The following is a 57,671-nucleotide window of genomic DNA, read 5'->3' as shown; positions in this document are numbered from 1 at the left end:
GGCCAGCTGCCGAAATCAGTGTTGCGGACGTGATCCGTGCGGTCGAAGGTCCGCTGGCGTCGGTGCGTGGCGAACGTCCTGAGGACGTCCGATATTCGGGTCATGCGCAGGCGCTACAGCAGGTGTGGATCGCCGTGCGCGCGAATATGCGCGCGGTTCTCGAAGGCGTGAGCATCGAGGACGTCGCGAAGAACCATCTGCCGTCCTTCATCGACGACCTCACCGCCGATCCCGAGGCCTGGCGGCGTCGCTAGATGAAGCGTCGCTAGTCGAGACGGCGGTCCGTCGGTTCGAGCGGACCCGCCATTCTTGGACCGGCCAATTTTCGCTCGAGCCGGCCGAGCCTGGTCCGCAGCGGCTGCGCGAGATACTCGCCGAGAACGACACCGGCGGCCAACGCGAGACCGATACCGATCGCCGTCATGAGTGTCGTCGGACTGCTACTTCGCTCTACGCCGAGCTCGTACAAGCCGCGATAGGTCGACAGACCAGGAAGTAGCGGAGTGATCCCGGAAACGGCGACGACGAGTGGCGTCACCTTCAGGCGTCGTGCCAGAACTCCGCCGCCCAGGCCGACGAGCATCGCCGCGACAGCTGACGAACTGACGGCGCCCAGATGAGTGAGGAGGAGGGCACCGTAGACGCCGCCGCCGAGTCCGCCGGCGACTCCGGCGACAGCCATTGCCCGCACCGTCGAATAGGACGCGAGGGCGAAGCACGCCGCAGCTCCGGCGCTGCCGATAACTACGAACGGCAGCCGCTGCGGCGTCGAGTCGACGATCTCGGGGAGCGGAGTCCGCTCGAACCCGAGGAGCACCGCGATCTTCAACGCCAGCACAACGCCTGCGATGAGCCCGGCCGTCATCAGCGCGGTTTCCATGGTGCGGCCGGCCGCCGTGACGTTGTAGCCGGTGATCGCGTCCTGGACGGCCGAGACGGTGGACAAACCCGAGAGCAGCACAGTCACGGCAGCTGCAACGACCACGGTGGGTTTGTCGGTGTCCAGAAGGTTGCTGCTGACGATTGCCATCGCCGACAACGTCGCAACCAAGCCACCGACCACCTGCTGAAAGAAGAAGGGCAGAGCGAAGCGGTTGAGAAAACGTCCGAGGCGGTCGACGACGGCGCTGATGACGAAGGCGACCGCCGCGATGCCGAAGCCGCCGCCGAGAATGACGGTGATGAACGCTGCAAGGCCACCCCAGGCGATCGTCGCGACCCAGCGCGGGTAGGGGTGGGGTGCGGAGGTGATCGCCTCGAGTTCGGTCTGGGCTGCTTCCGCACTGATCGAACCCGTGACGATCCTGTGCACCAGGATTTCGGTTGCAGTGAGCCGGGTGTAGTCGAGGCTGCGTGATCGCACAACGCGTAGCGCTGTCACCGGGGCCATCGTCGTACCGCGGTGACACGTGACGGTGATGGAGGTGAAAATGACGTCGACCTCGCAATGCGGGAGGCCGAGTGCCGAGGTCATGGCGATGATCGTCGCCGTGACGTCCGACGCACCGGCGCCGCTTGACATCTGGACCTCGCCGATTCGCAGACAGAGGTCGAGGACGTAGTTGACGGTCGAGTCGTCGGGTACCTGCGGGCCCAAGTTCTGCTCGCCCGTGTCGACACTGGCCGAATTGATGTGCTTCCGGCTGCGAAACCTAGCTCGAAGAGCCCCACGTTCGGGCCTCTGCAACTTCACTCGTCCACCTCCCCTCACGACCGTGCCATGGACCGGCAGCCGCCGTCCACCCGCGACGCGCCCTGTGGAGACGGTGTCGAAGTCGGATTAACGCGGCGTAAACCCGCAGGAAGGATAGTCTTTCGCGATGGGACCGGACGCGGTAGCGAAAGTTCGTTCGCGCGTGTGTAACTAAGTCGAGTGTGGTGACGATTACCTCTCGCATAAGAAGTGCTGCGCGACACGCAAGTAACGATTCTATATAGACGCCCATTGTTCGAATCCCGACTGCTAGCGTCATCGCCGGGTCGGGGCTGAAAGGATTTAGGCCTCGATGTCTATCTTTCGCCCGGTGCGGGAAAGATCGCGGTACGCATTGGGCGTATCGCTTGTTGCTGCTGGGCTATTGGTGTGCGGTGCCGCGGTGCGGGTCCCCTCTACGGAGGCTCCCGAGATCGCGTTGACAGTCGCGACTACTGGCATGCCTGCGAACGGAACCATGGGTTTCGCGACGACAGGCTTCGCGGCGATCTCCGACCCCAAGCCGCAGTTCACCACGCTCGGCTCGACCGTGGGAACGGCGACGACCTCGACCGTCGGATTACCGACGACAGGCATCATTCCGACCGGTATCGGCACAACGGGTCTGACGACTACAACAGGTGTCATCACGACCGGCGGCACGATCGATGGCAGCGCGACGACAGGCCTTCCGACAACCGGTCTGACGACCGGCGACGGCGGAACAGACGGCAGTGCCGTGACCGGCATCAGCACGACAGGTCTGACCACAGGTTTCCCCACCGACGGTGGCGGCACGACGACAGGATTTCCGACCGGCACGACTACCACCGGTGTGACCGGTGGTACGACCGGCATTCCAGGTGGCGGCGAGATCACCACCGGGACCGCGACCACCGGTGACATCGGCACCACCACCGGCATCGGGACGACGACCGGCATAGATGCAGGCTCCGGCGGTGGCACCACGACAGGCATAACAACTGGAATAACGACCGGCATCACCACGACCGGCGGTGGGACGACGGGATTCGGCACGACCGGCACGACGACGACCGGAATCGGGTCGGGCGCCTGGGCCGGCATCGAGGCAGGGACTGGTTCGGCGTCGAGCGCCGTAGGCGGCATCGGGACCGGAATCGGCACCACGACAGGCACAGTCGGGGGCATCGGATCAGGCACAACTACATCGGGAACCATCGGAACCGGGGTCCTGACAACGACGGGCCTGACAACGACGGGCGCGACCGTCGGCGGCACCGCAGCGACTAGCGCGACCGCAACCACATCTACGACCGGCACTGCGTCCACATCGGGCTTCCCTGTCTTCGGCTTCACGACCGGCAGCACCTCGACCTCCGGCATCGTCTCGGGCGGAACCTTCACGTCGGGCACGGTCGCTACTGGCGGGACCACGAGCGGGACGGCTACCGGAACGTCAGCGACGACAGTGACGACCGGCGGCATCGTGACTGGAAGTTCGTTCACCTCGGGCCTGGTCGGCTTGACGACCACGAGTGGCAGTGTCACCGGTCTCGTGACCGGATTCCCCACGACAGGACTGGTCACCGGGCTACCGACGGCCGGCACCGCTACGGGTTCGACTTCGGCAACGGGGTTGGCGACGGGCTTCCCAACTGCTGGTACCGCGACTGGAACTGCCACGGGTACGACCTCCGCGACTGGTTTGGTGACGGGCTTCCCGACGACTGGTTTGGTGACCGGGTTCTCGACGGGTGGTTCGGCGACGGGTGCGACGTCGGCAACTGGTTTGGTGACGGGCTTCCCGAGCACTGGATTGGTGACCGGGTTCTCGACGGGTGGTACGGCGACGGGTACGACGTCGGCGACTGGTTTGGTGACCGGGTTCCCGACGGCGGGTACGGCGACTGGTTCGGCTACGGGTGCGACGTCGGCGACTGGTTTGGTGACGGGCTTCCCGACCACTGGTTTGGTGACCGGCTTCCCGACGGCGGGTACGGCGACTGGTTCGGCGACGGGTGCGACGTCGGCGACGGGTTTGGTGACGGGCTTCCCGACTGCAGGTTCGGCGACGGGTGCGACGTCGGCAACGGGTCTGGTGACGGGCTTCCCGACCACTGGTTTGGTGACTGGGTTCCCGACGGCGGGTACGGCGACGGGTACGACGTCGGCAACGGGATTGGTGACCGGTTTCCCGACGACTGGTTTGGTGACCGGGTTCCCGACGGCGGGTACGGCGACGGGTACGACGTCGGCGACTGGTTTGGTGACTGGGTTCCCGACGGCGGGTACGGCGACTGGTTCGGCGACGGGTACGACGTCGGCAACGGGTCTGGTGACGGGCTTCCCGACCACTGGTTTGGTGACTGGGTTCCCGACGGCGGGTACGGCGACTGGTTCGGCGACGGGTACGACGTCGGCAACGGGATTGGTGACGGGCTTCCCGACCACTGGTTTGGTGACTGGGTTCCCGACGGCGGGTACGGCGACTGGTTCGGCGACGGGTACGACGTCGGCAACGGGTCTGGTGACCGGCTTCCCGACGGCTGGCACGGCGACGGGTACGACGTCGGCAACGGGTCTGGTGACCGGCTTCCCGACCACTGGTTTGGTGACCGGGTTCCCGACTGCGGGTACGGCGACGGGTACGACGTCGGCAACGGGTCTGGTGACGGGCTTCCCGACCACAGGTTTGGTGACCGGGTTCCCGACGGCAGGTACCGCTACGGGTACGACCTCTGCAACAGGCCTGGTAACCGGTTTCCCCACAACGGGTTTGGTGACTGGGTTCCCGACGGCGGGTAGTGCGACTGGTGCGACGTCGGTGACCGGTTTGGTCACAGGCTTACCGACAGCCGGCTCCGCGACTGGTGCGACGTCGGTGACCGGTTTGGTCACAGGCTTCCCAACAGCCGGCTCCGCGACTGGTGCGACCTCGGTAACCGGGTTGGTGACTGGTTTCCCGACGACTGGTTTGGTGACTGGTTTCCCGAGCACGGGTGGGCCGACGGTCGGTGGCGCCACGACGAGCGGCAGCGTCACCGGTTTGGTGACTGGTTTCCCGACGACTGGTCTGGTGACTGGTTTCCCGACTACTGGTTTGGTGACTGGTTTCCCGACGACGGGTGGGCCGACGGTCGGTGGCGCCACGACGAGCGGCAGCGTCACCGGTTTGGTGACTGGCTTCCCGACGACTGGTCTCGTCACGGGCTTCCCGACGACTGGCTTGGTGACCGGTCTCCCGACGACGGGTATCCCGACTGGGACCGCGACGGGCACGATCACCGGGTTCCCGGCGACCGGTATTCCGACGACGGGCACTGTCACAGGAACGGTGACGGGCTTGCCCACAACCGGCATTCCGGCGACGGGTATTCCGACGACTGCAACGGCGACCGGCACGATCACCGGGTTCCCGACGACTGGCTTGGTGACGGGCTTCCCGACGACTGGTTTGGTGACGGGCTTCCCGACCACCGGTTTGGTGACCGGGTTCCCGACGACGGGTATCCCGACTGGGACCGCGACGGGCACGATCACCGGGTTCCCGACGACGGGTATCCCGACTGGGACCGCGACCGGCACGATCACCGGCTTCCCGACCACGGGCTTGGTTACGGGCTTCCCGACCACTGGCTTGGTGACGGGCTTCCCGACGACTGGCTTGGTGACTGGTTTCCCGACGACCGGAATTCCGTCCGGAACGGCGACCGGCACGATCACCGGGTTCCCGGCGACCGGTATTCCGACGACGGGCACTGTCACAGGAACGGTGACGGGCTTGCCCACAACCGGCATTCCGGCGACGGGTATTCCGACGACTGGAACGGCGACCGGCACGATCACCGGGTTCCCGACGACTGGCTTGGTGACGGGCTTCCCGACGACTGGTTTGGTGACCGGGTTCCCGACCACCGGTTTGGTGACCGGGTTCCCGACGACGGGTATCCCGACTGGGACCGCGACGGGCACGATCACCGGGTTCCCGACGACGGGTATCCCGACCGGAACGGCGACCGGCACGATCACCGGCTTCCCGACCACGGGCTTGGTCACGGGCTTCCCGACCACTGGCTTGGTGACGGGCTTCCCGACGACGGGTATCCCGACCGGGACCGCGACCGGCACGATCACCGGCTTCCCGACCACCGGCTTGGTGACCGGCTTCCCGACCACTGGCTTGGTAACCGGGTTCCCGACGACTGGATTGGTGACGGGCTTCCCGACGACTGGTTTGGTGACCGGGTTCCCGACGACGGGTGGTCCGACGGTTGGCGGAGCGACCACTAGTGGCAGTGTCACCGGCTTGGTTACGGGCTTCCCGACCACTGGTCTGGTGACTGGTTTCCCGACCACCGGTTTGGTGACGGGCTTCCCGACGACTGGCTTGGTGACCGGGTTCCCGACCACGGGTGGTCCGACGGTTGGCGGAGCGACCACTAGTGGCAGTGTCACCGGTCTGGTTACGGGCTTCCCGACCACTGGTTTGGTGACTGGGTTCCCGACAGGGACTATCACCGCCACTGGCATCCCCACAACAGGTCTGCCGAGTACCGGACAGATCCCGACAACGGGTCTTCCAACGACAGGGTTCCCGGCGACCGGGATTCCGACGACGGGTCTGCCGACCACGGGGTTCCCGGCGACTGGTGTTCCGACGACGGGTTTGCCGACCACGGGGTTCCCGGCGACTGGTGTTCCGACGACGGGTTTGCCGACGACAGGGTTCCCGGCGACCGGCGTTCCGACGACGGGTCTGCCGACCACGGGGTTCCCGGCGACCGGCGTTCCGACGACGGGTCTGCCGACCACGGGGTTCCCGGCGACCGGCGTTCCGACGACGGGTCTGCCGACCACAGGATTCCCGGCGACCGGCATACCGACAACTGGTCTGCCAACGACCGGTCCGACGGGTCAGATCCCGACAACCGGATTCCCGGCGACGGGCATGGCCACCGGCGTTCCCACGACCGGCGTTCCGACGACGGGATTCCCGGCGACAGGTGTCCCGACTACCGGCTTCCCCGCGACGGGGGTTCCGACAACCGGATTCCCGGCCACGGGCTTGGCAACGGGTGTCCCGACGACCGGCGTTCCGTCGACAGGCGTTCCGACGACGGGTGTGGTGCTGACAACCGGCCCAACCACCGGCGTTCCGTCGACTGGGGTTCCGACGACCGGTGGTCCGTCGACCGGCGTTCCGACAACGGGTACCGGCGTGACGACGCTCGCGGCGACCAGTGGCTTGGTTGGCGGACCGGGTTCGACGACCACTCCGGTCGTCAACACCGAGAACGTTCCGCAGAGCTCCGATCATCTTCCGACCACGGGTACGCCTGTGTCGGTGTTGCTCGCGCTCGCTGGAATTGCACTCTTGGTCGGCGGCTTGTTCTTGGTCCTCGGCCGGCGGCGCTCGCAGCGCTAGTCATTGATTCTGGAAAGGTTTCGTATCTTGCTGACTCGTTTTTCGACGGTCCAGGAGCGGTTCGAGCGAACAGGTTTCGGGAAGTTCGTCATCAGCTTCGTTGCTGTCGCGATCATCTTGATCGGGTTGACATGGTCGATCCCGAATTCGCCGATCAAGCAGTGGGCGATCCCGTTCGTCCGCCCGGTGGCGATTGCCGGCGGACTGGACCAGAGTTGGTCGGTGTTCGCGCCTGATCCGCCGCGGTCGCTGAATACTTTCGAGGTTCACGTTCTGATGGCCGATCAGACGATGCGGCCGTGGAATGTCCCGCGCGGCAACCCGATTTGGGGGCACTACGACTGGTACCGCTTCCAGAAATTGAAGGAATGGATTCTGACGCCGAACTCGGGGATCAATATGGGCGACTTCATTCACTGGGTAGTGCGTGAAGTGACCTATCCGGGTGAGAGCCCGGTGTTGGTGGAGTTGGTGTCGAAGGTGGAGTCGTTACCGCCGCCGGGAACGGACGTTGCGCCGACCGAGGAATTCCATGTCCTTTACCAGGAGATTTTGGCGGGCCGACCGTGAGCTTTCGTAGTCGCACTGAGAGTGTTCTGACCCCTGTCGCCGATGGGTGGCAGCGGTTCTGGTTCGACCCGGTTCCCATGACGACACTGGGTCTCGTCCGAATCGCGTACGGCGTGCTCGCGATCGGCTGGACCTTCTCGCTGTTACCGCACCTGTACGACCTTTTCGGTCGCGATGGGCTGCAACCCCAGCGGTCGCCGGTGGAGTTCTCGTGGACGTTGCTGAGTTTCTCCAATAGCGACAGCGCAATTCTGGGCATGTGGTTCGTGCTGCTCGCGGCGTCGATTGCGTTGGCGGTGGGTTGGCACAGCCGTATTGCAGCGCTCATCGTGTTCGTGTGTGTGCTGTCCTTCCAGCGTCAGAACATTTACGTATTCAACTCGGGCGATGTCCTGATCCGTTTGGAAGCGCTCTTCCTCTTCCTCGGACCCTGCGGCGCTGCCCTTTCGCTCGACAGACGACGCACTGCCGGCTCGTTCTGGTCTGCGCAGCTCAGGGCCCCGTACGCGCTTCGCTTGATGCAGATCCAGCTGTCGCTGGTCTACGTGGTGACGGTGCACGACAAGCTGACCGGACTCACCTGGAACGAAGGCTCGGCGGTCTCGTACGCGCTGCGGCAAGCAGATCTGGCGAATATCGCGGCTCCTGAGTGGCTGACGATGAACGCGATGCTGATGAACTTCGCAACCTGGGGCGCGCTCGCGATCGAGCTGGCGTTGGGCATCCTGATCTGGAACAGGCGTCTGCGGCCATGGGTCATCCTTGCGGGAGTTGTACTCCACCTGTCCATCCTTGTGGGCCTCGCGGTTGCCTTCTTCAGCTTTGCGATATTCGTGCTGTACATCGCGTTCATCCCGCCGGAAACAGCCGAGAGCTGGTTCCATGACAAGGAAGCTCGGGAACGTACCTTTGCGCGGCTGCGGCCGTGGCGGCGTAAGTCGGCGGGCGTCGAAATCGCGAAGAAGCCTGCAAAGAAGAAGAAGGCCGTCGCCGAGCCGGAATATGACGACGACGAACTGGTGCCGACGCGGTCGTCGCACAGACTCGACAATCCGGAGCTCGAAGAAGAGTCGCCCGAGGAAGTCCAGTACCCGGATCGTCGCTCGCGCCGCCTCGCGCGGCAGGGCAAGATTCCTGCGTCCGATTTCGTCGGAAGCGCAGCCGATCAGGACTGATCCGCAATGACTGCGCACTCGTGGGGCGACAGGGTTCGTACGGTCGCCAGAGGTATCGGTGAGCTGTTCGTCACGGTCAGCGTCGTACTCCTGCTGTTCGTCGTGTACGAGCTGTGGGTGACGGACTTGATCAACCAGTACAAGCAACGCGAGCTGACGAATGCCCTTACGGCGCAATGGGAACGCGGCGACGATCCCATTGCACCGCATTCGGGAGACCAGTTTCCGAAGGTCGATATCGGGGCGGGTATCGCGTTGATCCGGATGCCGAGGCTCGGCGACGACTATGTGCGGGTGATCGTCGAAGGCACCACCAGGGAGGCGCTCGACGACGGGCCCGGGCACTACGTCAGCAGCGCTTTGCCCGGCGAGGTCGGCAACTTCGCAGTGGCGGGCCATCGAGGCGGTAAGGGCTCACCGTTCGACGACGTCGACCGCCTGAAGGCCGGCGACGCGATCATCATCGAGACGCGGGACAGTTACTTCGTCTATCGAGTGCTGGGCGACGTCGACAGCGGCGATCCGACGGTGCCGGGTGTCGATGGCCTGGTCGGCCGGCAGATCGTCGATGCGTCGCAGACAACGGTCGTCAATCCTGTTCCAGGTGAGCCGGGCGTTGCGCCGCACCGGCGTTTGCTCACGCTGACGACCTGTCAGGAACGCTATTTGTCGTTGGAGCGCATGATCATTCACGCCGAATTGGACGGCCAGGCATGGCCGAAGTCGGACGGCTTGCCACCTGCTATGAGGGACGCCTGATGTACGCATGGTTGTGGCGGGTGATCCCCGGTGGGCCGGCTGTGAAGTCGGCGACCTTCCTCGTGTTGTTCCTCGGTATCGCCGCGTTGTTGTTCCTGTTCGTGTTCCCGTATGTCGACGGGTTGATGCCGTTCGACAACGTGACGGTCGATCGATAAGTTTCGGACGAATCAGGCACGGCGGATATGGTGGCGACACCTGTCGGTGGTTACCGGTAGCCTGCGAGCAGTATGTTGATCAGTCTGCTGCGAACCTATTCTTACCCTTACCGGAATCAACTGGTAGGGGTCGTTGTCCTCCAACTGATTTCGGTTATCGCGGCGTTGTATCTGCCGAGTCTGAATGCCGACATCATCGACTACGGGGTGACGGTCGGCGATATCGGCTACATCTGGACCACGGGTCTGAAGATGCTGGCCGTCACGTGCGTTCAGATCGTGTGCGCCATCGGCTCCGTGTACTACGGCGCTCAAGCTGCGATGGCCGCGGGCCGCGACATGCGCAGTGCGATCCTGCACAAGGTCGGGTCGTTTTCCGGGCGTGAGGTCGGGCACTTCGGTGCACCCTCGTTGATCACGCGAACGACGAACGACGTTCAGCAGGTGCAGTTACTCGTAGTCATGAGCGCGACGATCATGGTGATGGCCCCGATCATGTGCGTCGGCGGAATCGTAATGGCCCTGCGGGAGGATTTCGGGCTGTCGTGGATTCTGCTTGTTGCCGTGCCGGCGCTCGGGTTGTCGATGGGGTTCATCATCGTGCGGATGGTTCCGGGATTTCGTGCGATGCAGACGAAGATCGATGGCGTCAATCGTGTTCTGCGTGAACAGATCACCGGTATTCGCGTCGTGCGTGCATTCGTCCGCGAGCGGAACGAAGCGTGGCGCTTCGGGGTTGCGAACACAGAACTCACGGATCAGGCGATCAGCGTCGGCAAGCTTCTTGCACTGATGTTCCCGGCAGTGTTACTGATCAGCAACGTGACCAGCGTCGCGGTGATCTGGTTCGGCGGTCATGCTGTCGATTCCGGTTCGATGCAAATCGGGTCGCTGACGGCGATGCTGTCCTACATCATGCAGATCCTGATGTCGGTCATGATGGCGTCCTTCATGGCGATGATGGTGCCGCGCGCGTCGGTGTGTGCAGAGCGAATCACCGAAGTTCTCGAGACAGCAACGACGGTGGTTGCTCCCCGCAATCCTGAGCCGTTCGGAGCGCACCCGGGTTTCGTCGAATTCGCCCTCGCCGAGTACGCCTATCCGGGTGCCGACGAGCCGGTGTTGAAGGACATCACCTTCCGTGCGCAACCAGGCGAAACGACCGCGATCATCGGTGCGACCGGCTCCGGCAAGTCGACACTGCTCAATTTGATCCCGCGGCTGATCGACGTGACCGAGGGTGCCGTCTACGTCGGTGACACCGATGTTCGCAATCTGGACCCAGAACTTCTTCGCTCGCAGATCGGTCTGGTGCCGCAGCGGGCGTATCTGTTCTCGGGCACCATCGCGAGCAACCTGCGCTACGGAAATCCGGACGCGACCGACGACGAGTTGTGGCGCTGCCTCGAGATTGCGCAGGCCGCAGACTTCGTACGCAGCATGCCGGAGGGGCTCGATACGCCGGTGGCGCAAGGCGGTACCACGGTCTCGGGCGGGCAGCGTCAACGACTTCAAATCGCTCGGGTCCTGGTAAAGCGACCGGCCATCTACCTTTTCGACGACTCGTTCTCGGCACTGGACCTCGCTACGGATGCCCGGTTGCGCGAAGCCCTGCGGTCCGTGACCGAGCAGTCGACGGTGATCATCGTCGCGCAGAGGGTGTCGACAATCAGGGACGCCGATCGAATCATCGTCATCGAGGACGGAGCCATCGTCGGTAACGGACGGCACGAGAAACTGCTCGTCGATTGTCCGTGCTACGCGGAAATCGTCGACTCCCAACTTGCGGTCGAGGGGATCGCATGACTCGCCCCGGAATGCCGACGCCGGGAGCGCCCGGGACGAAGCCCAAGGCTTTCGGACCGTCCTTGAAGCGTCTGATCGGCCGCCTCGCGCCGGAACGTGTGCTGATCTCGATCATCATTTCCCTGGCCATTGCGAGCGTAGTGCTCTCCGTCCTCGGTCCAAGCATTCTCGGCAAGGCCACCAACCTGATCTTCGACGGTGTGGTCGGCAAGAACCTCGATCCGGCGAATGGCGCGACCAAGGAAGAGGCCATCGCCCATCTGCGCGCAGTGGGTAACGACCGAGTCGCCGACATGCTTTCCGGAATGGCGGTCGTGCCCGGTAAGGGTGTCGATTTCACCGCCGTTTCGCATGTGCTCATGGTGGTGCTGCTCGTCTTCATCGGTTCGGCTGTGTTCCTGTGGGGTGGGTCTTATCTGCTCAACTTCGTCATTCAGCGGACCGTCAAGCGGCTCCGCAACGATGTGGAAGACAAGATTCACCGGTTGCCGCTGAGCTATTTCGATGCGAACGCGCGCGGCGACCTACTCAGCCGCGTCACCAACGACGTCGACAACATCGCGCAAAGCCTGCAGCAGACGATGAGCCAGCTGTTGTCGTCGACGCTTTCCGTCGTCGGCATTCTGATCATGATGCTGTGGATCTCCCCGCTGCTAGCGCTCATCGCGCTGGTCACGGTGCCCGCCGCGATCTATGTCACGGCAACGATCGCGAAGCGGTCCAAACCGCACTTCGTCGATCAGTGGAAATACACGGGCATGGTCAACGCTCAGGTGGAAGAGGCGTACACCGGTCACGAGCTGGTCAAAGCTTTCGGGCGCAACGCTGAAGTCGAAGCGGAGTTCGACAAGCGCAACGAAGACCTCTATCAGTCGAGCTTCAAGGCGCAGTTCATCTCCGGGATGATCATGCCGATGATGATGTTCCTGGGAAACCTGAACTACGTCCTCATCGCGGTTGTCGGCGGGTTGCGGGTTGCGTCGGGAACGTTGAGCCTCGGCGAGGTCCAGGCCTTCATTCAATACTCGCGTCAGTTCACTCAGCCGCTCACCCAGATTGCGGCGATGATCAACCTGCTGCAGTCCGGAGTCGCATCGGCGGAACGCATCTTCGAAGTCCTCGATGCGCCGGAGCAGTCGCCGGACCCAGCCGAGGAACAACGCCCGCCCGCCGATCGCGGACATGTTGAGTTCCAGAACGTCTCGTTCCGGTACGCGAAAGACGAACCGCTCATCGACCACCTGTCGTTCGTCGCCGAACCCGGCCAGGTCGTCGCAATCGTCGGACCGACGGGTGCCGGAAAAACCACACTCGTGAACCTGATCATGCGGTTCTACGAAGTGGATTCGGGCCACATCACGATCGACGGCGTCGACACGTCCGCGATGAGCCGGGACCACCTGCGTGCCCGTATCGGCATGGTCCTGCAGGACACCTGGTTATTCGGCGGCACTATCAAGGAAAACATCGCGTACGGCAATCCGATGGCCACCGACGAAGAGATCCACGAAGCCGCGAGGGCGGCGTATGTCGACCGCTTCGTGCACTCGCTGTCCGACGGCTACGACACGAAGATCGACGAAGAGGGCGGCGGCGTGAGCGCCGGCGAGAAGCAGCTGATCACGATCGCGCGAGCGTTCCTTGCCAAACCGTCGATCCTGATCCTCGACGAGGCAACCAGCTCCGTCGATACGCGTACCGAGTCGCTCGTTCAGCACGCGACCGCGGCACTGCGCAGCGACCGCACGAGTTTCGTTATCGCGCACAGGCTCTCGACGATCCGCGATGCGGACGTCATCCTGGTGATGGAGAACGGGCGCATCGTCGAACAAGGCACGCACGACCGTTTGCTAGCTACACGTGGGGCGTACTACGAGCTCTACAACAGCCAATTCGAAGGCGCATCCCGCCTGTGAGCGAACCCTCCGCGCTTTTCGAGATCGGCTCGGAAATTGCCGGCAAACACGGTCGTACGGGCGTTCTCACGACCCCGCACGGAGAAATTCGTACCCCCGCTTTCGTCCCGGTCGGCACCAAGGCGACGGTCAAGGCCGTGCTGCCGGAAGCAGTGAAAGAGCTTGGTGCGCAAGCGGTTCTGGCCAACGCCTATCACCTGTACCTGCAACCAGGGTCCGACATCATCGATGAGGCGGGCGGCCTCGGCAAGTTCATGAACTGGCCTGGCCCCACCTTCACCGACAGCGGCGGATTTCAGGTGATGTCGCTCGGAGTCGGGTTCAAGAAAGTGCTCGCGATGGAGGCTGTCGGCGTGCAATCCGACGACGTCATCGCCGCAGGCAAGGAAAGGCTCGCGACCGTCGACGACGACGGCGTCACCTTCAAGTCGCATCTCGACGGGTCGCGGCACCGGTTCACCCCCGAAATCTCGATGCAGATCCAGCACCGACTCGGTGCCGACATCATTTTCGCGTTCGACGAACTGACCACGCTGCTGAATACGCGCGGCTACCAGGAACGTTCGGTTGACCGCACGCAGGCGTGGGCCCTGCGCTGTCTGGCCGAGCACGAGCGACTGACTGGAGAGCGCTCGCATCGCCCGTACCAGGCGCTCTTCGGCGTTGTGCAGGGCGCGCAGTACGAGGACCTCAGACGGCAGGCGAGCAAGGGTCTCGCCGAGTCGACCGGTCCGAGCGGTCGAGGCTTCGACGGGTTCGGCATCGGGGGAGCGCTCGAGAAGCACAACCTCGGCACCATCGTCGGCTGGTGTTCCGACGAACTGCCTGCCGACAAGCCGCGCCACATGCTCGGCATCAGCGAACCCGACGACCTGTTCGTCGCAGTCGAAAACGGCGCCGACACCTTCGACTGCGTCAATCCGTCACGTGTCGCCCGAAATGCCGCCATCTACTCACCGACCGGCCGTTTCAACATCGACACCAGTCGGTTCCGTCGTGATTTCACACCGATCGACGACCAGTGCGATTGCTACACCTGCGCCCACTACACCCGGGCATACTTGCACCACCTGTTCAAGGCGAAGGAGATGCTGGCGTCCACGCTCTGCACAATTCACAACGAGCGCTTCACAATTCGCCTCGTCGACCGGATCCGCGAGAGCATCGACGGTGGCTGGTTCGACGACCTCCGCAAGCAGACTATGGCGGAGTTCTACAAGCGCTGAGTATAGGTTGGCTCGTTGCGCTTGATCAGCCCGATCACCACGTAGGTCACGGGCATGACCACGACCTCGATCAACGTCTTCCACACGAAGCCGAAGATTACGTAGTTCACGAAATCACGCCAGGTCGTGATGCCGATGACGCCGGCAGCGATCGAGCAGAAGATCAAGGTGTCCGCCAGCTCGCCGACCACTGTGGACCCGATGAGCCGCGCCCACAGATGCTTCTCCTTGGTTCGCTGCTTGATCAGCACCAGCACGAGTGAGTTCAGCAACTGACCGACGAAGTACGCCAGGACACCCGCCAGCACGAGCCGGGGGACCACTCCGATCACGGTCGTGAGCGCTTCCTGGTTCTCGTAGAACTGCGCGGGCGGCAGCTCGACAGCGATCCAGAAGCACAGGGACGTGAGTAGCAACGAACCGAACCCGAGGTAGATCGCGCGCCGCGTCGCCCGGAAGCCGTAAACCTCGCTGAGAATATCGCCGAGGATGTAAGCCAGCGGGAACAGGAAGAATGCACCGTCGGTCGAGATGGGCAGCAGGTGCACCGGACCGATCGAGAAGTCGAAACCCTGAAGAAACTGCACCCCCTTCGACGCGCACACATTGGAAATGATGAGCGTGGCCGTGAACAGGGCGACGATGGTCGGATAGAAGCCCCGGCTCACGTGCGCAAAGGCTGCGTGTTCGGCGTCGTTGTCGAGCTGTTTCGTGTCGGTCACGGGCTACATCAAAGCAGTACCGTCCGGCCGACGCTCGCCAGCCCGGTGTCTTACTGTCTGCGGTATGCCGAATTCGGACAGCGCCAACCGCCTGGCAATTGCTTCGCTGGTCGCGTCGGCGGTGACGCTGGTGCTGTTCTTCCCGGTGTTCGTTCTCGTGCCGATTACGGCTGTCGTCGCGATCGTTCTCGGCGTGGTCGCGCGGCGGCGAGGTGGCCAGACCCTTGCAGCTGCCGGCATAGCCGTCGGTGCTGTCTTGCTCCTGATCTGGGTCGCGTCAGTCGTGACGTTCCTGGTCAGGTACGGCACCGTCGACTAGAACCCACGGTTCGCGCGGCAGTCGCAGTGGATCGAAAGTCGCGGCCAGGTCCGCTAGCGGAGCAGGTTCGAGCCCGAGCGAAGAAACAAGCATCCGCAAAACAGCAGCAGCACTGCGGCCGAGCACGCGCTGATCTGCGAGCGTCACGGCGCCGTCGCGCTTGGCAAGTCGCTTGCCGTCGCCATTGAGTGCCAGCGCGACATGCGCATACGTCGGCGCCGCATAGCCGAGCAAATGCGCGAGATACGCCTGGCGGGGCGTCGAGGACAGGAGGTCGTCGCCGCGAACAACCTGGTCGACGCCCTGATCGTAGTCATCGACGACGACCGTCAAGTTGTACGCGGGAGTGCCGTCGTTGCGCCGTAGCACGAGGTCGTCGACGATGCCCGTGTAGCTCCCATGCAGGACGTCGGCGATCGTGAAATGCGTGACGTTGGACCGCAACCGAAGCGCCGGTGGCCGTCCGTCGGCGAGCTTGGCTGCACGTTCGGCCTCGGTCAGGTTGCGGCACGTCCCCGGGTATGCACCCTGAGGCGCGTGGGGAGCTGCAGGTGCCTGCTGGATTTCTCTTCTGGTGCAATAGCATTCGTAGAGCAGTCCGGCGCCGGCAAGCCGGCCGACTGCATCCGTGTAGGCTTCCTGGCGCTCCGACTGCCGGACGACGTCGCCATCCCACTCCAACCCCAGCGCGAGCAAGTCCGCGAGTTGACGTTCCGCAGCTCCGGGCCGGACTCGATCCAGATCGTCGATTCGCAGAACGAACCGCCGACCGGTCGACCGCGCAAACAAATACGCGAGCAGCGCGGTTCGTAGATTTCCCAGATGGAGATCGCCCGACGGACTGGGGGCGAATCGGCCTGCAGGGTCCAACCGTCAGCGACTTTGCAGTGCGTCGAGCGCGACAGCCATCGATGCGGCGACCCTGAAGTCGAGTCGTTGGTCGGGCACGCTGATTACGTACCGATCGCGAATTGCCTTCTTGCGTTCGCTGATCAGGACCGGCTGACCGGTCTGGTCGTCGGCGAAATCGAAATGGAAAACGAAAGGCACCCAGACATCCCCTAGGTAGGGAATGAGCGTCCAGACTCGCCGCAGAATCGCGATGACCGGACGTCGTTCCTGGCCTTTGGCCGCCAGATTCGGGGCACCGAGTCGCCATGTCGACCGAAGCAGGCTCGCACCGAATTCCTTCTTGAACCAGCCGAGCGAACGCCCGGATTCGTCGTATACGTCGTGCTCTGCGTGCGCATCGAGCGTCTGCCTGGCTTTGAAGCCGAAAACGAGACGGGACTTGCTTTCGTCGGCGTAGAAGTTGATCTCTTCCCTCAACTTCATGCGCTTCTGCTCGGCGAACGCAAGGAGCGGACCGTCGGTGCCGTCAGGATTGGCGGCGTTGATCTCGTACCGGTTGACCATCAGCGTGACGCGCTGACGAACGAAGAACATCGGAACGTACATCGGTGCGGTCACGCAACCAGTCTGCCACTGCCGAGTCAGGCTTCGCGGCCGAAGAATCGGAGCAGCCGAGTCTGCTTGTCGGCATCGGCCGGCGCTTCGAGTTCGGGACCGCAGACGCCGGGGGAGCGCAGCATGGGGCCCGCCTGTTCGCCGAACTCCGCCATGAGGACAAGGTCTTCGGGGGGAATCGTTTCGTCGATACCCGTGGCGCGTGCGATGTCCCAGCCGTGCACGATGAGGTCGAAGCAGAAGTACGCGCGCACGGAATCCGCGAAAACCGCCTTGCCGAAGCCGCCTTCGTATTCGCGGTTCGCCTTGGCCGGATCGTCGAGGAATCCCTGCAGCGCGTCGCGATTGTGTTGCCATGCGGCACTGGGGTTTTCGTCGACGGACGGACCTGCGGGTATCTCGAGGTCGACGTTCTTCACGAAGCCCGCCTGTGAGTCGACGATATGACGAAGAACGTCGCGTGCGGTCCAGCCTTCACAAGGCGATGAGCTGTCCCAGCGGTCGGCGGGTACTGCGTCGACGCGGGTCGTCAGTGTGGCGGACAGTCTGCGGAATCGGTCTGCTGTGGTTTCGTTCTCTGTCGTTGTTGTCATGCACTCGATCCTGCCGCTGAATCGGAGTCGCTGGCTTGCACTTTTCGGACAAGTTGGGGTTTGAGGTCGGCGTCGCGAAGCTCGGTTTCGAGGTGTGCGATCAGGTCGTTCGCATAGGCGATGAGACCCGGCGAATCGATGTCGTACGGCACCGGCTCGGCGTGGTCGAGCCGCTTCGCTGCCCTCGTAAGCAGCGTGAACGCGCCCTTTGGATTCCCACGCTGAACATGGGTGATTCCAACGGCGAGCTGCGCAAGTCCCTGCCATAGCATGCGCTCGTCGTCGGGGCAGCTCTTCCACGCTGCTTCCAGGACTTCGTGCGCGTTGAAGGCCAGGCCCCGGTCGAGTAGATCCTGCGCATAGCGCAATGTTTCAGCGGGCGGGAGGTCCAGATCGTCGGGAATGCGCTCGACGCCCTCGCTGCCGTACGGCAGTGGCCGGCCGAGTGCGTCGCGCGGACGGGCATTGCGGGCGCGGCCGTCGTCGTCTCGGGGGCGATCCATCCTGTCAGCCTAGGCCGGAGCCCCTATCATTCTCGGATGAGCGACATATCCGAGCTCATCGATGATCTGCGCGCAGAGTGGGCAGTGACCGACGAACTCGTCGCGCATCTGCGCGGCGCACAGTGGAAACTCGCCACGCCGTCGGTGGACTGGCAGATCAGAGACCAGATCGCGCACCTCGCGACAACCGACGCGGCTGTCTTCACCGCTTGCAAGTTCGCCGATACGGGGGCGCCGACGGGACCCGCGGAAATGGCCGGGAAAGCGATCGATCCGACCGTCCTCGGAGACAGTTCTGCGCGGTTGACCGGTCGTTTGCCACGCCCCGCGGTCATGGGCATGTGGCGTGGTGCGCGGAACAAGCTTGCCGACGAATTGATCGCGATGGACCAGCAGCGCAAGATCGCGTGGTTCGGCAATCTCGTGACGCCGGCGACCATGGCGAAAATGCGCCTGATGGAGACGTGGGCGCACACCGTCGACATCTCCGACACGCTCGGACGTGAGCCCGCCGCGTCCGAGCGGCTTCGCCATATTGCAGAGCTCGCCGTCGCGAATCAACGGTATTCGTTCGAGGTCAACGACCTGGCACCGCTCGATGAGCACGTCCGCGTCGAGCTGACGCTGCCCGGTGGCGAGGCCTGGGTCGCAGGTCCGCCCCATATCCACGAACGAATTATCGGTGACGCGCTGGAGTTCTGTCTCGTCGCGGTCAAGCGCCGGCATCCCGACGATACCGAGCTACAGGCGGTCGGACCTGCTGCCGATCGGTGGCTGCAGGTGCTGCAGGCCTTCACCGGCAAGCCCGGTCCGGGCCGTGAACCGCGCCTGCAGCAGTGACAATTCGCCGATAGCTGGAAGGTCGCGCGAAAATCTTCGTTCGCCTGTCGACGTCGCCGTGCGGGCCTACTGTCTGAGCTGCAGCGTCGACGGCGAGACACGCGGAGCAGGAGCGGTAATGAGTGACGGATCCCAGGCCCTGACGAACGAGTTGGGCGGTGCCTTGCCCGCCAAATTCTTGACACTGGGCGAAGACAAGTTGGCGTGGCTCGCGGAGACACTCAAGAACGCCAAGGTCCACCAGCTCGCAGAGCTCGACAAGAGTACCGAGGAGACCATCAACGGTCTGCCGATGATGCTGCGCGGACCGGTTCGGGCGATCATCGGAGGCAAGAAATGACCGATGTCATCGATACCAAGGCCGAGCTGATCAAGCTCGCGCGCGTGCTGGGCGAGGACATCGAGGCGCTGGCATTCCTCGAGCCGATCGGCTGGCAGGAGCTGCGCGAATTCCGCCACATGGTTGCCGACCAGTTCTTCCTCGCGTCCGAATCGAGGCTGAAGAACCTCGCAGCGGCCGCCAAGATGGTGCCGAATGCGGTGATCATCAAGCTCGCGCCGATGTACTTCGAACCTCGGATGGCCGCAGGCGTCGCCAGTCTCGTCGACGAGGAAAAGGCGCTCAAGCTCGTCCCCAAGCTGCCGCCGGACCTCATGGCTGCGACCGTGCCCTATATCGATCCGCGTCGGGTCGGTCCACTCGTTGCGAAGGTGCCGGTCGAGGTCGCCCGGAAACTGGCGCCGATCCTGCTCGGCGCGAAGGAGTACGTGTCCCTCGGCCAGCTCATCGATTACGTGACAGCCGACCAACTGCAGGGTCTGCTGCCCTACATCGACGACGTCTCGCTGCTCAAGATCGCCGAAGTTGCCGAGAACAAGGCGCAGTTCGACGTCATCATGCCGCTGATCGACGACGCCCGGATCGCGCGAATCCTGCAGACCGCCAAGGAAGCCGACCTACTCGACATCGCAATCGAGCTACTCAACGAGGTCAATCTCGACCTTCGTGGGCGGCTGGCCAATATTGCTGCCCAGCAGAGCGATTCAGTTCTCGACGGGCTCGTGCGCGCGGTACACGCGTCGAGTCAGTTCGACATGCTCTTGCCGACGACCGCGTCGATGACACCGCCGAATCTCGTCCGGTTCGCCCAGACGAAGGCGTTCGAAAGCGCCGACGTCATGAACTCTCTTGTGGACACTGCTGTTCGCATGGATCAATGGTCCGCGCTGCTTGCGCTGGTGCCCAACTTGACGACCGCGGGCCTGGACGTCCTCGCTCAGGCGCAGGCGCTGCAGGATCGCGCGGTAGTCGCGAAGGTTGTGGCGAGCGATGCGTTTGCCTCGGCGCTGCCGCTGATTTCCCGAGTGCCCGACGCTGTGCGGGATACGTTCGCCGCAGAGATCGGTTCGCTCGATCCGGCCAGATTCGATTCGGCGGTCAGGAGCGTCCTTGCCGCAGGCCGATTGCCAGACCTCCTGGCACTCGTTCCGCTGCTGCCGAAGGCGCAGCAGGATCGCGTTTCGGCCGTAGCTGCCGATTTCGACCCCGACGAGATGCGCTCCGCGCTGGTGGATGCGAGCGAAAGCGGAGTCCTCCCCGAGATGCTCGGTGTAGCGGCCGGGATGCCGCTCGAAGCTCGCGCGCAGACGTTGGGAATCATCAACGAGAGCGCCGATGACGACGACCTACTCGGTACCGCGCTGGAGCCAGATGAACAGCAGAACCTCTGGAATCAGCTGCTACGGCTCACCGACAACGTCCCGTCGCCGCTGGTCCAGCAACTCTCCGAGCGCGCGGCGTTCCTGCCGCTGGACAACATCTTGCCCTCGGTGCTGAGAGCCGGTGAGCTGACCAACGAGTGGGGCACGAGCTTCGCGATCCTCAGCGGTATTCACGATCGAGCCGAGAAAGAAGGCGTGCCGGTCGAATTCACCATTCCGGCGCGCCTCATGCAGGCAGCCGCCGAGAAGGCGTCGGAGCATCAGAACACCGACAGCCCGCTCTGGTTTGCGAAAGCCCTTCTGGCGCAGTATGCGAAGGACGATGCTGCTGCAAAGGCATTCGACGACACAGCGATTCACGCCTCTGCCGCGGTGAAAGGTGCAGCAGAGGGAGTCGTGCAGATCTCGATGGGAGTACTCGGGGACGGTGTGCAACCGATCAAGTCGCTTACCGGAAAGTCGGTCGCGGAGGCAGTGAGCAATGCTGCCGGTGTGGCAGGCGGTCTTGCGTCGTCCTTGTTCGGAAGGGCGAAAGCGGCAGGCAAGGCGGTCAGCGAGAAGGCGAAGGACCCCAACTGATCGAGATCTCGTGACGGTGGGCAAATCGTTCCAAGTGCCTGCTGACGACGTCCTGGATCTGAGCTAGTCGATCGCCCGTGGCGGCTTCGGCTTCGAGCCGTAGTCCGGCTTCGGTGTCGGTCGCCAGTGCGAAGCCGTCGCCGAAACGGAAGGTAGACGTCGTCGGTCCCGACGTCGTATCGATGCGATGGCCGAGGTGGTCGGTGAGTTGTTTGCGCCAGCGCGACGGTTTCTCGATTGCGGCGTCTGCTGCCTCGGCGTGCGCGAACAGTCCGGCGAGTGCCTCGGGTTGCGCGTCGAGGTATTGCTCGAGGGACGTAGGTGGGTGGCCGGTCACTGTTTCGACGGTGTCCGAGACTGTGCCGAGTTCCCCCGTGGCGATGGCCTCGTACGAGCTGACCCAGCCCTCGACCATCCACTGCGGTGCGCCGTAGTGTGCCCGGCTTGCGAACGCTTCGTCTCGGGTTTGGGGTTCGTAGGTGATGGTGCGGCCGGTTCGGGCGGTTAGGGTCCGCGCGACGTCGTTGAGCGAAAGTGCTTGTGGCCCAGTGATATCCCGCGTCTCGTTGGCCAGCAGTTCGTCATTGGACAGCACGGCTGCCGCAACGTCCGCGATGTCCTCGTGCGAGACGGGAGCGAACCTGCCCTCGCCGGCGGGTCCGCGAATGACCCCGTCCGCACGATCGACCAACGCCGGCACGTAGGCGAGGTAATTGTTGTCGCGCAGGATCGTGTGCGCGATGCCGGTGCTCTTCAGGTGTTGCTCGGTGTGCCAGTGATCGCGCGCGAAAGTGAACGTCGCATCCGGCGCTGCGCCCTGGAAAGAGATGTACACAATGCGCTCGACGCCTGCGGCGATTGCCGCATCGATGGCAGTGATGTGGTCGGCGACGCGAGTGTCGCTTTCCGTCGCCGAAACGAGAAGGAGCGTCGACGCGCCCGACACTGCGGCTTCGAACGCGGCGGCGTCGTCGTAGGTCGCGGCGGCAACAACCGCGTCGCCAATGGGTTGGACCCGCGACGGGTCGCGGGCAACCAGGCGAAGGGTTGCGCCGGAATCCGCGAGTCGCCGAGCCACGAGCGAACCGAGTCGACCGGTCACGCCGGTCACCGCGATGGCAGTCATGGGTCTCCTTTCCCTACCGACCATCTTGCACCCCGTCGACTAGGCGCCGAGCAGGCTTGGGTGTGCATGCGGATCCGTGGTGGTGGCGCCGAGCAGGTGCTTGTCGTGGGGGGTTGTCGGGCGATGTTGAGCCAACGGCCTGTTCGGCCTGCGAACGCACGGTGGTGGCGGTGAGCAGGTGCTTGTCGTGGGGGGTTGTCGGGCGATGTTGAGCCAACGGCCTGTTCGGCCTGCGAACGCGTGGTGGTGGCGGTGAGCAGGTGCTTGTCGTGGGGGGTTGTCGGGCGATGTTGAGCCAACGGCCTGTTCGGTATGCGAATCCGTGGTGGTGGCGGTGGGCAGGTGCTTGTGGTGGGGGTTGTCGGGCGATGTTGAGCCAACGGCCTGTTCGGTATGCGAATCCGTGGTGGTGGCGGTGGGCAGGTGCTTGTGGTGGGGGGTTGTCGGGCGATGTTGAGCCATCCGCCTGTTCGGCCTGCGAACCGCGGTGGTGGCGGTGAGCAGGTGCTTGTGGTGGGGGGTTGTCGGGCGATGTTCGGCCATCCGCCTGTTCGGCCTGCGAACGCGTCACGACGCCGACCCCGGGTTGCGACGCAACCCCGCCCGACCAGTTGTCGCTGATAGCCGGGCGAGCACTAGCCCCGGGACGAGTCGAGCCCCCGACCAAGGCAAGCAGGTCGGGGGCTTGATCGTGTGGCGGAGGATAGGGGATTTGAACCCCTGAGGGCGTTAACCCAACCCGCGTTCCAGGCGAGCGCCATAGGCCACTAGGCGAATCCTCCGTGGGGGAGTCTACTTCACGTTCGGGTGTGGTCCGGATTCGCCTAGTGGCCTATGGCCGCTCTGCTGTTGCGCCGTGGCCGGCGGGGCGAATCTCGGGGGAGTCCATTTCACGTTCGGGTGTGGTCCGGATTCGCCTGGTGGCCTGTGGCCGCTCTGCTGTTGCGCCGTGGCCGGCGGGGCGAATCTCGGGGGAGTCCACTTCACGTTCGGGTGTGGTCCGGATTCGCCTGGTGGCCTGTGGCCGCTCTGCTGTTTGCGTCGTGGCCGGCGGGGCGAATCTCAGCGGGTTCTACTTGACGACCCGCGCTGCCAAAGAATCGCGCCGACCACCACCCATGCGCAACCGTGTCGGCATCCGCCGCTACACTTGCTGACGGATCCCGCGCGGCGCGCATCCTGTGAACTCCCCCAGGGCCGGAAGGCAGCAAGGGTCAACGGGCTCTGCCGGGTGCGCGGGGTCCCCTTAAATTCGCTGCGATCTCCAAGCACGGACCCAGGTAACGTGGCGTGTCGACCCGCCGCAGATTGCCATTGAAAGGTCTCGGAGCATGCCCGCGCAGACACAGTTCGGATTGATGAGTCGTGATGAGCTGGCGGCTGAACACGCTCGCCAGACCGCGAACTACGAGCAGCTCGCTGCGCAGAAACTCGCGCTCGACCTCACCCGTGGGAAGCCGTCGGCGGCGCAACTCGACCTCTCGGCCGGGCTTCTCACATTGCCCGGCGCGGAAGACTTCAAGGCCGCCGACGGAACCGACTGCCGCAACTACGGCGGCCTCAACGGACTGCCGGAATTGCGTGCGATCTTCGGTGAGATTCTCGGCATCCCCGTTGCGAACCTTCTGGCCGCGAACAATGCGAGCTTGGAGCTGATGCACGACACCGTCGTCTTCTCGCTGATGCACGGCACCGTGGATTCGCCGCAGCCGTGGGTGGCCGAGCCTGGTCGCAAGTTCCTCTGTCCGAGCCCCGGCTACGACCGGCACTTCGCAATCACCGAAGCGTTCGGCTTCGAAATGATCGCGATTCCGATGAACGACGACGGTCCGGACGTTCATGCAATCGCCGAACTTGTCGCCAACGATCCGCTCATCAAGGGGATCTGGGCAGTTCCGACGTACTCGAACCCGACCGGCGCGATCTACTCCGCAGAAGTCACCGAAGCGCTGGTGTCGATGCCGACCGCGGCGCCTGATTTCCGGATCTACTGGGACAACGCGTACGCGGTCCACCCGCTCGTCGAAGACGTCGCACCGGCCCATGATGTTCTCGGCATGGCGGCTGCTGCCGGAAATCCGAACCGGCCGCTGGTCTTCGCATCGACGTCGAAGATCACTTTCGCCGGCTCGGGCGTGAGCTTCATCGGCGGCTCCGATGCGAACCTGAAGTGGTACCTGAAGCACGCCGGCAAGAAGAGCATCGGTCCGGACAAGCTCAACCAACTTCGCCACGTGCGTTTCTTCAAGGACGCAGCAGGCGTCCGCGAACACATGGCCAAGCATCGCGAGATCATCGCGCCGAAGTTCGCACTCGTCCGCCGGATTCTCGAGGATCGACTCGGCTCGTCCAAGGTGGCTTCCTGGACCGAGCCGAAGGGCGGTTACTTCATCAGCCTCGATGTCCTCGATGGCACCGCCACGCGCGTCGTGAAGCTCGCGAAGGATGCCGGCGTAGCTCTCACACCCGCGGGCGCAGCATTTCCGTACGGAAAAGACCCGGACGACAAGAACATTCGTCTTGCCCCGACGCTGCCGCCACCCGCTGAGCTCGAGAAGGCGATGGACGCCGTCGCGACGTGTGTCCTGCTCGCCGCGACGGAGAAGCTGCTAGCCGACTAGAGGGCCGACTGAGGCTTGTGGGCAAGCACCGCGAACATCGTCACCGAGCTGTGAAACGTCCCGCGTTCGCCGGCTTCGGAGAGATCGGCGACTAGTCGGTCGCGTTGCTCCGCCGTGATTGCTCCCCGCGTGATGGCCTCTCCCGCAATCATCTGGATCAGAGGTCCAGCGGCGAACTCCGGTGGTTGCAGGAGAGCCTGCGAGCCGATGTCGTCGACGACCATCCCAGCGACACGCAACTGCCCGGCCAACTTGCGTCCGGAGAACGGATTCGCGGTGCGCGAAAGCATCACGTCTGCGATCGCTGCGATGACCTCGGGGTCGCCCGGGTGCACGATCGACGTCGCCCAGTCCGAGTCGATCAGCATCACGCGGCCGCCGGGCTTCACCACCCGGACGATCTCGGCGATCGCCCGCTCCGGATCGACCAGGTGCTGGAGCACCCGTTCGCTGCGAACCACGTCGAACGTGCCGTCGTCGAACGGTAAGGCATAGGCGTCACCTTCGACATAACGCGCCGCCGCCCCCGATTCCGCTGCGCGCCGCTCGGCGACCAGCCGCATGCCAGGGTTGGGATCCACGCCGACCGCATCTCCGGATGGCCCGACGGCGGCTGCGAAAGCTGCCACCTCGCTGCCCGTTCCCGACCCCACATCGAGCGCGTGCTCGCCCGGCGCAGCCGCCAGGGCTGCCTGCGCCCACGCACGCAGGCGCTGGATACCGGGCAGTGCTGCCTGCAGGTCCAGGACCATGACGAGTTGATCGAGGGCGGCCTCGTCGATCTCATCAGAGCGGAACGAGAGCGGAGAAGATGGCTCGGTCATGTCGTCAAGATACGTCTCATGGGAGGATCGAGTTCACTGTCCGAGTGACCATTTTCGATGCGGAGGGACGATGACCGGCACACTGTGTCTCGCGCAAGACGCCGAGGCCGACAAGCTTCTTGCCGAGAACCCGGCTGCCCTGCTCACAGGCATGCTGCTGGATCAGCAGTACCCGATGGAAGCGGCATTCGGCGGGCCGAAGAAGATCGCCGACCGGATGGGTGGCTTCGACGTCTACCGCATCGCAGAGGCAGATCCGGACGAGTTCAAGGCGCTCTGCTCGACACCGCCCGCGATCCACCGCTATCCGGGTTCGATGGCTGGCCGGATCCAGGCTGTGTGCGCGTACCTGATCGAGAAGTACGACGGCAACGCCGCCGGGTTGTGGACCGACGGCGACCCGACCGGGGCAGAGGTACTGAAGCGCCTGAAGTCGTTGCCGGGCTTCGGCGACCAGAAGGCGCGCATCTTCCTGGCACTGCTCGGCAAGCAACTCGGTGTGCCGCTCGCGGGTTGGCGCGACGCGGCGGGCAGCTATGGCGACGAAGGCTCGCGGCGATCGGTTGCCGACGTCGTCGATGCCGAATCCCTCATGCAGGTAAGGGAATTCAAGAAGCAAGCGAAGGCTGCGGCAAAAGCGAGCAGCGCCTAACGTCGTCCTACGAGCAAGGTTTGCGTCGACCTGCCGAGCGGTCCCTGCTCGTCGAAGAGCGCTGACTCGGCCAAGCCGAGGCCGTGTGGCTGCGGATAGGTGGCGGCATCGAGGCACACCCACTCGCCGATTGGTTGGCGGTGCAGGGTGACCGTCAGATCAGTGTTGATGAACAGGTAGCGCGACCAGTCGAGCGTCGCGCTGACGCCGTTGCCCGAATCCGCGGCAGCGAGAGTTCGTTCCAACGGGCTCGGGTCGGTACCTGCCACGATCGGGTACTTCAGCCGAATCCAGCAGACCGCCGGCCCCGGATCGACGAAAGAGCCAGTGATGAAACGGTATTCGATCGCCGTGTGAAACCCGACCGGCTGGACCGACGGGAACGAACTGACCGCCACGGAGTGCTCCGGCCCCGGCCGATTGCCGCGGGGGAGAACCGATTCGTCCAATTCCAGCGTTGGTTCGGCGCGTTTGATTCGCCAGGCATTCGCCTTCAGCACCGGCACACCCGCTGCGGTGATCTTTGCTTCGATCAGTTCGACGCTGCGCCCAGGCCGTGTGACCTGTGCTGTGACGGTCAGCGGCGCAATCGGTACGGGTCCGAGGATTTCGACTGCGACGCGGCCGATCTGGAAGCCTTCACGCGGTTCGCAACGCTCGATGACGTGCCCGAGCAGCGCGGAAGGGGGACCGCCGTGCTGTGCATCGGGCGACCATGGGCCGCGCGTGATGTCGGTCGATTCGAACCGAGACGGGTCGGTCGGATCGGGTAGGTAGAAGGCGGTCGGAGTCACGTGGTCAATCTATGCCGAGCGTCGACGAAACCCACCGGGTGCGCCGGTGATTCCTCGCTCTCCTCCAAACCGATTCGCTTGTGCAAGGCGACGAGGGGCTTGGGGGCCCACCAGTTGAAGCGGCCGAGCAACTGCATGAGCGCAGGCACAAGGATGCCGCGGATGAGCGTCGCGTCGGCGAGGACGGTAAGGGTCATGCCGAGGCCGCACAGCTGTACGAACGAGATTTTGGACGTCACCATCGCTGAGAAGACGATGGCCATCAAGGCCGCCGCCGCGGTGATTATTCGGCCGGTGCGCCCGAGTCCGAGTGCGACGGCGCGAGTGTTGTCAGCGGTCGTCTTGCCGGAGCGCAGCCATTCCTCCCGAATTCGGGAAAGCAGAAATACCTCGTAGTCCATGGACATTCCGAATGCCAGACAGAACATCAGGATCGGCATCGTCGGGATCAGGAACCCGGTTGCCGTGAAGTCGAGCGTCTCCGAGAAGTGGCCTTCCTGGAAGATCCACACCATCGCGCCGAACGCAGCCGAGAGCGAGAGCATGTTCAAGATGAGGGCCTTGACCGGAAGCACGACGCTGCCCGTGAAGAGGAAGAGCAAAATCAGGGTGGCAATTCCCAGCAGCGCAAACGCCAGTGGGAGTTTGGCGCCGAGCGCATCGAGCGCGTCTTCGTTGATCGCCGCGGCCCCGGTGAACAGTGCAGGCGCTGGACTTTCGACGGCGCGCAACGTGTCGATCTGGGTGGCGCCCCGTGCGGAGAACGGGTCGATTGACGTGCCGATGCTGAGAAAGGTCCCCTGCGGGCCGATGAGGCCCGGGGGCGCCGGGAAAATTCGTCCGTCGGGGAAGTACACCCCTGCGGCCGAGGCAACCTGCGTCACGCCGGGCACCTGCACCAACCGCTCGGCATAGTCCGCAAGACCTGCCGCGTCACCGTCGTAACCAGGCAGGATCGCAACTGCTGTCGCAGACACGTCCTGGTCGAATTCGGACCGCAGAATGTCGCCGACCTGCCGGCTCGCTGCGTTGGACGCGTTGACGCGATCGTCGGGTGAGCCGAAATTCGCATTGAGGAACGGCGCGCCGAGGAACAGCAGAAATATGACGACTGCGACCAGAACGAGCGGTGCACGCCGCATGACAACAACGGCGAAGCGATACCAGAGAGTGTCCTCGGGCGCCTGCGGCAGCGGCGCCTCACGCTTGAACAGCCGACGCAGCCAGACTCGAATGTCCCACGCATTGACCTTGTTGCCGAGCAAGATCAGGGCTGCGGGCAGTACGAGAATCGAGGCGATGGCCGCGGCGCAAACCACAGCGAGACCGGCGTAAGCGAACGACTTGAGGAAGTACTGCGGGAAGACGGCCATCGCCGCGAGCGACAGAGCGACCGTCAGCGCCGAGAACAACACGGTGCGGCCCGCCGTCTGGACCGCGCGGATCACGGCAGCTTCCGGCGTGAGACCACGATCGAGTTCCTCGCGGTAGCGGCTCACGATGAAGAGGCTGTAATCGATCGCCAACGCCAGGCCGAGTGCCGAGGTCATGTTCAGCGAGAAGATCGATACGTCCGTGACCAGCGTCAGCGCGCGCAGTATCGCGAGGGTCGAGACAATTGCGAACAGGCCGACGAGCACGGGAAGTACCGCGGCCACGACACTGCCGAACACCCAGATCAACAAGAGCAACGTCAGCGGGATCGCGATGGCTTCCGCGATCGCGAGATCCTTTGTGATCTGCTGATTCATCTCGTTGAAGCTGATGGTGAATCCGCCGGCTCGCACCGTCACGTCGTCGAACGTGCCGGTGATCTTCTCGGCGACCCGCTCCGCGCGGACAGGCGCATCGGTGTCGTCGCCCGCGACCCGCGCGGTGATGATCGCGTTCTTACCGTCCGTGCTCAGCAGCGTCGCCGCGACGTCGCGAGGAGAGCCCGGCGGAAGATCCCAGTACGACTCGATCGCGCTGACATCGGGTTCCTTGCGCAATTCTTCGACGACGTGAGCGCCGACTGCCCGTGCAGCGGTGCTGTCGGCGCTGACGGGATCGGTGATCAACAGAACGAGGTTCGGTTCGCCGGTGTGGAAGTCGGCCGCGAGGAGGTCCGAGGCGATCGTCGATTCCGAATCCGGTGCGACGAACCCACCGGACTTCAGATGTGACGCCGCCGACCAGCCGAACAGGATGGCCAGAATTGTCGCCAGCAACGCTCCCGCCAACACCGTGCGAGGACGGTTGATCGCCAACCGCGCTGCACGATCGAGCATTGACGATCCCCCAGCTTCCGGCTTGGTGACGCGAACCCAGCCGCGATAGCGTAGCGTGCGCCGACCGATCGGCGTAGCGAACTATTTGGTGCCGGGTCGCTTGTGCTGCTGGCCGTGCACACCCTCCGAGTACGCGGTTTCTGCGTGCTGCGCGAAGTCGATTCCGCCGGTCTCGTCTTCCGCCGTGATCCGGAATCCGATCGTCGTGTCGATGATCTTTCCGATCGCGAACGAGACGGCGAAAGCGAACAGTGCGACGACCGGAATGGCCAGAGTCTGCTTGCCCAACTGAGTGAGTCCGCCGCCGAAGAAGAGGCCCTCGGGACCGCCAGAGACAACTTCCGCGGCGAGCAGGCCGATCAGGAACGTGCCGACGACGCCGCCGACGAAGTGGACACCGACGACATCGAGCGAGTCGTCGTAGCCTGCTTTGAATTTCCAGCCGACGGCGAACGAGCAGACGACGCCTGCAGTCGCGCCGACGATCAGGGCGCCGACCGGGGAAACGTAACCGCACGAGGGCGTAATGGCGACCAGACCTGCGACGACGCCGGACGCGGCACCGAACGTGGTCGGCCGGCCGTCGCGAATTTGCTCGACCGCGAGCCAGCCGAGCATGCCGAGGCAACCGGCGACGAGGGTGTTGAGGAAGACGACCGCAGCCTTACCGTCAGCAGTCAGCGCCGAGCCTGCGTTGAAGCCGAACCAGCCGAACCAGAGCAGGCCGACACCGAGCAGAACGAATGGCAGGTTGTGGGGTCGCATCGCCTCGGACTTGAAGCCGATGCGGGGGCCGAGCACAAGGGCAAGCGCCAGCGCAGACGATCCGGAAACGATTTCGACGACCAGACCACCCGCGTAGTCGATGGTGCCGAACTTCGCGAGCCAGCCGTCCGGACCCCAAACCCAGTGGGCCACAGGTGCGTACACAAGGAGGGTCCAGACGGGTACGAAGACCATCCACGACGAGAACTTCGCCCGGTCGGCGATGGCGCCACTGATGAGTGCGGCGGTGATGATCGCGAAGGTGAGCTGGAAGGTTGCGAACAGGAGCTCGGGGACGTTGGACCGGACCGTTGTCGGGTCGATTCCCGACAGTCCGAAGTGATCGAGGTTGCCGATCAGACCGCCGCCGGCGTCGTCGCTGAACGCAAGGGTGTAACCGGCGAGCAACCACGCAACCGTGACCAGCGGGATCGAGATAAAGCTCATCATGATCATGTTGAGCACGCCCGTCGAGCGCACCATGCCGCCGTAGAAAATTGCGAGACCGGGCGTCATCAACAACACGAGTGCGGTGCTTGCGAGCAGCCAAGCTGTCGCGGCTGGATCGATCTGCACGTCGGTCTCCTTCTTCGGCGAAAGCTCGGACGAGAATATGGCCCGTGTGCGGACGGGTTGCACGCGGGTTACCGAAGCCTCAGCCCGCGAGCGTGACGGCCGAAAACCGCTGGGGATCCGTCGGTGCGTGACCGTAGGCTGGCTTGGTCGTCGAAATCGGTCGATTCACAGACCGCGGCCGAGGGGGAGTCTCATGTCCGATCCGCCGAGTGAGCGTGGATGGCGGGATCGGTTGGCTGTCTTCCGCACCCCATGGGTGAAGGATTTGCCCCGGAATCCGGGGGTTTTGCTTCAGTTTCGCCCGAATGCCCGGCAGCGGCGATGACTGCCGTCGTTTCTCCTGCAGTCCGACAGGATTGGCGCGCGCTGGCAGCGATTTCTACGACGGTCGTCGCGTGGGCTTCGGCGTTCGTGGCGATTCGGTGGCTGGCAGGTGCTTTCGACGCGGTTGCCCTGTCGCTCGGCCGTCTACTGGTCGGCAGCGCACTGCTGGGCGCCGCCTTGCTGTGGCGAGGTCGGTGGGTGGCACCGACCGCCCGCGAATGGCGGTTGCTGGTCCTGTGCGGGCTGGCGTGGTTCGGCGTGTACAACATCGCGCTCAATGCCGGTGAGCAGCGGATCGACGCCGGAACAGCAGCCATGCTGGTCAACATCGGACCGATACTCATCGCGGTGTTCGCGGGCCTGTTTCTCGGCGAAGGCTTTCCGAAATGGCTGGTCATCGGAGTGGGCGTTGCCTTCGCGGGTGCCGCGACGATCGGCCTGTCGACCTCCCAGAGCCCGCAGGCCGACGTCTGGGGCGTGCTGCTCTGCCTTGTCGCGGCGCTGACCTACGCAATCGGAGTGCTTGCCCAGAAGCCTGTGCTGGGTCGGTTGCCCGCATTGCAAGTGACGTGGATCGCCTGCACGATCGGCGCTGTCGCCTGCCTGCCGGCGACACCCGACCTCGTCGACCAGCTGGGCAACGCGACCGGCGGTGAGGTCGGGGCGCTGGTCTATCTCGGCGCGGTGCCGACGGCCTTGGCGTTCGGTACCTGGGCCTATGCCCTCGCGCGAACGAACGCGGGGCGGCTCGGCGTGACGACATATTTGTCGCCGCCCATCGTCGGACTACTGGCGTGGGTGCTGCTCGGCGACGTCCCGCCATTACTGGCGATAGTCGGCGGTGTGATCTGTCTGTGCGGTGTGGCGTTGTCGCGGCGTCGCTGAGGAGAGGAACCAATGCTGCCGTTCGAACTGCGTGGTCCGGGCTTCATCCTGGCTGTGCCGACGATCGACGACGTCGACCGCATCACCGAACTCTGCCAGGACCCCGAAATACTGCGATGGATCACAGCCATCGATCCGCCGTACACGCGGACTCATGCAGTCGAGTTCGTCACGCAAATCGCGCCGGAACTATGGGCATCTGGGCGCGAGTTGATCTGGGCGATAAGGGATCCGGTCGATCGCCGGATGGCTGGAGTCATCGGGCTGCGACCGGGCAACGGGAAGGCCGAGGTCGGATTCTGGCTGGGCCGGGAGGCACGCGGAGCCGGGCTGATGTCTCGGGCGGTGCGGCTGGTCGCCGAGTATGCGTTCGATCCGGCGGGCCTCGGCGTGACTCACCTCGGGTGGAAAGCAATGGTTGGCAACTGGGCTTCGCGCCGGGTCGCCTGGGCCACGGGGTTCACGTTCGAGGGCACTTCGCGGGGCGACCTTGTGAAGAGCGGCGAACGTCGTGACGCCTGGACCGCAACGTTGTGTGCCGGTGAACCGATGGCGCCGAATTCTGTGTGGTTCGACGTGCCGGTGCTCGAGGGTCAGCGAATCATGTTGCGACCGTTCGAAGATTCGGACGTGGACGCAGTGGCGGAGGCGTGCGGCGATCCGTTGTCGCAGCACTGGCTCAACGGTCTGCCGAGGCCGTACACGCGCGAGCACGCTGCGAACTTTCTCCATCGCCGACGCGAACACGCTGCGTCGGGAACGGCCGTCCATTGGGCCGCCGCAGTGCCCGCAGGCGGTCCGGCGCTCGGCTCGTTCTCGCTCATGAACTTCGGTGCGCGGGATGGAGGTGCCGAGGTCGGCTACTGGGTACATCCTGCGGCCCGTGGGAAGAGCGTTGCGTCCGAAGCGGTTTCGTTGCTCGTCGGACATGCCTTCGCGCCGATCACGCATGGCGGCCTCGGGTTGCGGCGGCTCGTCGTCGCGCATGCCGATGGCAACCACGCGTCCCGGAAGGTCATCGAGCGCACCGGCTTTGCATCGATGGGCCGCGAGCGCAGGGGAGACACGATCGGTGACGGCTCGATCGTCGACCTGCTCTGGTACGACCGGCTTCCGGCCCGCTGATCACCAGGCCGCGACGATGCTCGCCGCGCCGAGGCTGGTCCCTCCCGCCAGGCCGGTCCAGGCGTCGACGACTGCCGCCGGAGAGGTGACGCGGACCAGTTGGGCGGATTCCGCAAACACTTCGATGAACGCCGTTTGCGCCGAACCCATGGCCTCGAAGAGGGCTTGTTTACCGAGTTCGCGGGTCCGGAGTTCGAGTTGGGACGGTGCGAAGAACATCTCGGGCGTTGGCCCGGGGAGGTCGGCCTGGCCTGTGAAACCTGCCGGATCTTGCCAGTGCGTCGCGCCGACGATCATCGACCACACCAGTTCCGGGCCGAATCGTTCGTGGACCGATCGGCGGATCGCCGCACTTCCCGCGATGTCCACAAATGTCACGGGCGTCGCGACCGGTGCTGTCGCAAAGTCGTCGTATGTGAGCACCTCGTCGTAGCCATCCAGTCCAGCAACATATTCCGCGTTTCGGCTCGACGTCAGGCCGATGATCCGAGGTCGGTCGGGGAGTGTGCTGAGACACCATGCGGTGGCTGCCGCGGTCTTCGCCGAGGCGCTAGAGATGAGCACGCTCGACGCTCCGCGATACCCCTCGTGCGCGAGTGCGTCGGCGATCAGCCAGGCGGTGCCGAACAGCGGCCGCAGCAGGCACTCGACTTCCTCGCGCTGCGCGTTCTCGGTGCCCGCGGGGAGGTAGGCGTTGTAGAGGGCGGGAAGGTCGCGCCGGTGTTCGGTCGTATCGATGAGCCGTGAGCCACGCCGACCGGTTGGCGCGATCGTCGCGAAGGTCGACATCGGCCAGTAGCCGTAGAGCCGATCACCGACCGCTGCGGAATCGCTCGCCGACGCCACGACCTCGGCAAATCCCCACACCGGTACACGTCCCCAGCCTTCCGGACCCGGGAAGAACTTCCAGTACCCGAGCTCGTATCCAGCCGCGGCGTAAGTGACGTTGTTCGCGGTGAGTGCGAAGCGCTGCACGCGGAGCAGAGCTTCGCCGTCGCGGGGCTCCGGCACCTCCACTTCACGAAACTCGGCAGCTTGCGGATCGTCAAGGCGGACAAGTACATCGATTCCCGAGTAGGTCACGTCGACGACGCTACCGCCGAGGACCGACAAGGTTGTGGCGAGTTCGCAGGTCGCGTACCGACAAGGCTGTTGCCCGAACATCGCGCGAGAAGGGACCGCAACAACGGCCTGCTCGGCGCGCAACCTGCGCCCACGCCGGTCGGCAACCGGGACAGCCTCCCCACATGTCACAGGTCGCCGGTACCCTCTGCGGCGTGGCCCTGTACCGGAAATATCGCCCGGCGTCCTTCGCTGAAGTGGTGGGGCAGGAGCATGTCACCGGCCCACTCGGGACGGCCCTCGATGCCGGCCGCATCAACCACGCGTATCTGTTCTCCGGCCCGCGTGGCTGTGGCAAGACGTCTTCGGCACGCATCCTTGCGCGGTCGCTGAACTGTGTCGAGGGCCCGACGTCGACGCCGTGCGGGGTCTGTCCATCGTGTGTGGCCCTCGCGCCCGGCGGTCCGGGAAATCTCGACGTGATCGAGCTCGACGCGGCGAGCCACGGCGGCGTCGACGACACCCGCGAGTTGCGTGATCGTGCGTTCTATTCGCCCGCCGAGTCGCGCTACCGAGTGTTCATCGTCGACGAGGCGCACATGGTCTCGCCGCAGGGCTTCAATGCTCTGCTGAAGATCGTCGAGGAACCGCCTGAGCACCTGATCTTCATCTTTGCGACGACCGAACCCGAGAAGGTCCTGCCGACCATTCGCTCGCGGACCCACCACTACCCCTTCCGGTTGTTGCCACCGAACGTCATGCGCGGCTTGTTGCAGCGCATCTGTGTCCAAGAAGATGTGACCGTCGACGACGCCGTGTTCTCGCTGGTGATCCGGGCCGGTGGCGGGTCGCCGCGCGACTCGCTGAGCGTGTTGGACCAGCTCATGGCCGGTGCCGACACTGGCGGCGTCACCTACGGGCGTGCCCTCGCCTTGCTCGGAGTGACGGACGTCGCGCTGATCGAGGAAGCCGTCGACGCCCTCGCCGACAGCGACGGAGCCGGACTTTTCGGTGTTATCGACAAGGTCATGGAGTCAGGGCACGATCCGCGCCGCTTCGCTACGGACCTCCTGGAACGCCTGCGCGACCTGATCCTGCTGCGCGCGGTACCTGACGCGGGCGAGCGCGGCCTAGTGGACGCCCCACAGGACGTGCTCGAGCGCATGGCCGCCGAAGCGCAACGTTTCGGTCCGGCAACGCTGACCCGGTACGGCGAGCTGCTGCACGCCGGGCTGGGCGAGATGCGTGGTGCGACCGCGCCTCGACTGCTGCTCGAAGTTATCTGTGCACGAATGTTGCTGCCAGCGGCGTTCGATGCCGAAGCAGCAGCTCTCCAGCGCCTGGAGCGGCTGGAACATCGACTCGACAGCGGTCAGGTAGGTGGCGGGATTGCCGCCGAACAGCAGCCCGCGGCGCCGCCGGTCGTGCGCCGCAAAAGCGCCGAAGTTGCCGAACAGGCGCAGCCCGCACGCCCAGAACTGCCACGCTCGGAACCGCCGCGTCCCGAACCGCAGCGTCCCGAACCGCAACGTCCCGAACCGCAACATCTCGAACCGCAACGTCCCGAACCTGCGCCCCCTGAACAGACACGTCCGGAGTTCCAGCGTCCCGAACCCGCGCAACCGGCTCCGCCCGTCGAGGCACCGCCGATCCCGGCCGCAGCCCAGGTCTCGAGCCCCGAGGGTGGGGTCGACAAGATCAAGGCCGTGTGGCCGAAGGTCGGGGAGCGTGTTCGCGAGCGGAGCAAGACGGTCGAGGTGATGCTCTCAGGCGCTGTCATCGCTGATGTGCAAGGCAATGTCGTGATCTTGTCGCACGAGTCTGCGCCGCTGGCGAATCGCTTGATGGAACCCCGCAACGCCGACGTGGTCCGCAGTGCGCTTCGTGATGTGCTGGGCCCGGACATCGACTTCCGCTGTGTCACGGGCGCAGCGGCTGCGGCCGGCAAGACTGCGAAAAGGACCGCGCAACAACCACAACGAGCGAAACCTGCCGATGGTGCACCGCGGTTCTCCCGTCCGAGTCGTGGCGGCGCTGCCGGATCCGGACCTGCGACCGCGCCACCGGGCCAGACTCAGCAACCTGCCGACACTGGCGTGAATCGGCCGACCGGACGGGCCACGGCACCGCCCGCTGACGACATTCCGCCGCCCCCGGCGCCCGACTTTCCCGATGATTCGGAGCCTCCGCCGGACCCGTATGTGATGACCCCCGAGGACGAAGCGGAGATGATCGCGGAGTCCTCGCAACCCGTCGAGAAGGGTGATCGGCGGGATCCGGACGAGATCGCTATGCAGTTGCTGAAAAGCGAGCTCGGCGCCAAACCATTCGACGGCTGATCCACCGGATTAGCTCGAGGCCGGAGTGTCGACGGCGCATACTTTGTCTGCAATAGCCACAAAACGAGGGATAGACACATGATCTTCGGCATCGACGTCATCGGCGCGATCATCGGGACGGTTCCGCTTTTGCCGCAGACCCTGATCGGTTTCATCCCGGACCTCGCAGGTTCGCTCGGCGAGTGGGGCGGATGTGTCGCACAGCACGGTGCTGAGTCGCCGCTGTGCCAGGGACTGTGAACCGGGGCGCTAAGTTAACCCGGGTTCGCATTTCATCAAGGGGTGTGACCAGGCAATCTTGGGGTATTTCCCGTCTTCGTTCTATGGTGGAGGCCATCTAGGTGTTCGCCAGCCAGGGCGAGTATGTTTATACGGCGTCTGAAGAAGGATGTCAGAGTTAGATGGTTCCGAAGGACTAGGCAACCGCATAGCCTCCGGCGATCGGTTCGCAGCGTGCTTGGCGGCGCGCATGAAAGCAGAGCGGTCGAAAGTACGAATGAGCGGCGCAGGCCTCGAGAGCATGCGCGCACACTGAAAGGACAGCGTCAAAGTGACGACAGAGGCGTTCATCTATGAGGCGATCCGCACCCCGCGTGGGCGTGGAAAGAAGACCGGGTCGCTGCACTCGGTAAAGCCGATCGATCTCGTGGTCGGGCTCATCAACGAGCTCCGCTCGCGTTTCCCGGATCTGGACGAGGACCGCATCTCCGATGTCATCCTCGGCTGCGTCGCGCCCGTCGGTGACCAGGGCGCGGACATTGCCCGCACCGCGGTTCTCGCAGCGGGTCTGCCGGACACCGTCGGCGGCTTCCAGCTCAACCGCTTCTGCGCCTCGGGCCTGGAAGCTGTCAACCTGGCTGCACAGAAGGTTCGCTCCGGCTTCGACGACCTGGTCATCGCGGGTGGCATCGAGTCGATGTCGCGTGTGCCGATGGGCAGTGACGGCGGCGCGTGGGCAATGGACCCCGCGACCAGCTACGACACCTACTTCGTGCCGCAGGGTGTGAGCGCCGACTTGATCGCGACGATGGAAGGCTTCTCCCGCGACGACGTCGATGCCTACGCCGTGCGTTCGCAGGACCTCGCTGCCAAGGCGACCACCGGCGGCTACTTCGCCAAGTCGATCGTTCCCGTCCGTGACATCAACGGCCTGGTCGTTCTCGACAACGACGAGCACATGCGTCCCGGCACCACGTCCGAGGACCTCGCGAAGCTCAACCCCTCGTTCGCCATCATCGGTGAAATGGGCGGCTTCGACGCCGTCGCACTGCAGAAGTTCCACGCAGTCGAGAAGATCAACCACGTTCACCACGGTGGCAACAGCTCGGGCATCGTCGACGGCTCCGCACTCGTGCTCGTCGGTAGCGAGGACGCAGGTAAGGCCTCCGGTCTGACCGCACGTGCGCGCATCGTTGCGACGGCTACCAGCGGCGCAGATCCCACGATTATGCTCACCGGCCCGACCCCGGCCGCCAAGAAGGCGCTCAAGCAGGCCGGCCTGACCCTCGACGACATCGACCTCGTCGAGATCAACGAGGCCTTCGCGTCCGTCGTTCTGAAGTTCCAGAAGGACCTGAACATCCCGGACGAGAAGCTGAACGTCAACGGCGGCGCAATCGCGATGGGCCACCCGCTCGGTGCCACCGGCGCGATGATCACCGGCACCATGGTCGACGAGCTCGAGCGCCGCAACGGCCGCTACGCACTCATCACCCTCTGCATCGGCGGCGGTATGGGCGTCGCAACCATCATCGAGCGCGTCTAAACCCGAGACCGGATTAACAGGAGACTTACTGCAGTGTCTGAAACAAACATGATCGGTTGGGAAAAGGATTCGGACGGCATCGTCACGTTGACGATGGACGACCCGAACCAGGGCGCCAACACGATGAACGAGCTCTACAAGAAGTCCATGACGGCGACCGTCGAAAAGCTCGAAGCAGAGAAGGACGACATCACCGGTGTGGTCCTGACCTCGGCGAAGAAGACCTTCTTCGCGGGTGGCGACCTGAAGAACATGATGTCGGTCGGGCCGGAAGACGGCCAGGCGCTGATGGACGAGCTCGCCGAGATCAAGGGTGCGCTGCGTCGCCTCGAGACTCTGGGCAAGCCGGTTGTCGCTGCGATCAACGGTGCCGCACTCGGAGGCGGCCTCGAGATCGCGCTGGCCACCCATTACCGCATCGCCGCTGACGTGCGCGGTGTCCAGATCGGTCTCCCGGAGGTCAGCCTCGGCTTGCTGCCCGCCGGCGGTGGCGTGATCCGTACCGTTCGCATGCTCGGTCTGCAGGGTGCGCTCATGGGCGTGCTGCTTCAGGGCCAGCGCAACAACCCGACCAAGGCCAAGGAGATCGGCCTCGTCAACGAGCTGGTCGGCTCGGTCGAGGAATTGGTTCCCGCCGCCAAGGCATGGATCAAGGCCAACCCCGAGGGTGGCGTTCAGCCGTGGGACAAGAAGGGCTTCAAGATCCCCGGCGGCACACCGTCGTCGCCCGCGTTCGCCGCGAACCTCCCGGCCTTCCCGGCCAACCTGCGTAAGCAGCTCAAGGGCACGAACATGCCCGCGCCGCGCGCGATCCTCTCGGCAGCTGTCGAGGGCTCGCAGGTCGACATCGACAACGCGTCGCTGATCGAGAGCCGCTACTTCGTGTCGTTGCTGACCGGTCCGGTTGCGAAGAACATGATCCAGGCGTTCTTCTTCGACCTGCAGTCGATCAACAACGGTGGTTCGCGCCCCGACGGCGTCGCGAAGAAGGACATCAAGAAGATCGGCGTCCTCGGCGCCGGCATGATGGGCGCGGGTATTGCCTACGTCTCGGCGAAGGCGGGCTACGAGGTCGTCCTCAAGGACGTCACCATCGAGGCTGCCGAGCGCGGCAAGAACTACTCGGAGAAGATCGAGGCCAAGGCTCTCTCGCGTGGCAAGACCACCGAAGAAAAGTCGAAGGCGCTGCTCGACCGGATCACCCCGTCCGCGGACCCCGCGGACTTCAAGGGAGTCGACTTCGTCATCGAGGCCGTCTTCGAGAACACCGAGCTCAAGCACAAGGTTTTCCAGGAGATCGAGGACATCGTCGATCCCGACGCATTGCTCGGCTCGAACACGTCGACCCTGCCGATCACCGGTCTCGCAAACGGTGTGAAGCGTCAGGACGACTTCATCGGCATCCACTTCTTCTCACCGGTCGACAAGATGCCGCTGGTCGAGATCATCCGTGGCGAGAAGACCTCTGACGAGGCTCTGGCCCGCGTGTTCGATTACACGCTAGCGATCAAGAAGACCCCGATCGTCGTCAACGACAGCCGTGGCTTCTTCACCTCGCGCGTCATCGGCACCTTCATCAACGAGGCCATCGCGTTCCTCGGTGAGGGCATCGAGCCGGCGACCATCGAGCAGGCCGGTCTGCAGGCCGGTTACCCGGCTGCACCGCTGCAGCTTGCGGACGAGCTGAACATGAAGCTCATGCAGAAGATCGCCAAGGAAACGATCGAGGCAGCGGAGAAGGGTGACACCACGCTCGGTGCCACTCGCCACGCCGCGCAGGACGTCGTCGACTACATGGTTGCCGAGGGTCGTCCGGGTCGCCTCGAGAAGGCCGGCTTCTACGAGTACGACGATGCCGGCAAGCGCACGGGCATCTGGCCGGGTCTGCGGTCGCACTTCAAGACCTCGCCCGACCTGGCTGTCCCGTTCCAGGATCTGATCGACCGGATGCTGTTCGCCGAGGCGATCGAGACGCAGAAGTGCTTCGACGAAGGTGTTCTGACCACCACCGCCGACGCCAACATCGGCTCGATCTTCGGTATCGGTTTCCCGGCCTGGACCGGTGGTGTCCACCAGTTCATCGTCGGTTACCCGAACGGTGGCCAGGCGGCATTCGTCGCCCGCGCCGAGGAACTCGCCGCCAAGTACGGCGAGCGCTTCACGCCTCCGGCTTCGCTCAAGGACTGACGCCCCGTGCGCGGTTAGGGAGTCTATAGACTCTCCAACCGCGCACAGGGTTTATCCCAAGCTTCGACTTATCCCCAGGAATTCTTTCCTGGGGATTTTTCGTGTCTTCTTGTCGGCGGCTTCGACGAGGTTAGTGGTGATCCATGTTGGGTAGCCCGAGAGGTCGATACAGTGCTGGAACGCGAAGGCTGGAACAGCCTGACACGGTTGCGAAGCGCTCCGAGGAGGACGTCATGAGTGTCGAGGGCCGCAAGGTGTCGTACCAGGTCGATCGGGGCGGTCTTCGCCGGGTTGTCGGAGCATCGATGGCGGGCACAGTCGTCGAGTGGTACGAGTTCTTCCTCTACGGCACAGCGGCGACACTGGTCTTCAACAAGATCATGTTCCCCAGCACCGGCGACGACCTCGATGCGATCATTTCGGCGTTCATCACCTACGCCGTGGGCTTCGCGGCCAGGCCGCTGGGTGGCATCGTATTCGGCCACTTCGGCGACAAGCTCGGCCGAAAGAAGTTGCTGCAGTTCAGCATTTTGCTCGTCGGCGCGGTGACCGTTCTGATGGGCTGCCTACCGACATTCGACCAGGTCGGGTACTGGGCGCCGACCCTGCTGGTCGTCCTGCGCTTCCTACAAGGCTTCGCGGTCGGTGGCGAGTGGGGTGGCGCGATTCTGCTTGTCGCCGAGCACAGCCCCAACGAAAGTCGTGGCTTCTGGGCGAGCTGGCCACAGGCGGCGGTGCCGGTCGGCAACTCCCTCGCGACGGTTATTCTGCTGACGTTGACGACCACGCTTTCCGACGCGGCCTTCCTCAGCTGGGGTTGGCGCATCGCGTTCTGGGCGTCGGCTGTCATCGTCTTCGTCGGCTACTACATCCGGACCAAGGTGACCGACGCACCGATCTTCGAGCAGGCCAAGAAGGAAGCCGAAACGATCAAGGCTGCGTCCTACGGCGTCGTCGAAGTATTGAAGCGGTATCCGCGCGGCGTTGTGACAGCGATGGGCCTGCGCTTCGCCGAGAACATCCTCTACTACCTCGTCGTCACCTTCTCGATCACGTATCTCAAGGTCGTCGTCAAAGCTGATACCAGCGCAATTCTCTGGTATCTCCTTGCGGCGCATGCTGTGCATTTCGCGGCGATCCCGCTGGTCGGCCGCTTGACGGACCGCGTCGGCCGCCGACCCGTCTACATCGCCGGAGCGGTCCTCGCCGGCACATGGGGCTTCTTCGCGTTCCCGCTGATGGACACCGGGAACTACGCCGCGATCCTCACCGCCGTCATCGTCGGCCTCTTGTTCCACGCCCTCATGTACGCGGGCCAGCCCGCACTGATGGCTGAGATGTTCCCGACCAGAATGCGGTATTCCGGTGTGTCCCTCGGATATCAGGTGACGTCGATCGTCGCGGGTTCGTTGGCGCCGATCATCGGCACGAAGCTGTTGCAGCGGTTCGACTCCTGGGTGCCGATCGCGCTGTACCTACTCGCGGCCGCGTGCGTGACGCTCGTTGCGGCGCTGTACTCGAAAGAAACCAAGGGCATCGCACTGGAATCGATCGACGAGGCAGACGTCGCAGCGCTGGCGGCCGGTCGCTAGGTCAGGGGTTCGTGAGCGGACGGTTACGCCACCCACCACGGGCGCAGCGGAAGGTCGGCTGCCCCGTTCGGCCCGAGCTTCACGCCCAAAATCTGGTGCAGCTGAATCACGTTGCGCTCGAAGCCGAGTCGTGAACCGGCCATGTACAGGCCCCAGACCTTGGCCGTACCCTCGCCGACCTCCTCGACGCACGCGTCCCAGTTGGTGACCAAGTTCGCGCACCATTCCTTCAGTGTCAGCGCGTAGTGCTCGCGAAGGTTCTCTTCGTGGCGCACTTCGAGTCCGACGTTCTGGATGTCGCTGATGATCCTGCCGGACCCGATCAACTCGCCGTCAGGGAAGACGTAGCGGTCGATGAAGTCGCCGGCCTTGGTGCTGCGCAGGTTGTCGGGTCGAGTGATGCTGTGGTTGAGGAAGAGGCCCCCGTCGCGCAGTTTCTCCTGAATGAAGCCGAAGTACGCCGGGTAGTTCTGCACGCCGATGTGTTCGGTCAGGCCGATCGACGAGACCGCGTCGAATCCGGACTCGGAAATATCGCGGTAGTCGGAATGCCGAACCTCCGCGAAGTCGCTCAAACCTTCTTCCGCAATTGCCTTCTGGGCCCATTCGGCTTGCGCGCGAGACAGTGTCGCACCGATGACGTGCACGCCGCGTCGTGCCGCGTACCGGACCATCGACCCCCAGCCGCAACCGATGTCGAGCAGTCGATCGCCTTCTTTGAGTCGCAGCTTGTCGAAAACGAGGCGGTACTTGTTCTCCTGCGCTTCTTCGAGCGTCTGTCCGTCGTGGACGTATGCGGCGCACGTGTACGTCATCGACGGACCTAGGACGTACTCGTAGAACGTATTCGAGACGTCGTAGTGATGGCTGATCGCCTCGGCGTCGCGAGTCTTGGAGTGGCGCATGCCTTCTGCGATCCGCCGCCAGCGCGGCAACGTCTCCTGCGGTGGAGGTGCAATGGGCAGCAACACATCCCAGCCGAGAGACCGCGCGATGTTCGCGATGGTGCGGGCCGACGGTCGCTGAAAGTTGAGCTCGTCCTGCAGGAGCTTCAACAATTCGTACGGGTCGCCCGGGTGCACACCGATCGGCTCCAGATCGCCGGTGACGTAGGCCCTCGCCATTCCGAGATCGCCGGGAGCTGTTGCGAGGTAAGTAGTTCCGCGAACAGACTTCAGGTGCAGACCGATCGGGAGATCGACGCTACCCGCCGAACTGCCGTCGTACGCCGTGAACCGCAGCGGCACATGACCGCTCGTCAGCAGCTCGAGAATTTCGGCGATCGAAAGCTTCGGTTCGTCGAGGGGCGGGATGATGTCTTTGAGAGTTGTCACTTGCGTTGCACCGCCTTTGCATACAGATCCAACAAACGGGAGTCAGGGTCGTACTTGCGCTTCAGCTCTGTGTAGACGTCGCCGCCGTACAGCTGCGCGAATTCGTCGGGGCCGTAATAGGCGTCGGAGTACAGGGACTTGTGACCGTCGAATGCGCTGACCTGCTTCTCGATCAGACGATTCGTCGCTCCTGGTTCGGCTGCCGCCGGTACGGAAGACCAGAACCCCACGTTGACGTAGGTGCGCGCGGGGGCGATCGGATACAAGGGCCACGGCCGAGACGAACCGGAGGCGCGGAGCCGCAACGGGCACAACCAGATCGGTTCGATCGGAACCTCGCGCAGGAACCACTCCACGAAGTCTGCGGTTCGCTCGATCGGCACTTCGATATCTTGTACGACGCGCTCGCGTGGCGGTTGGCCTTTGCGCTTCTCGAGCCGATCGGCGATGCCGTACTTGTGGTCCAGCGCGATCAACTTCCAGTAGAAGCTGCTGCGGCGGTATGCCTTCGGCCAGAATCGGCGGATCCGGGGATTCTGGGCGCCGAATGCACGCGAGCACCAGAACCAGTCGGTGTCCCAGCGCCATAGATAATCGTGAATGGTCAGCCGATCGGTTTTCACAGACTCGTTTCGAATCGACCGGTAGTAGATGTCGGCACCGGTGTAGTCGCTGGCAGGACCGGGCTCGTCGGTCTGCCGGCCGAGCGTCAGATAGCTTTCGTCCGCGGAAAACACCACGCCGTCGAGGTATTCGACGACCTCGCCTGCGTAACTTCCGTTCGCGATGATCGTGTTCATGGTCGATTCGAGGTCGCGAACGGTGCGGAAACGCACGTGCCGCAGGGCGACAAAGGGTTTCACGACTTCGAGGTCGATCTTCAGGCGGGTCGAATACCCTAGCGTGCCGTACGAATTGGGGAAGCCGGCGAAGAGGTCGGCGTGGTCGCCATCCGGTGTCGCCGTGACGATCTCGCCGGAACCGGTAAGAATGTCGATCTCGCGAACCGACTCGTGGGGGAGCCCGTTGCGGAAGGACGTCGATTCGATCCCGAGACCTGTGACCGCGCCGCCGAGCGTGATCGTCTTGAGTTGCGGAACCACGAAGGGTGCGAGGCCGTGCGCGAGCGTCGCGTCGACGAGGTCCTCGTACGTGCACATTCCGCCGACGTCCGCAGTGCGCGCCTCCGGATCGACCGTGATGACCGAGCTGAGACCCGAGACGTCGAGGCCCGGCATCGTGGTCTTCGCTCGTGCCCGGAACAGGTTCGACGTCTTCTTGGCCAACCGGACCGTCGACCCTGCCGGGATCGCGCGGTAACTGGCCTGGAGTCGATCGACCCCGGCCCGATGAGCGAGGAATCCGGTCTCGCGATTCGGCGGCGACCGGTGCGTAAGACCGAGTACAGACAGTGCCACAACACGAACTTATATCGAGATTGTTCGTCCGGCTACCGATATTGCGGGGGTGATGCGAATCTTCACGTAGATGTTGCGTTGCCGACCAATTCGCGAAGCGGACGGACCGCCCAAAAGCCGCCTCGAAGGCATGACCTGCGGCGCTATGCTGACTTTCATCGAGAGGTGACTGCCCCGCATGACCGATGAGGTTCCGCCCGACACACAACGAAACATGAAGCCAGGCATCGTTGCCGAGTTGGATGCCGCGGGCCTCGAGGATGCCGAGGAGATCGGCCGAGGCGGGTTCGGCGTCGTATATCGATGCGCGCAGCGTGCGCTGGACCGGACGGTCGCGGTGAAGGTGTTGTCGGCAGACCTCGACGCCGAAAATGTCGAACGGTTCCTGCGTGAAGAGCACGCGATGGGTCGCCTGTCCGGTCATCCGAACATTGTCGACATTCTGCAGGTAGACGTCACTTTCACGGGTCGGCCGTTCATCGTGATGCCGTTTCACGAACGGGGTTCGCTCGACACAGTGCTCCGTGCCAGCGGACCGCTCGGCTGGGCGGAGGCGGTCCGGATCGGCGTAAAGCTGGCCGGGGCAATCGAATCGGCGCACCGCGTCGGAATCCTGCATCGCGACATCAAGCCGGCGAACATCTTGCTGACCGCCTACGGTGAACCGCAACTGACCGACTTCGGCATCGCGCGTGTCCAGGGCAGCTTCGAAACGTCGACGGGTGAGATTGCCGGATCGCCCGCGTTCACAGCGCCCGAAGTGCTGCGGGGCGAAACACCGACTGTCGCCTCGGATCTCTACAGCCTCGGCGCCACGCTGTTCTGCCTGATCACAGGCCATGCGGCGTTCGAACGGCAGACCGGCGAGAAGGTGGTTGCCCAGTTCCTGCGGATAACGTCGCAGCCGATTCCGGACCTCCGCGCAGAAGACATTCCGGGCGACGTCGCTGCCGCGCTCGAAAAGGCCATGGCGCGCGACCCCGCCGACCGGCCCGCATCGGCGGAGGAGTACGGCCGACTGCTGCAGGGCATCGAGAATCGGCGCGGCCTCACCGTCGACGAGATGGCTCTGGCAGCGGAGCCAGGCACGGGACCGGCGGTCGTCGCGCCCTCTGCGAGGGAGACGAAAACGTCGACCACGCCGCCGCGCGCCGCGACGACGAAATTTCGGCCGCCGACGCACTCTCGCATGCTGCTCGATCGACGGCGCGTGATCGATGCGTTGCGTGCCGGTGGCCGGCGCAGGCTGGCGCTGATCCACGCGCCCGCCGGGTTCGGTAAAAGCATGCTTGCGGCTCAGTGGGGCGATGCGCTGACGGACGACGGCGTATCCGTCGCATGGCTGAGCGTCGACAGCGACGACAACAACGTTGTGTGGTTTCTGACGCACGTGCTCGAGGCGATTCGGCGCGCGCGACCCGAACTGGGTTCGGGCCTTGCCGAAGCACTCGAAGAGCAAGCAGAGGATGCGCAGCAGTATGTGTTGACGTCGTTGATCGACGAAGTGCACGCGAGCGGCCGAACAGTGGCATTGATCGTCGACGATTGGCACCGAATCACCGACGACGCGGCCATCGCCGCGATGGATTTCCTGCTCGAGCACGGCTGTCACCATCTGCGGCTCGTCGTGACCAGCCGGACGAGATCTGGATTGCCGTTGTCGCGGTTGCGAGTTCGCGACGAATTGGTCGAGATCGACTCGGACACATTGCGTTTGGATGTCGAGGAAGCCAGAACCTTTCTGATCGACCACAACGGGCTCACTCTGGATCAGGACCAGGTGACCGCGATCTGGGAATCGACCGAAGGTTGGATTGCCGCGCTCGCGCTCGTCTCGCTGTCCTTGCGCGGTCGAAAAGATCCCAGTGAGTTGATCGGCAGTCTCTCGGGCCGGCACCACGCGATCGGGGAGTACCTCGTCGAGAACGTGCTCACCTCGCTCGAACCCAAGATGCTCGACTTCCTGCTGTCGATCTGCATCACCGAGCGGGTGAGCGGCAGCCTTGCGAACGCGCTCGCCGATGTCGAGAACGGGCAGTTGCTGCTGGAGGAAGCCGAAGAGCGGGACCTCTTCATTCGCCGAATCGACGACGGCGGCCAATGGTTCCGAATTCAGCTGCTCTTCGCGGAGTTCCTGCGTCGTCGGCTGGAACGTGAACAGGCAAGTCGCGCAAGGGCGTTGCATCTGAAGGCATCGTTGTGGTTCGCCGAACATCAGGAGTTGCGAGAATCTGTGGACCACGCCCTCGCGGCGGCCGATCTCAAGCGTGCAATGGACCTCGTCGAGTCCAGTGGTATGGACCTCATCGACGGTTCCAGGTTGGCGACCCTGTTCGGTCTGGTCGCGAAACTACCTGCGCAACAGGTTGTTTCGCGGTCAAAATTGATGAACGCGGTGGCGCGCGCAAACGTGGCGCTGCATCGGCCGACCGCCGCGTTCGGGGCGCTCGACAAACTGACCGGCATGCTGGACCGGGCGGGATCGGAGACCCCGGAAGGCGTCGAAGATCGAATCGGAGCCGCCGTGCTCGAAGCGGCGGCCGCAATCAATGCGGACCGGATCGACGGCGTCGAGAAGTTGGTCGCCGAATGTCTGGAACATCCCGACGACGTGCCCGCGTGGACAGTGTCGGAAGCCGCGAACGCGATGTCGTTCGTGCGAATCCATAGCTTCGATTTCCACGCCGCGCGCAGTCTGCAAATGTGGGCAAAGCCGTACCACAACCAGGCGACCGCGGTGCTCGCCAGAGTGGTCGGGCTCTGCTATATCGGGTTGGCTGCGCGTGAGCAGCTCGATATCGCAGGTGCCGCACAGTGTTTCGAAGACGCGCTCGCCATTGCACAAGAGGCACCCGGTTCGCGGCGGCATCCCACCCGTGTCGCAGGAGCGATGCTCGGTGACCTGCTGTACGAGCGTGGCGATCTCGTGCGCGCCGAGCGTCTGCTCGACGAAGCGCGATTGCTCGGTCGTGAGCTCGGCGCGGTCGATTTTCTGGTCGCCGCATACGTGACCGGCGCTCGTCTCAAAGCGATTCGGGGCGACACGACCGGCGCGTCCGCAGTATTGAGCGCGGGCGCCGCACTCGCGACCGAACTCGACCTGCCGCGGTTCGGCGCACGGATCTACAACGAGAGAATTCGCTGGAACCTGCCCATCGATCGCGTTCAGGATGTGGCACAGCCGAAGCCCACCGACGGTGTCGCCATCGCCACGATCGAGGCGAGCGAGGCTGCAGCGATCAGGTCGCTGCTCGCCGAGCACAGCCTTGCCGGTGACGACCGCGCGTGCACGAGGGCCCGGGCGCTGCATCGTGCAATCGCGGCGCGTGATCGGCCGCGCGCGCAGCTCGAGGCAGGTCTGCTGCTCACGGCGACCCTGCACGCGGCGTCCTGGATCGACGAGGCGAAAGACACTCTCGCGCCGATAGTTGCAACCTGCGCCGAACTCGGCATCGGCCGATTGCTTGTCGATGCCGACGCGGGAGTCGTTGCGGTGCTGCGTAGTTTGCGCGACGACGAGAAGAACGGTCGCTGGCAGACGCGCTGGCCCACGTTGCCGAAGCACTACCTCGAAGAGTTATAGACCCTGTGCCCTGTAGAGCACCATCGGCGTATCGATGCCCTTCAAGGGCCGGGTCATCGGACCCGTGAAACCGACATTGGCTATACCTTCGACCGCGACGAAGACAGACGCGGTGACCAGCGCTTCGCCACCGTTCGCTTCGTCGGTGACACGCGCAGCGACATTGACGACGTGGCCGAGTACGTCGTCACGGGTGATCACAGCGAGCCCGGAGTTGACGCCCGCCCGGACTGCGAGTGGTCCAGCGTTCGAGTCCGCCAGCTCGACCGCCGCATGCACCGCATCGCTGGGATTCCCGAAAACCAGCATCCTGCCGTCGCCGATCTTCTTCACGAGGCGACCGTTCCAGCCGCGCACGATCGGCATGACCACTTTCTGATGCTCGTCCAGCAGCGCGAGCGCGGCGGTGTCGCCCTCGTCGGAGGTGAACCTCGTGAACCCTTCGAGGTCGGTGAACACCACCGTCGCTTCGGCTGTGGTGTCGTCCGCAGTGTCGGGGCTGCGATTCCACGACATGTCCCAGGAGAGCATGTCGATCGCCTTCAAACCGAGCGTTGCGAACGCCGAAGGTTTGCGCTCGACCTTCTTTTCCAGCAGCCGCCGTGTGACCTCCAACGGCGGTGCCGTGGAAAGCTTGTGTTCGCCCGGTTGATCGAGCCAGTTGCGGTCGATGATGCCGAGTTCCACCGCTGCGTCGCGCAAGTCGGGGTCGACGTCGAGCAGCCGCGCGAGGCGGGTGGCCAGCAGAGATTGCAACGCCGCAATCGAGGGTGGTGGGGGCTTCGATGGCGGCAGCGGCACAGAGTCACGTTAGCGTGCCGTGTGCCGGGCAGGGCAGGATGTGGTTCGAGAAACGAAATCTAGACGAGGAGTATTTGTGGGACAGGTCAGCGCGAGCAGTTCGGTCACAGTGACGGCAGCACCCGAGAAGGTCATCGAGGCGTTGTCGGACTACGAAACTCTGCGCCCGCGCATTCTGCCGGAGCAGTACCGCGATTACCGGGTGGTCTCCGGCGGTCAGGGCGACGGCACCGTTGCCGAGTGGACGTTGCAGGCGACGTCGAAGCGCTCGCGCAATGTGTCGGCGACTGTCTCGGTCGCGGGCAACACGATCACCGAGCGTGACGGCAACTCGTCGATGGTCACCAAGTGGACCGTCGTACCGAGCGGAGCGGGCGCCGAGGTGACGACGAAGACCGAGTGGACGGGCGCAGGCGGCATCGGCGGCTTCTTCGAGAAGACTTTCGCACCGCTCGGACTGAAAAAGATCCAGGCGGCAACTCTGGCGAGCCTGGCCAAAGAACTGGTCTAGCCGAAACCTGCCGCCCGGACGGGGTCCGGGCGGCATTTCGGTTGTGATGCAACCGATTCAGCGGTAGTGATTCGGCGGTTGGCCCTGCTGCGGCCACTGCTGCTGTTGCTGCGGCCACTGCTGCTGCGGCCACTGCTGTTGGGGCCACGACTGCTGCGGCGGGTAGTACGGCTGGGGTGCAAGCGGCTGGGCCGCGAACTGTTGCTGGGGCACCGGCTGCCACGACTGCGGCATCGGGTTCCTTCGGTTGCGACGTTTGCGAATTTCGCTGACGAACCAGATGGTCCCGCCGATTGCCATGACCGGACCGCCGAGCAGCAGGAAAATATTGCTGTTCTTGTCCGACTTCTTCTGCTCCTCGTAGGAGCGGGTCGCGACGGTTGCGCCGTTCTTGGTCTCGCGGCAGGTTTCGCCGGGGTGAATTTCGGACGAGCCACATTTCACCGCGTCGTCGGTGGATTCCGCGATGCCGCCGATGAACAGACCTACCCCGAGCACTGCGCACAGCAGTGAATAGACGATGTTTCGCATGATTGTTCCCTCCCTGGCCGGAGAGTGTAGCCAGTGTGACGCCCAGCGGTGAGGCGAGTGTGCTGGACCGGATACCGCTACGGTTGGGTCGAACGCGGACCATGGTTTCGACAGTCGGAGTGGGGATGTCGCTGGTTATCGATCGAATAAGTAAGCGGTACGGCGATCTGCAAGCGCTGAAAGAGACGTCGTTCGAGGTCGCGGACGGTGAGATATTCGGTTTCGTCGGATCCAACGGCGCGGGCAAGACGACGACGATGCGGATCGCGCTCGGCGTGCTCGCCGCCGACTCGGGCCGGGTCCTGATCGACGGTCACGAGGTCGATCTCGAGACGCGGCGCCAGATCGGTTACATGCCGGAGGAACGTGGTCTCTATCCGAAGATGAAGGTCGGGGAGCAGTTGACCTATCTGGCGAGACTGCACGGCCTCGGGAAGTCCGCCGCTGCTGCGGCTGTCGCCCATTGGACCGAGCGGCTCAGTGTTGCCGACCGAGTCGGCAACATGGTCAACGAACTTTCGCTGGGCAATCAGCAGCGAGTTCAACTTGCGGCCGCGCTGGTCCACGATCCGAAGGTGCTGGTCCTCGACGAGCCCTTCTCCGGCTTGGACCCCGTCGCCGTCGACGTGATGACGGCAGTCCTGAAAGAGAAAGCGGCCGAAGGCGTTCCGGTCGTGTTCTCCAGCCACCAACTCGACCTCGTCGAGCGGCAGTGCGATCGTGTGGGAATCATCGTGACGGGTGAGATGCGAGCGCTCGGATCCATTGCCGAATTGCAAGCGCGCGGGAACCCGCAGCTGATTGTGGAAGCCCCACTTGCGCACATTGGTTGGGCAGACGGGGTGCCGAATATCGTTGTCGTGGAACAGGATGGCGGCCGCACCGTCATCGAGATGCTGCCCGGCGCGGGTGATCAGCAGGTGTTGCGAGCGGCGCTGAAAACTGGCCCCGTCCATCAATTCACCACGCGCAGGCCGTCTTTGGTCGAGTTGTTCCGAGAGTTGGTGGCGTGATGAATTCCATTGTGCTGGTGGCGAAGCGCGAGATTCTCGTGAAAGTGCAAACGAGATCGTTCTTGATCATCAACGCTCTGCTCATCGTGGTGATCGTGGTCGGGCTGATTCTGCTGGCAGCGTTTACCGGCAACGACGACGACGAAGCGACCAAGGTGGGCCTCGTCGGCGATTCGGTGTCGCTGCAACAGACGCTCGAGGCCACCGGAGCCGCAGCCGGAACACCGATCGACGTTGTGCCCATAGACAGTCGGGAGGCCGCGAGGTTGCAGGTCGACGACGGCGACGTGGAAGCGGCGCTGGTCGGCAGGGAGGTGGTCGTCAAGGAGGAACTGCCGGCCGAACTGGCGGCGGTCTTGCAAGCGACGGTCCAGCAGCAGGTGATCAACGAGGTATTGGCCGGCAACGGGGTCGATCCGGCGGAGCTTGCGGCAGCGGTGGAGAGTGCGAAGCTGACGACTACCGAGACCGAACCGCGCGCCGACGACTATGCGCAGCGTTTGGCCCTCTCACTGGTTGCCGCCGTGCTGCTCCTCATCGGCGTGGCCAACTTTGCCCCAGCGGTGGGAGTCGGTGTCACCGAAGAGAAGTCGAGTCGCGTCGTCGAACTGCTGTTGTCCACGATCAAGCCGCTGCACCTGCTGTGGGGGAAGATTCTGGGCCTCGGCGTGATCGGTTTCGTGCAGGTCGCGGTCCTTGCCGCGACGGGATTGATTACGGCCAGAGCTACGGGCCTGCTCGAAATTCCGGACACCGCAATCAGTGTCCTCGTGGCCGCCCTGGTGTGGTTCGTGCTCGGGTTCATCTTCTTCGCGACGCTGTATGCGGCCGGCGGTTCGATGGTTTCGCGGGTCGAGGAGATCAACTCGACCACGTTGCCTGTCATGTTGCTGCTGATGAGCTCTGCATATCTGGGGTTCTTCGGTGTCAACGACCTCGACAACGGCTTCTATCGGACGATCAGCCTCATCCCGCCGTTCTCGTCGACGCTGATGCCGATGCAGATCGCCGCAGGCAACGCGAATGCCGCGGAGATCGTCGGCAGCCTCGCGTTGATGATCGCCGCCTGCGCCCTTGTCGCCTGGATTGCGGCGGGCGTCTATCAGCGCTCGGTGCTGCGGACGGGCGCCCGGGTTTCGTGGCGGGCAGCGATCGGTCGCTGACCGCTGTCGGACCCCTCACGTACGCTCGGGTTTCGGGTGGACAGGGGAGGTTTCCGGTGAGCGGGCGGGTGGTAGCGCAAGTACTCGTGCGAGCGGTGCTCGTGCTGCTTGGCGTGTGGTCGTTGACGGTCGTCGCTCCCGTCGCTGCTGCTCCCAGTGATGCGCCCTTCGTATGGACCGAGGAGTACATCCCCTCCACCGACGGGGTCAGCCTGCATGCCGACGTGCTCCGGCCTGCAGGGCTCCCAGCCGACCAGCGGACGCCGGTGATCATGACCGTGAGTCCGTACCGCAGCCACACCGCGTACATCACCACGCCGCGGCTCGAGGGCGGTCCGTCTACGGAGAATCTGCCGGTCGACCTGTTTCTGCAGCGCGGCTACACCTACGTCATCGTCGATTTGCGCGGATACGGCGGCTCGACCGGGTGCCCGGATTTCACCGGACCCGGCGAGCAGGCGGACGTGACGCACGCGGTCGAGTGGGCGGCCGAACAACCCTGGTCGACGGGTCGGGTGGGGTTGTACGGAGTGTCCTACGAGGGTGCCGCGGGCGCGATGGGTCTCGCGACCAGACCCAAAGGGCTTGCAGCCGTTGCGATATTCGCGCCGGTGGTCGACGCTTACTCCTACATCTACATGAGTGGGATCTCGTGGCGGTTCTTTCTGCAGCCGCTCACCAACGATGGCGTGATCCCGGCCGATCCGGGCGCCGCGCTCGAGCACGTCACGTTCTCGATGACGCCCGGCCGCCCCGAAGACTCCGAGCGCTACCGTGCCGCCGCGACGAGCACACCGCTCGGTTGCTATCAGGATCTGGTGGCGCACATGCAAAATCCCGATCCGGGCGATCCGTTCTGGCGTGCGCGTGACCTCATCGGGGCCGCAAGGGGTGTCGAGATTCCCACATTCGTCGGCCAGGGCTTCTTCGACGCGAATACCCGCCCGTACCGGGTCTTCGACCTCTGGGACGCGCTCGGCCCGGGCGAGCATCTCGCGCTGTTCACACAGGTCGGTCATCGCGATTGCTTCAGTAACTGCCGGGCGACATACGCCGACGACATTTCGGCGTTCTTCGACAAGCACGTGGCGGGGCTGCCGGTCGAGGTGACTGCGCCGAGGGTGACGGTCGGCACCCCTGACGGCAAATATCGCAGCGAGACGCAGTGGCCCGCAGCCGACGTTCACGACGTGACGGTCGACCTGAGAACCGGCTCGTTCCTCGACCCGCCGGCGCTCGATTCGCTGGAACCTTACGTTTGGACGCTGTCGCAGCCGCTCGCCGAAGAACAGCACCTGTCAGGAGTCGCGACCGTGCGGGCGAAGGCCCGCGGACCTGCGAACTCGACTGTCGCGGTGGCGCTGTACGACGTCACACCGGAGGCAAAGACGACCGCGATCACGTGGGGTATCGCACCGGTCGGTCCGACCGGTGAGGCCGAGATTCGCCTCCTCGCCCAAGACTGGCGGATCCCGGCGGGCCACCGTCTCGGCGTTCGGCTCAGCAGCACCATCCCGTCGGTGTGGGCGCACCCGCCGACGTGGGCGACGGTCTCGGTCGAGCAAGCGACGCTCGAACTGCCGGTTCTCACGCAGCGGCGGCAGCCAGACCTCGGCGGTGTGCAATCGCCACTCCTCGTCGCAGCGTTGCGCAACAGGACTCTTGGACTCGACCCGAGCCTGCTCGACACCGCGGCGGTCACGATCGACTTTCCCGCGCGAACGGGCTGAGGAACGGGCTACTCGTCGGGTTCCACCGTGACGGTCGCGGTCCCGGAGGCATCTATTTCGACCCGCCGGTTCGTCGACTTGTCGCGAACGAGGACCGTAGCGACGACGGGTCTTCCCACGGGTCGAATCCGCACGAACGCCGTCCCCGTCTGCACGGCGTTCAACTCGTCCACGATGACTTCACGCACCGTCGATCGCACCGAGGAAGACACGTCAGCCAACGCGCCGCCGGCGAGCAGCGAGACGTCCACACCGCGTCCCCGTGCCTGCCGCGCCGCACGCGCGATCGTTTCGGTAGCGAGCTCGGGAGCCCGCAACTGATCGCGCAGTTGCGCTTCGAGCAGGCGACATTCCTCGCGGGTGCTGTCGTCGAGTTCCTCGCCGCGCGCGATCGTTTCGAGGACAGGTCGCGTCACCGAGTCGAGACGCCGCAGTTGGCGTTGGCGTTCCTCGTTCTCTGCGACAAGCATCGCGGCCGCCGCGGCGCGCAACGTCGACTCGTGGCGCAAAGCCCGCAGGCTCTGCAGGGTGGGCTGCATCTTGTAAGCGAAAAGCGACACGGCCGCGACCGTGCCTGCGGGTGCGATCGAGCTCGCGAACGCGTCCGCACCGAATCCTTCGCGGACGCCGATCGCCGCAGCAACACAGCTCATCAGGGCGACGCCGCACCACGCCCACAGCATTCGACCCCGAACGACGAGCAGACACAGGACGTACGAGTACGCGAACGATGTCCAGATAGTCCTGTCCGATGTCATGTCTCGCGCCGTCAGTGCGATCAGTGCGGGACCGAGGGCGACGATCAGGACGGTCAACGGAAGTGCGAGCGGATCTCGCTCGGCGCGCACAACCACGACCGCGGTCGGCGCCATCAGCAGGAACGCAACGGCAACGCTTCCCCGGTTGTTCGTCGATTCGAAGTTGCGGGTCATGATCAGCGCGATCGTCGCGAGCAGAAGTCCGAGGAGAACGAACCCGGAGCGCCCCTTCAGGCCGAGCAGACTGCGCAGGCTCCACTCGTTGTCGGTCATGCCTGTGCGCTCCACGTCAGCGTGACGCGTGTGCCGTGTCCGGGACGCGAATCCAACTCCGCGCCACCACCGGCGGTCCTGTTCATGCGGCCGATGATGCTTCCCTTCACGCCGAGACGATCGACCGGAACGTCGGCTGGGTCGAATCCTGCTCCGTCGTCGACGAGTTCGACGTGCAGCGCGGTCGCGCTCACGGTGACCGAGATGTTTCGTCGAACGGCTCTGCCCTCGACAGCACTGTGGCGCAGGCTGTTTCGTACTGCCTCCGCGAGGGCCGACTCGACGGCGGCGGCCGCAGATGCCGGCATGCGAAATTCGCCTGCGTCCGGCGACCGTTCTCCTGCGACGCTGATGTCCGCGATGATCTGTGTTGCGACCGCGTGGATGCGCTCGATCGTCGTTGTGGCATCGAGAAATTCGGCTGCGATGTCTGCCGGGCGGAGTTCGTCCAGTTGCCGCAGAGTGGTCGCCGCCTGGCGCGCCAGAGTCCCCGAGTTCCGGAACCTCGAAGCGTCGAGCAGCGTCGACAGGACCGCGTCGTGGATCAGCCCGGCGAATCGTTCTCGTTCCAGTTCGGTCGCGTTCGCCGCGGCAACCTTGGCCGCTTCGTGCTCCGCGTCGGCTGTCGCGCGGTCGAGGATTGCCGCACCACGAACCGCACACACGACGACCCAGGTGAAGAGGCCCGCCGTAGCGAAACAGCGGCCGAAGTCCTGGCCCAGGGCGACGATTCCTGTTTCACCCAGCGCGTAGTAGTTCGCGAACGTCGCCGTCGCGGCAGCGGCCACCACATACCCGGCCGCCTGCAGTGGCCGAAATGCGAGGCTCGCTGCGATGGCACCGACTGCGGCGACCCTGAACTGCCAGGTCGACTGGGCGCCGTCGACCGTAGCCGTCAGCGCCACGGGCGCTAGGGCGCCGACGAGCAGGAACCCGACGGCGACCGCCCCCGCGAAGCGCCGCACGACGACGAGGCTTGTCCGGAACGAGATGGCCGCGAGGGCAAGTCCCGAGCCGAAGATCGCGACCATCGCGAACGGCGTCCACCAGCTTCGGTAGTAGTGCGACTCGTGCAGAATCTGCGGCAACACCGCGACCCCGTAGATGCTGGCGCCGACGCCCAGCGTCGCGGCAAGGGATCGAATGATCCTGTCCGAGGCATCGTGGGTCGACTGCGGATCCCCATCGTCGACGCGTTGGGTCGGTGACTGCACCTGCACGTCGGTCATTCGCGCCGGTATCCCTCCTGTCGGAGAAGACTGGTTCCCAAATGGATACCACGCTTTCGGGTCACGCTCGACCTATCGGTCCGATCCCGCGTTCTCCCTCGACGCTCAGCATTTACATACCCGCTCCGATGTCGAACAGATTGCCTTCAGGGTCGCGCAGGGTGGCCCACTTGGTGCCGTACTCGTCGTAGTCGGCGACGTGCTCGGCACCAAGGCTGACGGCGCGTTCGATCTGCTCGGTCCAGTCTGTGGCGACAAAGTCGATGTGGATGGTGTTCTTACCGGGATTCTTGTCCGGAACGGCGATGAACATCAGCACCGGTGCGCTTGCACTGCTGTGGCCGACGGTTGCGAAGTACTGGCTCGCGTCCGGGTCGACCGGTCGGTCGAGCAGCGCGGACCAGAACTTCGCGAGCGCTCCGGCGTCATTGCAGTCGAAGGTGATGTGCTCGAGTGACAGCGGCATTGTGTTTCTCCTTTTCAGTGTGCGGCCAGCGGCCAGCAGAGGTCCGTCCGCCAGGCGTGCGGATCGGTTGTGTGGTTAGGTCCGACGACGTAGATCTCGCGGATGGGATCGGTTGCGGCAGTGTCGTTCTCGGCGACGTAACTGCCGAGCGCGCCATAGGTGCGGTCGAACTCTTCGAACGGCCCCGCGTGGACGGTCACGGCAAAGCGGCCGCCGGCGAGCGCGACCGCGCCGACTGTCCCTGCCGGTACGGGTACGAAGGCGACTGTCTCGCCCTCGTCGAGTTCGAAGAAATCGTTGGAGTAGGTGGCGCCACCGGGTCCGACGGGCTCGACGCCCGCGGCCTCGACGGCCCCGTAGAGCTGAGGGAACACTTCGCCGCACCACTGCCCGACATCGGCATGCCCGGTCCAGCCACGCTCAGCGAAGACCCAGAGCGGATCGATCGTCCGGTACTCGACCGCGAGCGATCGTGCGGGTCCGAGCAGCGACCGCAGTG

Annotated in this window: 48 protein-coding genes, 1 tRNA gene and 1 other RNA gene (2 of these 50 only partly in view); 28 read left to right on the top strand and 22 right to left on the bottom strand. The window is 64.4% G+C overall.

Annotation, left to right across the window (positions count from 1 at the left end; all coding sequences use genetic code 11):
- On the top strand, positions 1–254 hold the 3' portion of the coding sequence (locus tag JGU72_RS15880) for an RrF2 family transcriptional regulator (RefSeq protein WP_199684925.1). It extends 202 nt beyond the left edge of the window; only the last 254 of its 456 coding nucleotides appear in the window; its start codon lies off the left edge, out of view; the stop codon is at positions 252–254.
- An 11-nt stretch (positions 255–265) separates the two neighbouring features.
- On the opposite strand, the gene JGU72_RS15875 is transcribed toward JGU72_RS15880, so the two are convergent.
- Both JGU72_RS15875 and JGU72_RS15870 read right to left on the bottom strand, forming a co-directional pair.
- Positions 266–1,693: a threonine/serine exporter family protein gene (locus JGU72_RS15875; protein ID WP_307828468.1), complete on the bottom strand. Its 1,428-nt coding sequence runs from the start codon at positions 1,691–1,693 to the stop codon at positions 266–268.
- 303 nt (positions 1,694–1,996) lie between these two features.
- Positions 1,997–5,962 (bottom strand): hypothetical protein, encoded by a 3,966-nt coding sequence (locus tag JGU72_RS15870; RefSeq protein ID WP_199684924.1) that lies wholly within the window; start codon positions 5,960–5,962, stop codon positions 1,997–1,999.
- Between the two features lie 49 nt (positions 5,963–6,011).
- Here JGU72_RS15870 and JGU72_RS15865 point away from each other — a divergent pair, with 49 nt between their 5' ends.
- From JGU72_RS15865 to tgt, 8 genes are all read left to right on the top strand, one after another.
- Positions 6,012–7,100: an LPXTG cell wall anchor domain-containing protein gene (locus tag JGU72_RS15865; protein WP_199684923.1), complete on the top strand. Its 1,089-nt coding sequence runs from the start codon at positions 6,012–6,014 to the stop codon at positions 7,098–7,100.
- 27 nt (positions 7,101–7,127) lie between these two features.
- Entirely contained in the window at positions 7,128–7,670 is a 543-nt protein-coding gene (locus JGU72_RS15860) for a hypothetical protein (protein WP_199684922.1), read from the top strand.
- Positions 7,667–8,845, top strand: coding sequence for an HTTM domain-containing protein (locus tag JGU72_RS15855; RefSeq protein WP_374101119.1), 1,179 nt, complete (start codon positions 7,667–7,669; stop codon positions 8,843–8,845). The genes JGU72_RS15860 and JGU72_RS15855 overlap by 4 nt, the downstream gene beginning before the upstream one ends.
- Positions 8,846–8,851: 6 nt before the next feature.
- The gene (locus JGU72_RS15850; RefSeq protein WP_199684920.1) at positions 8,852–9,604 is read left to right on the top strand and encodes a class E sortase; all 753 of its coding nucleotides are present in this window, start codon (positions 8,852–8,854) and stop codon (positions 9,602–9,604) included.
- Entirely contained in the window at positions 9,604–9,762 is a 159-nt protein-coding gene (locus tag JGU72_RS15845; RefSeq protein WP_199684919.1) for a hypothetical protein, read from the top strand. Before JGU72_RS15850 ends, JGU72_RS15845 begins: the two co-directional genes overlap by 1 nt.
- A gap of 72 nt (positions 9,763–9,834) precedes the next feature.
- The gene (locus JGU72_RS15840) at positions 9,835–11,568 is read left to right on the top strand and encodes an ABC transporter ATP-binding protein (RefSeq protein WP_199684918.1); all 1,734 of its coding nucleotides are present in this window, start codon (positions 9,835–9,837) and stop codon (positions 11,566–11,568) included.
- Complete coding sequence (locus JGU72_RS15835; protein WP_233532490.1) at positions 11,565–13,484, top strand: ABC transporter ATP-binding protein; 1,920 nt, start codon at positions 11,565–11,567, stop codon at positions 13,482–13,484. The genes JGU72_RS15840 and JGU72_RS15835 overlap by 4 nt, the downstream gene beginning before the upstream one ends.
- Entirely contained in the window at positions 13,481–14,710 is a 1,230-nt protein-coding gene (tgt, locus tag JGU72_RS15830; protein WP_307828467.1) for a tRNA guanosine(34) transglycosylase Tgt, read from the top strand. The genes JGU72_RS15835 and tgt overlap by 4 nt, the downstream gene beginning before the upstream one ends.
- On the opposite strand, the gene JGU72_RS15825 is transcribed toward tgt, so the two are convergent.
- Positions 14,698–15,432 carry a queuosine precursor transporter gene (locus JGU72_RS15825; RefSeq protein ID WP_199684917.1) on the bottom strand — a complete coding sequence of 245 codons (735 nt, stop codon included), beginning with the start codon at positions 15,430–15,432 and terminating at the stop codon, positions 14,698–14,700. The two genes, tgt and JGU72_RS15825, sit on opposite strands and share 13 nt — an antisense overlap.
- Positions 15,433–15,496: 64 nt before the next feature.
- Between JGU72_RS15825 and JGU72_RS15820 the strand changes: the two genes are divergently transcribed.
- Positions 15,497–15,751, top strand: a complete 255-nt coding sequence (locus JGU72_RS15820) for a hypothetical protein (protein ID WP_199684916.1) — start codon at positions 15,497–15,499, stop codon at positions 15,749–15,751.
- Here JGU72_RS15820 and gluQRS read toward each other — a convergent pair.
- From gluQRS to JGU72_RS15800, 4 genes are read right to left on the bottom strand one after another with little or no spacing between them, the layout of a single operon-like run.
- Positions 15,710–16,621, bottom strand: a complete 912-nt coding sequence (gene gluQRS, locus JGU72_RS15815; RefSeq protein WP_199684915.1) for a tRNA glutamyl-Q(34) synthetase GluQRS — start codon at positions 16,619–16,621, stop codon at positions 15,710–15,712. The genes JGU72_RS15820 and gluQRS overlap by 42 nt on opposite strands.
- A 3-nt stretch (positions 16,622–16,624) precedes the next feature.
- Positions 16,625–17,221: an LURP-one-related/scramblase family protein gene (locus JGU72_RS15810; protein WP_199684914.1), complete on the bottom strand. Its 597-nt coding sequence runs from the start codon at positions 17,219–17,221 to the stop codon at positions 16,625–16,627.
- Positions 17,222–17,244: 23 nt separating this feature from the next.
- Complete coding sequence (locus JGU72_RS15805; protein ID WP_199684913.1) at positions 17,245–17,811, bottom strand: TIGR03086 family metal-binding protein; 567 nt, start codon at positions 17,809–17,811, stop codon at positions 17,245–17,247.
- Positions 17,808–18,314 (bottom strand): DUF309 domain-containing protein, encoded by a 507-nt coding sequence (locus JGU72_RS15800; protein ID WP_199684912.1) that lies wholly within the window; start codon positions 18,312–18,314, stop codon positions 17,808–17,810. The genes JGU72_RS15805 and JGU72_RS15800 overlap by 4 nt, the downstream gene beginning before the upstream one ends.
- A gap of 36 nt (positions 18,315–18,350) precedes the next feature.
- Here JGU72_RS15800 and JGU72_RS15795 point away from each other — a divergent pair, with 36 nt between their 5' ends.
- The 3 genes from JGU72_RS15795 (at position 18,351) to JGU72_RS15785 (ending at position 21,455) form a co-directional block, all read left to right on the top strand.
- Entirely contained in the window at positions 18,351–19,154 is an 804-nt protein-coding gene (locus JGU72_RS15795) for a maleylpyruvate isomerase family mycothiol-dependent enzyme (RefSeq protein WP_199684911.1), read from the top strand.
- 118 nt (positions 19,155–19,272) lie between these two features.
- The gene (locus JGU72_RS15790; RefSeq protein ID WP_199684910.1) at positions 19,273–19,494 is read left to right on the top strand and encodes a hypothetical protein; all 222 of its coding nucleotides are present in this window, start codon (positions 19,273–19,275) and stop codon (positions 19,492–19,494) included.
- Complete coding sequence (locus tag JGU72_RS15785) at positions 19,491–21,455, top strand: hypothetical protein (RefSeq protein WP_199684909.1); 1,965 nt, start codon at positions 19,491–19,493, stop codon at positions 21,453–21,455. The genes JGU72_RS15790 and JGU72_RS15785 overlap by 4 nt, the downstream gene beginning before the upstream one ends.
- Here JGU72_RS15785 and JGU72_RS15780 read toward each other — a convergent pair.
- Positions 21,427–22,581 (bottom strand): DUF2218 domain-containing protein, encoded by a 1,155-nt coding sequence (locus tag JGU72_RS15780; RefSeq protein WP_199684908.1) that lies wholly within the window; start codon positions 22,579–22,581, stop codon positions 21,427–21,429. The genes JGU72_RS15785 and JGU72_RS15780 overlap by 29 nt on opposite strands.
- Positions 22,582–23,275: 694 nt before the next feature.
- Positions 23,276–23,363: transfer RNA gene (locus JGU72_RS15775), tRNA-Ser, on the bottom strand.
- A gap of 373 nt (positions 23,364–23,736) precedes the next feature.
- Here JGU72_RS15775 and ffs point away from each other — a divergent pair.
- Both ffs and JGU72_RS15765 read left to right on the top strand, forming a co-directional pair.
- An RNA gene (gene ffs / locus JGU72_RS15770) (signal recognition particle sRNA small type) lies at positions 23,737–23,831 on the top strand.
- Positions 23,832–23,912: 81 nt separating this feature from the next.
- Positions 23,913–25,202, top strand: coding sequence for an aspartate aminotransferase type Ic (locus JGU72_RS15765; protein ID WP_199684907.1), 1,290 nt, complete (start codon positions 23,913–23,915; stop codon positions 25,200–25,202).
- On the opposite strand, the gene JGU72_RS15760 is transcribed toward JGU72_RS15765, so the two are convergent.
- On the bottom strand, positions 25,199–26,026 hold the full coding sequence (locus tag JGU72_RS15760) for a methyltransferase domain-containing protein (protein ID WP_199684906.1): 828 nt from the start codon (positions 26,024–26,026) through the stop codon (positions 25,199–25,201). The two genes, JGU72_RS15765 and JGU72_RS15760, sit on opposite strands and share 4 nt — an antisense overlap.
- Positions 26,027–26,096: 70 nt before the next feature.
- Here JGU72_RS15760 and JGU72_RS15755 point away from each other — a divergent pair, with 70 nt between their 5' ends.
- Positions 26,097–26,678: an HhH-GPD-type base excision DNA repair protein gene (locus JGU72_RS15755; protein ID WP_199684905.1), complete on the top strand. Its 582-nt coding sequence runs from the start codon at positions 26,097–26,099 to the stop codon at positions 26,676–26,678.
- Here JGU72_RS15755 and JGU72_RS15750 read toward each other — a convergent pair.
- The 3 genes from JGU72_RS15750 to JGU72_RS15740 all read right to left on the bottom strand — a co-directional run bounded on the left by JGU72_RS15750 (position 26,675) and on the right by JGU72_RS15740 (position 31,083).
- Positions 26,675–27,472, bottom strand: coding sequence for a thioesterase family protein (locus JGU72_RS15750; protein ID WP_199684904.1), 798 nt, complete (start codon positions 27,470–27,472; stop codon positions 26,675–26,677). The genes JGU72_RS15755 and JGU72_RS15750 overlap by 4 nt on opposite strands.
- Complete coding sequence (locus JGU72_RS15745) at positions 27,469–29,742, bottom strand: MMPL family transporter (RefSeq protein WP_199684903.1); 2,274 nt, start codon at positions 29,740–29,742, stop codon at positions 27,469–27,471. The genes JGU72_RS15750 and JGU72_RS15745 overlap by 4 nt, the downstream gene beginning before the upstream one ends.
- 81 nt (positions 29,743–29,823) lie before the next feature.
- The gene (locus JGU72_RS15740; protein ID WP_199684902.1) at positions 29,824–31,083 is read right to left on the bottom strand and encodes an ammonium transporter; all 1,260 of its coding nucleotides are present in this window, start codon (positions 31,081–31,083) and stop codon (positions 29,824–29,826) included.
- Between the two features lie 321 nt (positions 31,084–31,404).
- Here JGU72_RS15740 and JGU72_RS15735 point away from each other — a divergent pair, with 321 nt between their 5' ends.
- Both JGU72_RS15735 and JGU72_RS15730 read left to right on the top strand, forming a co-directional pair.
- A complete protein-coding gene (locus tag JGU72_RS15735) occupies positions 31,405–32,292 on the top strand; it encodes a DMT family transporter (RefSeq protein ID WP_199684901.1) in 888 nt (295 codons plus the stop codon).
- Positions 32,293–32,304: 12 nt separating this feature from the next.
- Positions 32,305–33,417: a GNAT family N-acetyltransferase gene (locus JGU72_RS15730; RefSeq protein WP_199684900.1), complete on the top strand. Its 1,113-nt coding sequence runs from the start codon at positions 32,305–32,307 to the stop codon at positions 33,415–33,417.
- Here the strand turns inward: JGU72_RS15730 and JGU72_RS15725 are convergent, their stop codons facing one another.
- The gene (locus tag JGU72_RS15725; protein ID WP_199684899.1) at positions 33,418–34,500 is read right to left on the bottom strand and encodes a DUF2855 family protein; all 1,083 of its coding nucleotides are present in this window, start codon (positions 34,498–34,500) and stop codon (positions 33,418–33,420) included. It lies immediately after the preceding gene.
- A 194-nt stretch (positions 34,501–34,694) separates the two neighbouring features.
- Between JGU72_RS15725 and JGU72_RS15720 the strand changes: the two genes are divergently transcribed.
- The 5 genes from JGU72_RS15720 to JGU72_RS15700 all read left to right on the top strand — a co-directional run bounded on the left by JGU72_RS15720 (position 34,695) and on the right by JGU72_RS15700 (position 42,362).
- The gene (locus tag JGU72_RS15720; protein ID WP_199684898.1) at positions 34,695–36,818 is read left to right on the top strand and encodes a DNA polymerase III subunits gamma/tau; all 2,124 of its coding nucleotides are present in this window, start codon (positions 34,695–34,697) and stop codon (positions 36,816–36,818) included.
- Between the two features lie 78 nt (positions 36,819–36,896).
- A complete protein-coding gene (locus tag JGU72_RS15715) occupies positions 36,897–37,058 on the top strand; it encodes a hypothetical protein (RefSeq protein WP_199684897.1) in 162 nt (53 codons plus the stop codon).
- A 310-nt stretch (positions 37,059–37,368) separates the two neighbouring features.
- Complete coding sequence (locus JGU72_RS15710) at positions 37,369–38,583, top strand: acetyl-CoA C-acetyltransferase (RefSeq protein WP_199684896.1); 1,215 nt, start codon at positions 37,369–37,371, stop codon at positions 38,581–38,583.
- 33 nt (positions 38,584–38,616) lie between these two features.
- Positions 38,617–40,770: a 3-hydroxyacyl-CoA dehydrogenase NAD-binding domain-containing protein gene (locus tag JGU72_RS15705; RefSeq protein ID WP_307828466.1), complete on the top strand. Its 2,154-nt coding sequence runs from the start codon at positions 38,617–38,619 to the stop codon at positions 40,768–40,770.
- Positions 40,771–41,003: 233 nt separating this feature from the next.
- Positions 41,004–42,362, top strand: a complete 1,359-nt coding sequence (locus JGU72_RS15700; RefSeq protein WP_199684895.1) for an MFS transporter — start codon at positions 41,004–41,006, stop codon at positions 42,360–42,362.
- A 23-nt stretch (positions 42,363–42,385) separates the two neighbouring features.
- On the opposite strand, the gene JGU72_RS15695 is transcribed toward JGU72_RS15700, so the two are convergent.
- Positions 42,386–43,696 (bottom strand): class I SAM-dependent methyltransferase, encoded by a 1,311-nt coding sequence (locus JGU72_RS15695; RefSeq protein WP_307828465.1) that lies wholly within the window; start codon positions 43,694–43,696, stop codon positions 42,386–42,388.
- Entirely contained in the window at positions 43,693–45,108 is a 1,416-nt protein-coding gene (locus JGU72_RS15690; RefSeq protein WP_199685344.1) for an FAD-binding oxidoreductase, read from the bottom strand. The genes JGU72_RS15695 and JGU72_RS15690 overlap by 4 nt, the downstream gene beginning before the upstream one ends.
- 184 nt (positions 45,109–45,292) lie before the next feature.
- Between JGU72_RS15690 and JGU72_RS15685 the strand changes: the two genes are divergently transcribed.
- Entirely contained in the window at positions 45,293–48,697 is a 3,405-nt protein-coding gene (locus JGU72_RS15685) for a serine/threonine-protein kinase (protein ID WP_199684894.1), read from the top strand.
- Here the strand turns inward: JGU72_RS15685 and JGU72_RS15680 are convergent.
- Complete coding sequence (locus tag JGU72_RS15680) at positions 48,692–49,498, bottom strand: adenylate/guanylate cyclase domain-containing protein (RefSeq protein WP_199684893.1); 807 nt, start codon at positions 49,496–49,498, stop codon at positions 48,692–48,694. The genes JGU72_RS15685 and JGU72_RS15680 overlap by 6 nt on opposite strands.
- Positions 49,499–49,574: 76 nt before the next feature.
- Between JGU72_RS15680 and JGU72_RS15675 the strand changes: the two genes are divergently transcribed.
- Positions 49,575–50,009, top strand: coding sequence for an SRPBCC family protein (locus JGU72_RS15675; protein WP_199684892.1), 435 nt, complete (start codon positions 49,575–49,577; stop codon positions 50,007–50,009).
- 57 nt (positions 50,010–50,066) lie between these two features.
- Here the strand turns inward: JGU72_RS15675 and JGU72_RS15670 are convergent, their stop codons facing one another.
- Positions 50,067–50,540 (bottom strand): hypothetical protein, encoded by a 474-nt coding sequence (locus JGU72_RS15670; protein WP_199684891.1) that lies wholly within the window; start codon positions 50,538–50,540, stop codon positions 50,067–50,069.
- A 125-nt stretch (positions 50,541–50,665) separates the two neighbouring features.
- On the opposite strand from JGU72_RS15670, the gene JGU72_RS15665 reads away from it, so the two are divergent.
- The 3 genes from JGU72_RS15665 to JGU72_RS15655 are packed head-to-tail and all read left to right on the top strand — an operon-like array spanning position 50,666 to position 54,446.
- Positions 50,666–51,553 (top strand): ABC transporter ATP-binding protein, encoded by an 888-nt coding sequence (locus tag JGU72_RS15665; protein ID WP_199684890.1) that lies wholly within the window; start codon positions 50,666–50,668, stop codon positions 51,551–51,553.
- On the top strand, positions 51,553–52,716 hold the full coding sequence (locus tag JGU72_RS15660) for an ABC transporter permease (protein WP_199685343.1): 1,164 nt from the start codon (positions 51,553–51,555) through the stop codon (positions 52,714–52,716). Before JGU72_RS15665 ends, JGU72_RS15660 begins: the two co-directional genes overlap by 1 nt.
- 56 nt (positions 52,717–52,772) lie before the next feature.
- Positions 52,773–54,446 (top strand): CocE/NonD family hydrolase, encoded by a 1,674-nt coding sequence (locus JGU72_RS15655; RefSeq protein ID WP_307828464.1) that lies wholly within the window; start codon positions 52,773–52,775, stop codon positions 54,444–54,446.
- Positions 54,447–54,454: 8 nt separating this feature from the next.
- On the opposite strand, the gene JGU72_RS15650 is transcribed toward JGU72_RS15655, so the two are convergent.
- The 4 genes from JGU72_RS15650 to JGU72_RS15635 form a co-directional block, all read right to left on the bottom strand.
- The gene (locus tag JGU72_RS15650) at positions 54,455–55,477 is read right to left on the bottom strand and encodes a hypothetical protein (RefSeq protein WP_199684889.1); all 1,023 of its coding nucleotides are present in this window, start codon (positions 55,475–55,477) and stop codon (positions 54,455–54,457) included.
- Positions 55,474–56,706 carry a sensor histidine kinase gene (locus JGU72_RS15645; protein WP_199684888.1) on the bottom strand — a complete coding sequence of 411 codons (1,233 nt, stop codon included), beginning with the start codon at positions 56,704–56,706 and terminating at the stop codon, positions 55,474–55,476. The genes JGU72_RS15650 and JGU72_RS15645 overlap by 4 nt, the downstream gene beginning before the upstream one ends.
- A gap of 112 nt (positions 56,707–56,818) precedes the next feature.
- Complete coding sequence (locus tag JGU72_RS15640; protein ID WP_199684887.1) at positions 56,819–57,172, bottom strand: VOC family protein; 354 nt, start codon at positions 57,170–57,172, stop codon at positions 56,819–56,821.
- Between the two features lie 14 nt (positions 57,173–57,186).
- Positions 57,187–57,671, bottom strand: partial view of a MerR family transcriptional regulator gene (locus JGU72_RS15635; protein ID WP_199684886.1) — the 3' portion only. The gene runs 310 nt beyond the window's last position; 485 of the gene's 795 nt are visible here — the last part of the coding sequence; its start codon lies off the right edge, out of view; its stop codon occupies positions 57,187–57,189.

Source organism: Antrihabitans auranticaus (genome assembly GCF_016481275.1).
Classification (GTDB): domain Bacteria; phylum Actinomycetota; class Actinomycetes; order Mycobacteriales; family Mycobacteriaceae; genus Antrihabitans.
Note: the sequence above shows the minus strand (reverse complement) of the source record. Positions and strands in the feature narration are given on the sequence as shown.

Excerpts from the sequence above, each read along its gene's own strand:
- JGU72_RS15735 (WP_199684901.1), top strand. The coding sequence starts at position 31,405 with ATGACTGCCGTCGTTTCTCCTGCAGTCCGACAGGATTGGCGCGCGCTG.
- JGU72_RS15845 (WP_199684919.1), top strand. The coding sequence starts at position 9,604 with ATGTACGCATGGTTGTGGCGGGTGATCCCCGGTGGGCCGGCTGTGAAG.
- JGU72_RS15715 (WP_199684897.1), top strand. The coding sequence starts at position 36,897 with ATGATCTTCGGCATCGACGTCATCGGCGCGATCATCGGGACGGTTCCG.
- JGU72_RS15660 (WP_199685343.1), top strand. The coding sequence starts at position 51,553 with ATGAATTCCATTGTGCTGGTGGCGAAGCGCGAGATTCTCGTGAAAGTG.
- JGU72_RS15805 (WP_199684913.1), bottom strand. The coding sequence starts at position 17,811 with ATGACAACAACGACAGAGAACGAAACCACAGCAGACCGATTCCGCAGA.
- JGU72_RS15790 (WP_199684910.1), top strand. The coding sequence starts at position 19,273 with ATGAGTGACGGATCCCAGGCCCTGACGAACGAGTTGGGCGGTGCCTTG.
- JGU72_RS15850 (WP_199684920.1), top strand. The coding sequence starts at position 8,852 with ATGACTGCGCACTCGTGGGGCGACAGGGTTCGTACGGTCGCCAGAGGT.
- JGU72_RS15730 (WP_199684900.1), top strand. The coding sequence starts at position 32,305 with ATGCTGCCGTTCGAACTGCGTGGTCCGGGCTTCATCCTGGCTGTGCCG.
- JGU72_RS15835 (WP_233532490.1), top strand. The coding sequence starts at position 11,565 with ATGACTCGCCCCGGAATGCCGACGCCGGGAGCGCCCGGGACGAAGCCC.
- JGU72_RS15785 (WP_199684909.1), top strand. The coding sequence starts at position 19,491 with ATGACCGATGTCATCGATACCAAGGCCGAGCTGATCAAGCTCGCGCGC.
- JGU72_RS15700 (WP_199684895.1), top strand. The coding sequence starts at position 41,004 with ATGAGTGTCGAGGGCCGCAAGGTGTCGTACCAGGTCGATCGGGGCGGT.
- JGU72_RS15755 (WP_199684905.1), top strand. The coding sequence starts at position 26,097 with ATGACCGGCACACTGTGTCTCGCGCAAGACGCCGAGGCCGACAAGCTT.
- JGU72_RS15765 (WP_199684907.1), top strand. The coding sequence starts at position 23,913 with ATGCCCGCGCAGACACAGTTCGGATTGATGAGTCGTGATGAGCTGGCG.
- JGU72_RS15665 (WP_199684890.1), top strand. The coding sequence starts at position 50,666 with ATGTCGCTGGTTATCGATCGAATAAGTAAGCGGTACGGCGATCTGCAA.
- JGU72_RS15670 (WP_199684891.1), bottom strand. The coding sequence starts at position 50,540 with ATGCGAAACATCGTCTATTCACTGCTGTGCGCAGTGCTCGGGGTAGGT.
- JGU72_RS15760 (WP_199684906.1), bottom strand. The coding sequence starts at position 26,026 with ATGACCGAGCCATCTTCTCCGCTCTCGTTCCGCTCTGATGAGATCGAC.
- JGU72_RS15800 (WP_199684912.1), bottom strand. The coding sequence starts at position 18,314 with ATGGATCGCCCCCGAGACGACGACGGCCGCGCCCGCAATGCCCGTCCG.
- JGU72_RS15745 (WP_199684903.1), bottom strand. The coding sequence starts at position 29,742 with ATGCTCGATCGTGCAGCGCGGTTGGCGATCAACCGTCCTCGCACGGTG.
- JGU72_RS15645 (WP_199684888.1), bottom strand. The coding sequence starts at position 56,706 with ATGACCGACGTGCAGGTGCAGTCACCGACCCAACGCGTCGACGATGGG.
- JGU72_RS15840 (WP_199684918.1), top strand. The coding sequence starts at position 9,835 with ATGTTGATCAGTCTGCTGCGAACCTATTCTTACCCTTACCGGAATCAA.
- JGU72_RS15640 (WP_199684887.1), bottom strand. The coding sequence starts at position 57,172 with ATGCCGCTGTCACTCGAGCACATCACCTTCGACTGCAATGACGCCGGA.
- JGU72_RS15650 (WP_199684889.1), bottom strand. The coding sequence starts at position 55,477 with ATGACCGACAACGAGTGGAGCCTGCGCAGTCTGCTCGGCCTGAAGGGG.
- JGU72_RS15685 (WP_199684894.1), top strand. The coding sequence starts at position 45,293 with ATGACCGATGAGGTTCCGCCCGACACACAACGAAACATGAAGCCAGGC.
- JGU72_RS15795 (WP_199684911.1), top strand. The coding sequence starts at position 18,351 with ATGAGCGACATATCCGAGCTCATCGATGATCTGCGCGCAGAGTGGGCA.
- JGU72_RS15780 (WP_199684908.1), bottom strand. The coding sequence starts at position 22,581 with ATGACTGCCATCGCGGTGACCGGCGTGACCGGTCGACTCGGTTCGCTC.
- JGU72_RS15820 (WP_199684916.1), top strand. The coding sequence starts at position 15,497 with ATGCCGAATTCGGACAGCGCCAACCGCCTGGCAATTGCTTCGCTGGTC.